Annotated in this window: 64 protein-coding genes and 3 pseudogenes (2 of these 67 only partly in view); 35 read left to right on the forward strand and 32 right to left on the reverse strand. The window is 65.2% G+C overall.

Going from position 1 to position 53,943, the window contains the following annotated elements; translation table 11 throughout:
- A protein-coding gene (locus tag CHX26_RS07695) for a universal stress protein (RefSeq protein WP_104943333.1) crosses the window boundary here: on the forward strand, positions 1-699 show its 3' portion. The gene continues 117 nt to the left of window position 1, outside the view; 699 of the gene's 816 nt are visible here — the last part of the coding sequence; the start codon falls outside the window, past its left edge; it ends in the stop codon at positions 697-699.
- Between the two features lie 195 nt (positions 700-894).
- Positions 895-1,665, forward strand: coding sequence for a hypothetical protein (locus tag CHX26_RS07700; RefSeq protein ID WP_104941864.1), 771 nt, complete (start codon positions 895-897; stop codon positions 1,663-1,665).
- Positions 1,666-1,696: 31 nt separating this feature from the next.
- Here the strand turns inward: CHX26_RS07700 and CHX26_RS07705 are convergent.
- From CHX26_RS07705 to hisG, 8 genes and pseudogenes are all read right to left on the reverse strand, one after another.
- Positions 1,697-2,616 (reverse strand): annotated as a pseudogene (locus CHX26_RS07705) (acyl-CoA thioesterase).
- 22 nt (positions 2,617-2,638) lie between these two features.
- Complete coding sequence (locus tag CHX26_RS07710) at positions 2,639-3,517, reverse strand: cupin-like domain-containing protein (protein WP_104941865.1); 879 nt, start codon at positions 3,515-3,517, stop codon at positions 2,639-2,641.
- Positions 3,514-4,689 carry a GNAT family N-acetyltransferase gene (locus CHX26_RS07715; protein WP_233997330.1) on the reverse strand — a complete coding sequence of 392 codons (1,176 nt, stop codon included), beginning with the start codon at positions 4,687-4,689 and terminating at the stop codon, positions 3,514-3,516. The genes CHX26_RS07710 and CHX26_RS07715 overlap by 4 nt, the downstream gene beginning before the upstream one ends.
- Before the next feature lie 184 nt (positions 4,690-4,873).
- Complete coding sequence (locus tag CHX26_RS07720; protein ID WP_104941866.1) at positions 4,874-7,039, reverse strand: sodium-translocating pyrophosphatase; 2,166 nt, start codon at positions 7,037-7,039, stop codon at positions 4,874-4,876.
- A gap of 186 nt (positions 7,040-7,225) precedes the next feature.
- Positions 7,226-8,083 carry a thiamine-phosphate kinase gene (thiL, locus tag CHX26_RS07725; protein WP_104941867.1) on the reverse strand — a complete coding sequence of 286 codons (858 nt, stop codon included), beginning with the start codon at positions 8,081-8,083 and terminating at the stop codon, positions 7,226-7,228.
- 154 nt (positions 8,084-8,237) lie between these two features.
- Entirely contained in the window at positions 8,238-8,705 is a 468-nt protein-coding gene (nusB, locus tag CHX26_RS07730) for a transcription antitermination factor NusB (RefSeq protein WP_104941868.1), read from the reverse strand.
- On the reverse strand, positions 8,702-9,997 hold the full coding sequence (gene hisD / locus CHX26_RS07735) for a histidinol dehydrogenase (protein WP_104941869.1): 1,296 nt from the start codon (positions 9,995-9,997) through the stop codon (positions 8,702-8,704). The genes nusB and hisD overlap by 4 nt, the downstream gene beginning before the upstream one ends.
- The gene (gene hisG, locus CHX26_RS07740) at positions 9,994-10,686 is read right to left on the reverse strand and encodes an ATP phosphoribosyltransferase (RefSeq protein ID WP_104941870.1); all 693 of its coding nucleotides are present in this window, start codon (positions 10,684-10,686) and stop codon (positions 9,994-9,996) included. The genes hisD and hisG overlap by 4 nt, the downstream gene beginning before the upstream one ends.
- Positions 10,687-10,731: 45 nt before the next feature.
- Here hisG and CHX26_RS07745 point away from each other — a divergent pair, with 45 nt between their 5' ends.
- Positions 10,732-11,829, forward strand: coding sequence for a DUF2332 domain-containing protein (locus tag CHX26_RS07745; protein WP_233997072.1), 1,098 nt, complete (start codon positions 10,732-10,734; stop codon positions 11,827-11,829).
- Here the strand turns inward: CHX26_RS07745 and CHX26_RS07750 are convergent.
- The 4 genes from CHX26_RS07750 to CHX26_RS07765 are packed head-to-tail and all read right to left on the reverse strand — an operon-like array spanning position 11,826 to position 14,308.
- Complete coding sequence (locus CHX26_RS07750) at positions 11,826-12,722, reverse strand: alpha/beta fold hydrolase (RefSeq protein ID WP_104941871.1); 897 nt, start codon at positions 12,720-12,722, stop codon at positions 11,826-11,828. The genes CHX26_RS07745 and CHX26_RS07750 overlap by 4 nt on opposite strands.
- The gene (locus CHX26_RS07755; RefSeq protein ID WP_104941872.1) at positions 12,719-13,531 is read right to left on the reverse strand and encodes an SDR family NAD(P)-dependent oxidoreductase; all 813 of its coding nucleotides are present in this window, start codon (positions 13,529-13,531) and stop codon (positions 12,719-12,721) included. The genes CHX26_RS07750 and CHX26_RS07755 overlap by 4 nt, the downstream gene beginning before the upstream one ends.
- A gap of 52 nt (positions 13,532-13,583) precedes the next feature.
- The gene (locus CHX26_RS07760) at positions 13,584-14,039 is read right to left on the reverse strand and encodes an NUDIX hydrolase (protein ID WP_104941873.1); all 456 of its coding nucleotides are present in this window, start codon (positions 14,037-14,039) and stop codon (positions 13,584-13,586) included.
- The gene (locus CHX26_RS07765) at positions 14,036-14,308 is read right to left on the reverse strand and encodes a BolA family protein (RefSeq protein ID WP_104941874.1); all 273 of its coding nucleotides are present in this window, start codon (positions 14,306-14,308) and stop codon (positions 14,036-14,038) included. The genes CHX26_RS07760 and CHX26_RS07765 overlap by 4 nt, the downstream gene beginning before the upstream one ends.
- A gap of 98 nt (positions 14,309-14,406) precedes the next feature.
- On the opposite strand from CHX26_RS07765, the gene CHX26_RS07770 reads away from it, so the two are divergent.
- Positions 14,407-15,024 carry a DUF6445 family protein gene (locus CHX26_RS07770; RefSeq protein WP_104941875.1) on the forward strand — a complete coding sequence of 206 codons (618 nt, stop codon included), beginning with the start codon at positions 14,407-14,409 and terminating at the stop codon, positions 15,022-15,024.
- Between the two features lie 64 nt (positions 15,025-15,088).
- Positions 15,089-15,682 (forward strand): J domain-containing protein, encoded by a 594-nt coding sequence (locus CHX26_RS07775; protein ID WP_104941876.1) that lies wholly within the window; start codon positions 15,089-15,091, stop codon positions 15,680-15,682.
- Here CHX26_RS07775 and CHX26_RS07780 read toward each other — a convergent pair.
- On the reverse strand, positions 15,679-16,305 hold the full coding sequence (locus tag CHX26_RS07780) for a glutathione S-transferase family protein (protein ID WP_104941877.1): 627 nt from the start codon (positions 16,303-16,305) through the stop codon (positions 15,679-15,681). The two genes, CHX26_RS07775 and CHX26_RS07780, sit on opposite strands and share 4 nt — an antisense overlap.
- Positions 16,306-16,329: 24 nt before the next feature.
- Positions 16,330-17,181, reverse strand: a complete 852-nt coding sequence (locus CHX26_RS07785; protein WP_104943336.1) for an oxygenase MpaB family protein — start codon at positions 17,179-17,181, stop codon at positions 16,330-16,332.
- Between the two features lie 116 nt (positions 17,182-17,297).
- Between CHX26_RS07785 and cobS the strand changes: the two genes are divergently transcribed.
- From cobS to CHX26_RS07800, 3 genes are read left to right on the forward strand one after another with little or no spacing between them, the layout of a single operon-like run.
- A complete protein-coding gene (gene cobS / locus CHX26_RS07790; RefSeq protein WP_104941878.1) occupies positions 17,298-18,287 on the forward strand; it encodes a cobaltochelatase subunit CobS in 990 nt (329 codons plus the stop codon).
- Positions 18,288-18,290: 3 nt separating this feature from the next.
- Positions 18,291-18,764, forward strand: coding sequence for a hypothetical protein (locus tag CHX26_RS07795; RefSeq protein ID WP_104941879.1), 474 nt, complete (start codon positions 18,291-18,293; stop codon positions 18,762-18,764).
- Positions 18,765-18,824: 60 nt separating this feature from the next.
- A complete protein-coding gene (locus CHX26_RS07800) occupies positions 18,825-21,026 on the forward strand; it encodes a transglycosylase domain-containing protein (protein ID WP_104941880.1) in 2,202 nt (733 codons plus the stop codon).
- 22 nt (positions 21,027-21,048) lie between these two features.
- Here CHX26_RS07800 and CHX26_RS07805 read toward each other — a convergent pair whose 3' ends face one another.
- Together CHX26_RS07805 and CHX26_RS07810 are read right to left on the reverse strand one after the other, a co-directional pair.
- The gene (locus tag CHX26_RS07805) at positions 21,049-21,441 is read right to left on the reverse strand and encodes a PaaI family thioesterase (protein WP_104941881.1); all 393 of its coding nucleotides are present in this window, start codon (positions 21,439-21,441) and stop codon (positions 21,049-21,051) included.
- Complete coding sequence (locus CHX26_RS07810) at positions 21,434-21,916, reverse strand: PaaI family thioesterase (protein WP_104941882.1); 483 nt, start codon at positions 21,914-21,916, stop codon at positions 21,434-21,436. The genes CHX26_RS07805 and CHX26_RS07810 overlap by 8 nt, the downstream gene beginning before the upstream one ends.
- Positions 21,917-22,043: 127 nt before the next feature.
- Between CHX26_RS07810 and CHX26_RS15865 the strand changes: the two genes are divergently transcribed.
- The 3 genes from CHX26_RS15865 to CHX26_RS07820 are packed head-to-tail and all read left to right on the forward strand — an operon-like array spanning position 22,044 to position 24,069.
- Complete coding sequence (locus CHX26_RS15865) at positions 22,044-22,202, forward strand: hypothetical protein (protein ID WP_172449741.1); 159 nt, start codon at positions 22,044-22,046, stop codon at positions 22,200-22,202.
- A 20-nt stretch (positions 22,203-22,222) separates the two neighbouring features.
- Entirely contained in the window at positions 22,223-23,158 is a 936-nt protein-coding gene (locus CHX26_RS07815) for a hypothetical protein (protein WP_146107681.1), read from the forward strand.
- A complete protein-coding gene (locus tag CHX26_RS07820; RefSeq protein ID WP_199797819.1) occupies positions 23,158-24,069 on the forward strand; it encodes a transposase in 912 nt (303 codons plus the stop codon). Before CHX26_RS07815 ends, CHX26_RS07820 begins: the two co-directional genes overlap by 1 nt.
- A 76-nt stretch (positions 24,070-24,145) precedes the next feature.
- Here the strand turns inward: CHX26_RS07820 and ruvX are convergent, their stop codons facing one another.
- From ruvX to pyrE, 7 genes are all read right to left on the reverse strand, one after another.
- Positions 24,146-24,631 carry a Holliday junction resolvase RuvX gene (ruvX, locus tag CHX26_RS07825; protein WP_104941884.1) on the reverse strand — a complete coding sequence of 162 codons (486 nt, stop codon included), beginning with the start codon at positions 24,629-24,631 and terminating at the stop codon, positions 24,146-24,148.
- Positions 24,613-25,365 carry a DUF3089 domain-containing protein gene (locus CHX26_RS07830; protein ID WP_335682287.1) on the reverse strand — a complete coding sequence of 251 codons (753 nt, stop codon included), beginning with the start codon at positions 25,363-25,365 and terminating at the stop codon, positions 24,613-24,615. The genes ruvX and CHX26_RS07830 overlap by 19 nt, the downstream gene beginning before the upstream one ends.
- Positions 25,366-25,770: 405 nt before the next feature.
- Entirely contained in the window at positions 25,771-26,658 is an 888-nt protein-coding gene (gene lepB, locus CHX26_RS07835; protein ID WP_104941885.1) for a signal peptidase I, read from the reverse strand.
- Positions 26,659-26,673: 15 nt separating this feature from the next.
- Positions 26,674-27,078, reverse strand: coding sequence for a holo-ACP synthase (acpS, locus tag CHX26_RS07840; protein WP_104941886.1), 405 nt, complete (start codon positions 27,076-27,078; stop codon positions 26,674-26,676).
- Positions 27,079-27,232: 154 nt separating this feature from the next.
- Positions 27,233-27,517, reverse strand: coding sequence for a pyridoxal phosphate biosynthetic protein (locus CHX26_RS07845; RefSeq protein ID WP_104941887.1), 285 nt, complete (start codon positions 27,515-27,517; stop codon positions 27,233-27,235).
- A gap of 2 nt (positions 27,518-27,519) precedes the next feature.
- On the reverse strand, positions 27,520-28,272 hold the full coding sequence (locus tag CHX26_RS07850; RefSeq protein WP_104941888.1) for a pyridoxine 5'-phosphate synthase: 753 nt from the start codon (positions 28,270-28,272) through the stop codon (positions 27,520-27,522).
- The gene (gene pyrE, locus CHX26_RS07855; RefSeq protein ID WP_104941889.1) at positions 28,269-28,850 is read right to left on the reverse strand and encodes an orotate phosphoribosyltransferase; all 582 of its coding nucleotides are present in this window, start codon (positions 28,848-28,850) and stop codon (positions 28,269-28,271) included. Before pyrE ends, CHX26_RS07850 begins: the two co-directional genes overlap by 4 nt.
- 249 nt (positions 28,851-29,099) lie before the next feature.
- Here pyrE and coxB point away from each other — a divergent pair, with 249 nt between their 5' ends.
- From coxB to CHX26_RS07930, 16 genes are all read left to right on the forward strand, one after another.
- A complete protein-coding gene (gene coxB / locus CHX26_RS07860; protein WP_104941890.1) occupies positions 29,100-30,104 on the forward strand; it encodes a cytochrome c oxidase subunit II in 1,005 nt (334 codons plus the stop codon).
- Positions 30,105-30,140: 36 nt separating this feature from the next.
- Entirely contained in the window at positions 30,141-31,853 is a 1,713-nt protein-coding gene (ctaD, locus tag CHX26_RS07865) for a cytochrome c oxidase subunit I (protein WP_104941891.1), read from the forward strand.
- Positions 31,854-31,935: 82 nt separating this feature from the next.
- Positions 31,936-32,865, forward strand: coding sequence for a heme o synthase (locus CHX26_RS07870; RefSeq protein WP_104941892.1), 930 nt, complete (start codon positions 31,936-31,938; stop codon positions 32,863-32,865).
- Positions 32,862-32,993, forward strand: coding sequence for a hypothetical protein (locus tag CHX26_RS16155; RefSeq protein WP_257790838.1), 132 nt, complete (start codon positions 32,862-32,864; stop codon positions 32,991-32,993). The genes CHX26_RS07870 and CHX26_RS16155 overlap by 4 nt, the downstream gene beginning before the upstream one ends.
- Positions 32,993-33,592: a cytochrome c oxidase assembly protein gene (locus CHX26_RS07875; RefSeq protein ID WP_104941893.1), complete on the forward strand. Its 600-nt coding sequence runs from the start codon at positions 32,993-32,995 to the stop codon at positions 33,590-33,592. The genes CHX26_RS16155 and CHX26_RS07875 overlap by 1 nt, the downstream gene beginning before the upstream one ends.
- Before the next feature lie 30 nt (positions 33,593-33,622).
- Positions 33,623-34,492 carry a cytochrome c oxidase subunit 3 gene (locus CHX26_RS07880; RefSeq protein WP_104941894.1) on the forward strand — a complete coding sequence of 290 codons (870 nt, stop codon included), beginning with the start codon at positions 33,623-33,625 and terminating at the stop codon, positions 34,490-34,492.
- 95 nt (positions 34,493-34,587) lie between these two features.
- Positions 34,588-34,866, forward strand: coding sequence for a DUF983 domain-containing protein (locus tag CHX26_RS07885; protein WP_233997074.1), 279 nt, complete (start codon positions 34,588-34,590; stop codon positions 34,864-34,866).
- Positions 34,863-35,513, forward strand: coding sequence for an SURF1 family protein (locus tag CHX26_RS07890; protein WP_104941895.1), 651 nt, complete (start codon positions 34,863-34,865; stop codon positions 35,511-35,513). The genes CHX26_RS07885 and CHX26_RS07890 overlap by 4 nt, the downstream gene beginning before the upstream one ends.
- Positions 35,514-35,526: 13 nt before the next feature.
- Entirely contained in the window at positions 35,527-36,936 is a 1,410-nt protein-coding gene (gene thrC, locus CHX26_RS07895; protein ID WP_104941896.1) for a threonine synthase, read from the forward strand.
- Positions 36,936-37,838: a class I SAM-dependent methyltransferase gene (locus CHX26_RS07900; protein WP_104941897.1), complete on the forward strand. Its 903-nt coding sequence runs from the start codon at positions 36,936-36,938 to the stop codon at positions 37,836-37,838. Before thrC ends, CHX26_RS07900 begins: the two co-directional genes overlap by 1 nt.
- An 11-nt stretch (positions 37,839-37,849) precedes the next feature.
- A complete protein-coding gene (locus CHX26_RS07905) occupies positions 37,850-38,245 on the forward strand; it encodes a dihydroneopterin aldolase (RefSeq protein WP_104941898.1) in 396 nt (131 codons plus the stop codon).
- Between the two features lie 4 nt (positions 38,246-38,249).
- Positions 38,250-38,567, forward strand: coding sequence for a Rossmann fold domain-containing protein (locus CHX26_RS07910; protein ID WP_104941899.1), 318 nt, complete (start codon positions 38,250-38,252; stop codon positions 38,565-38,567).
- Entirely contained in the window at positions 38,560-39,627 is a 1,068-nt protein-coding gene (gene moaA, locus CHX26_RS07915; protein WP_104941900.1) for a GTP 3',8-cyclase MoaA, read from the forward strand. Before CHX26_RS07910 ends, moaA begins: the two co-directional genes overlap by 8 nt.
- 7 nt (positions 39,628-39,634) lie before the next feature.
- A complete protein-coding gene (locus tag CHX26_RS07920; protein ID WP_233997076.1) occupies positions 39,635-39,871 on the forward strand; it encodes a MoaD/ThiS family protein in 237 nt (78 codons plus the stop codon).
- Positions 39,871-40,326 (forward strand): molybdenum cofactor biosynthesis protein MoaE, encoded by a 456-nt coding sequence (locus CHX26_RS07925; protein WP_104941902.1) that lies wholly within the window; start codon positions 39,871-39,873, stop codon positions 40,324-40,326. Before CHX26_RS07920 ends, CHX26_RS07925 begins: the two co-directional genes overlap by 1 nt.
- Positions 40,327-40,402: 76 nt before the next feature.
- The gene (locus CHX26_RS07930; protein WP_104941903.1) at positions 40,403-40,840 is read left to right on the forward strand and encodes a hypothetical protein; all 438 of its coding nucleotides are present in this window, start codon (positions 40,403-40,405) and stop codon (positions 40,838-40,840) included.
- Positions 40,841-40,946: 106 nt separating this feature from the next.
- Here the strand turns inward: CHX26_RS07930 and CHX26_RS07935 are convergent, their stop codons facing one another.
- Positions 40,947-41,636 (reverse strand): Crp/Fnr family transcriptional regulator, encoded by a 690-nt coding sequence (locus tag CHX26_RS07935; RefSeq protein WP_104941904.1) that lies wholly within the window; start codon positions 41,634-41,636, stop codon positions 40,947-40,949.
- On the reverse strand, positions 41,633-42,127 hold the full coding sequence (locus tag CHX26_RS15870; protein ID WP_172449742.1) for a hypothetical protein: 495 nt from the start codon (positions 42,125-42,127) through the stop codon (positions 41,633-41,635). Before CHX26_RS15870 ends, CHX26_RS07935 begins: the two co-directional genes overlap by 4 nt.
- Before the next feature lie 247 nt (positions 42,128-42,374).
- On the opposite strand from CHX26_RS15870, the gene rplU reads away from it, so the two are divergent.
- The 4 genes from rplU (at position 42,375) to CHX26_RS07960 (ending at position 44,502) form a co-directional block, all read left to right on the forward strand.
- A complete protein-coding gene (gene rplU, locus CHX26_RS07945) occupies positions 42,375-42,755 on the forward strand; it encodes a 50S ribosomal protein L21 (protein WP_104941905.1) in 381 nt (126 codons plus the stop codon).
- A 14-nt stretch (positions 42,756-42,769) separates the two neighbouring features.
- Complete coding sequence (rpmA, locus tag CHX26_RS07950; protein WP_073974473.1) at positions 42,770-43,039, forward strand: 50S ribosomal protein L27; 270 nt, start codon at positions 42,770-42,772, stop codon at positions 43,037-43,039.
- Positions 43,040-43,289: 250 nt separating this feature from the next.
- A complete protein-coding gene (locus CHX26_RS07955) occupies positions 43,290-43,844 on the forward strand; it encodes a GNAT family N-acetyltransferase (protein WP_104941906.1) in 555 nt (184 codons plus the stop codon).
- Positions 43,845-43,899: 55 nt separating this feature from the next.
- Entirely contained in the window at positions 43,900-44,502 is a 603-nt protein-coding gene (locus tag CHX26_RS07960; protein ID WP_104941907.1) for a TetR family transcriptional regulator, read from the forward strand.
- Here CHX26_RS07960 and ygfZ read toward each other — a convergent pair.
- Positions 44,499-45,236, reverse strand: a complete 738-nt coding sequence (ygfZ, locus tag CHX26_RS07965) for a CAF17-like 4Fe-4S cluster assembly/insertion protein YgfZ (protein ID WP_104941908.1) — start codon at positions 45,234-45,236, stop codon at positions 44,499-44,501. The two genes, CHX26_RS07960 and ygfZ, sit on opposite strands and share 4 nt — an antisense overlap.
- A gap of 38 nt (positions 45,237-45,274) precedes the next feature.
- On the opposite strand from ygfZ, the gene pyrC reads away from it, so the two are divergent.
- Complete coding sequence (gene pyrC, locus CHX26_RS07970; RefSeq protein ID WP_104941909.1) at positions 45,275-46,312, forward strand: dihydroorotase; 1,038 nt, start codon at positions 45,275-45,277, stop codon at positions 46,310-46,312.
- Here the strand turns inward: pyrC and CHX26_RS07975 are convergent.
- The 4 genes and pseudogenes from CHX26_RS07975 to CHX26_RS07990 all read right to left on the reverse strand — a co-directional run bounded on the left by CHX26_RS07975 (position 46,304) and on the right by CHX26_RS07990 (position 48,675).
- Positions 46,304-46,705 (reverse strand): EamA family transporter, encoded by a 402-nt coding sequence (locus CHX26_RS07975; protein ID WP_233997078.1) that lies wholly within the window; start codon positions 46,703-46,705, stop codon positions 46,304-46,306. The genes pyrC and CHX26_RS07975 overlap by 9 nt on opposite strands.
- A pseudogene (locus CHX26_RS07980) lies at positions 46,702-47,857 on the reverse strand (IS3 family transposase). The gene CHX26_RS07975 and the pseudogene CHX26_RS07980 overlap by 4 nt, the downstream one beginning before the upstream one ends.
- A gap of 33 nt (positions 47,858-47,890) precedes the next feature.
- Positions 47,891-48,460 carry an EamA family transporter RarD gene (gene rarD / locus CHX26_RS07985; protein ID WP_335682288.1) on the reverse strand — a complete coding sequence of 190 codons (570 nt, stop codon included), beginning with the start codon at positions 48,458-48,460 and terminating at the stop codon, positions 47,891-47,893.
- A gap of 11 nt (positions 48,461-48,471) precedes the next feature.
- A complete protein-coding gene (locus CHX26_RS07990; protein WP_104941910.1) occupies positions 48,472-48,675 on the reverse strand; it encodes a hypothetical protein in 204 nt (67 codons plus the stop codon).
- A 44-nt stretch (positions 48,676-48,719) separates the two neighbouring features.
- On the opposite strand from CHX26_RS07990, the gene CHX26_RS07995 reads away from it, so the two are divergent.
- The gene (locus CHX26_RS07995) at positions 48,720-49,430 is read left to right on the forward strand and encodes a hypothetical protein (RefSeq protein WP_104941911.1); all 711 of its coding nucleotides are present in this window, start codon (positions 48,720-48,722) and stop codon (positions 49,428-49,430) included.
- 264 nt (positions 49,431-49,694) lie between these two features.
- Here the strand turns inward: CHX26_RS07995 and astD are convergent, their stop codons facing one another.
- Together astD and CHX26_RS08005 are read right to left on the reverse strand one after the other, a co-directional pair.
- Entirely contained in the window at positions 49,695-51,107 is a 1,413-nt protein-coding gene (gene astD / locus CHX26_RS08000) for a succinylglutamate-semialdehyde dehydrogenase (protein ID WP_104941912.1), read from the reverse strand.
- Between the two features lie 87 nt (positions 51,108-51,194).
- A pseudogene (locus CHX26_RS08005) lies at positions 51,195-52,729 on the reverse strand (protein adenylyltransferase SelO).
- Positions 52,730-52,802: 73 nt separating this feature from the next.
- On the opposite strand from CHX26_RS08005, the gene CHX26_RS08010 reads away from it, so the two are divergent.
- Both CHX26_RS08010 and CHX26_RS08015 read left to right on the forward strand, forming a co-directional pair.
- Positions 52,803-53,669 carry an alpha/beta fold hydrolase gene (locus tag CHX26_RS08010; protein WP_104941913.1) on the forward strand — a complete coding sequence of 289 codons (867 nt, stop codon included), beginning with the start codon at positions 52,803-52,805 and terminating at the stop codon, positions 53,667-53,669.
- Positions 53,670-53,686: 17 nt separating this feature from the next.
- A protein-coding gene (locus CHX26_RS08015; protein WP_104941914.1) for a glycosyltransferase crosses the window boundary here: on the forward strand, positions 53,687-53,943 show its 5' portion. Its footprint extends 874 nt past the window's final position; the window shows 257 of its 1,131 coding nt (coding positions 1-257); its start codon is at positions 53,687-53,689; its stop codon lies off the right edge, out of view.

Genomic DNA, 53,943 nt, shown 5'->3' on the forward strand with positions numbered 1-53,943 from the left:
TATGAAGTCTTCGCGCCGGGGGATTTCTATGGTTCGGCGATTGCTGCGGCGATGCCGGTGATCAAGGAGAACGCCGAGAAACTGCGCAGCCAGATCGAAAGCGAACTCGATCACGAAGGCGTGCCATGGGACTGGCGGTTCGTATACGGGATTGCCCCGCATCGCTTGCTTGAAGCATCGCCGCTTGCCGATCTGGTGATCGTCGGCCCGGCCGAAGCGGGCGAAAGTGGGCGGGGGCCATCGGCGCTGGTGGGTGATCTGGTGCTCAAGGCGCCAGTGCCGGTGCTGGTGGTACCGGGCGAGACGGCGAGCCTTGATGTCAGCGCGCCGATGATGGTCGCGTGGAACGGTTCTGCCGAAGCGGCCCATGCACTGCGCGCGGCGGTGCCGCTGCTGGCCTGTTCGTGCAAGGTGACGCTGGTGAGCATTGCCGAGGAAAGCGACAAGCCGCGCTATGATTTCCCCGCCACCGACGGAGCGCGCTATCTCAGCCGTCACGGGATCGATTGCGAGATGGTCGAGATTCCGCGTGGTGAAGCAAAGATCGCGGATACGCTGTTTTCGGCGGCGCAGTTGCGCGAATGTTCGCTGATGGTGATGGGCGCCTATGGCCATTCGCGCCTTGCGGAGATGCTGCTCGGCGGGGTCACGCGCCGGATGCTGAGCGATCCGCAGATGCCGATTCTGCTCGCGCATTAAGCCTTGGTTTGGACGACCTTACGTAACGTAAGGTTTTAATGTGGCTTGCAAAAATGGGCCAATCTCGCCATCCCTCCTTCCGATTGGAAAACCATTTGGGGGGAATGAATGATGCTTCGATTTGGCTTGGCAGGCGTTATGGCGGCGGCGGTTCTGAGCCTTGCGGCGGCGACACCCGCGTAGGCGCAGGGTTCCATGAATACCATCAAGAAGCCGTCATCCAATTCAGGCTGCCCGACGGGCTGGCGCGATCGTCCGAAGGACGTCAGCATGACCAAGGCGGGCTATGACACCTGCTATCCCGACAAAGGTGCCAAGAAGGCTTATGTCAGAAAGACCCAGAGCGAGGCCTGCGCGCCCGGTTACATCGGGAGCGGAGCCTATTACTGCGTTGAGGGCAGCGTTACCTACACGGCCTCCACCGCAGGCGCGCTGATCAAGGCCAATCCGCTGGATCGTTGCCCGGTTGGCTATTTCACTGTCCCCAGCGATGGCAATGCCTGCACCTCCACTGCGGCCAATCCGCCCAAGGTGCGGCGCAAGGGCGATGGTGAATGCGGTCCGGACGAGATTGACGACTGGGGCCTGTATTGCGTCTCGGATTATGGCCAGTTGACCCGCAAGGACGCGGCCAAGGGCTATCCCGATTACAACGCGATCTATCAGAACTCCTACCGCCTGACTGGCAAGCAGCAAGGCGCACGCCAGGCCGATCTGCCCGAGGGCAAGGAATATACGCCCGCCTATTTCACAATCTTCGGCCGGGTTGATCGCGATGGCAATCCCATCCCCGGCAGCGGCGCTCAGGCCGCAACGAGCGTGGTGGGCGCGGCGGCCAACCCTGCCTCGGCAGCCGAGGCAGCGGTCAAGCAATGCGTTCCCAAGCCCAAGAAGAAGAAGGGCCTCGGCGGGCTGCTCAAGGAAGCGGCATCCGAATTGGGCGTGCCGACCGGCGAAGGCTGCTAGGCTTGGTGCAAGAAGGGGGTGATGAGGGCCGCTATTTGCGCCGCCGCATCATCCCTTCCTGCGCGACGCTGGCGACCAGCTCGCCCGCCTGATTGAAGATCCGCCCGCGATTGAAGCCGCGCCCGCCGCCGCTCCACGGCGCATCGGTGGCGTAGAGCAGCCATTCATCCGCGCGTGCATCCCTGTGAAACCACAGCGCGTGGTCGAGGCTCGCGCCGACCAGTTCGTTGCGCATCCAGCTCAGGCCGTGCGGCAGCGCGCTGGTGCCGAGCAGGGTGTAGTCGCTGGCATAGGTGATGATCGCGCGGTGAAGTTCGGGCGTATCGGCCTCGCCAGTGATCGGCGCCACCACCCGGAACCAGGTATGCGCGCGCGCGGCGGCTGCGGATCGCGGCTCATCCAGTGCAACCGGTCAATGGTGCGCATCTCGATCGGGCGCGGACGGAGCATCAGGCGGCGCTGCTGTTCGCTGAGGCGTTCGCCCCATTGTTCGGCCAGCTCGCGGCGCACCTCCATGTCGGGACGCAGATCCTCCGGCCCGGCCACAAGCGGCATGGGCGAATCGATATGTTCAAGGCCTTCTTCCGGCAGCTGGAAACTGGCTGTGAGGTTGAGGATCGGCACCGGCGTCCCGTCCTCGCCTTCCTGCGAGGCGACCACCCGGCGGTTGGCGAAGCTGCGTCCGTCGAAGTCGCGTTCGATCCGATATTCGATGGGAGAACCCTCGCGCCCCCCGCGCAGGAAATAGGCGTGGAGCGAATGGGCGCACTTGCCATCGGTCACGCTCGCCTGCGCCGCCTGCAAGGCCTGCGCCAGCACCTGCCCGCCGAACACGCGCCCGATCCCGTCGGCTTGCGGCGGCCCGGCATAGACATCGGCGGCGCGCTTTTCGACTGTCAGCAGGCGTACAAGGCCTGCGACCAACTGTTCGGGACTAGGTGTGTCGCTCATGGCACGCGGCCATGCGGCGCTGTCAGTTTCCGGTCAACCCCAGCTTGCGCATGATGCGGAAGGCATAGGCCTTGGCATAGTTCTGCTGCGGGAAGCGACAGGGCGCGACGGGCCGGAAGCCTTTCTCGCGCAGGATCGCGTTCATGATCCGCGCATCGCTTTCGCGATAGCTCCATTCCGAACGCCAGGTGATCGAGAGCGAGACCGACGGGGCGGGGCCGTTCTTCACGAAATGCGGCGCCATCACGGGGACGAACAGTGCCTCTCCGGGGGAGAGGGGAAATTCGGTGCCGTGGACGAGAAAGCTGTCGTCCCACTTCAATTCGCGCGGGCCGCCCGAATGGTAGGTCTCATGCGCCTCGTCCGGCACAAAGCGCGTGTCGCCTGCCGGGAACTGGGTCATGACCTTGGAGCCTCTGATCTGGAGCAGGATATTGTGTTCCGGATCAAAGTGATAGGGCGTGACCGAATTGGGCGAGGAGACGAAGATGAACCCCTGCGGCGTCAGCATCGCGCCGGTCGCGGCTTCGATTTCCGGGCGGATTTCCTCCAGCAGGCCCAGCAGCAGGTCTTCGTAGGCTGGCACCTGTTCGATGTTCTTGAGCACCGCCCAGCTTTCCGCCTCGGCGACTTTGCGGATCGTCTCGGCGATGGTCATGCCGTTGGAGCCGGGCTTGCCGTCCACCCCGATCGGCAGATCGCCACGGTTGTATTCGACGCTGGTGATGGGAAGCTTTTCGGCGAGGGCAGCCAGAGCCTCGATCTCAAGCAGCGGGTGGCTGGTGAGGCTGTGTGTCAGGATGTGGGGCTGTTCGGGGTAATGCGCGGCAAAGCGGCTTCGGGCAGCAGCGTCAAAGACGGTTGCAGGCAGGGCGTCGGTGAAGCGGGCAGGGGCGTTCATGCGGTTGTCTCTTGGGATTTGCGGGGGCGAGTCTCATAGGCCATCAGCAGGCGGAAGGCGGCGCGCCTGGGCCATCCGCCGATGGCAATGTTGCGGCTGACCATGCGGCGCCCGTCGCGCCACAGGCGTTCGATCATCGGGTGGCCCTCGACCGCGCAGCTATCGGCCCATTGCACATCGGGCCGTTCCAGCAGCGCGAGGTTTTCGAGCTGCAGCAGCATCCCCGGAGAGAAGCGGGCGTAATCCTCGTCGAAGGCGGTCTTGAAGCTGTAGGCGCCCGGCGGCGTGATGAAATTGACCAGCATGGCGATGGCGCGGCCATCAAGCCGCAGGGCCAATCGTTCGAGCCGACCGGCCTCCGGCGCGCCCGCCAGCGTTTGTTCGAACAAGGCGCGTGTTTCCGGTGCGCTGGCAAGCGCGGAGCGGGCTTTGCCCTTCCACCCTGCCGCTTCGAGCGCGAGGAATTCAGCCGTCCAATCAGCAAGGCCAACGGTTCCCTCGAGCCTCTCGAAGGTGAGCGTGCCTGCCTCTGTCAGCCGGTTGTGCTGGCGGCGCAGTTCCTTGCGCTTCTTCGCGCTCATTGCCGCTTCGAGATAGGTGACCGCAGTGCTGCTGCCCGTCAGGAAGGCGCGGTTTTCCTCGGCGACGGTGTAATGGGCGCGGCGGCGCGCCGCGAGCACCTGTTCGAGCGCTGCATTGACCGGGCCATCAGCCGGAATCAGCGGCAGGTGCCAGAACAGCGCGCGGCGCGGGCGGCGATCGAAATGGGCGAGCAGGTCGCGCCAGAACGCCTGTTCATGTCCGGCAGAGACCAGCGGCACGCCGCAAAAGGCATTGGCATGGAGCCAGCCTTTCGCATGGGTGATGATGTGGCTGTAATAGTCGGCGCTGCGCACCACCGGCAGCAACCCGGCCAGCCGCCCTTCGTGGAACCACGCCTTGACCAGCACCCGTTCGGCCGCGCCCCATTGGTCGAGCGAGGGGATCAGGAACCACGGTTCGAAGAAGGGATTGGGTTCGGCGGCGTTGCGCACAAGCCGACCCCATGCAGCCAGAAAGGCTGGCTGACGCAGGTCGTCAACGGTCAGGAACCGCAGCTCGCCATGAGGCAGAGCCGTGGGGGGATAGCCCTTGGTACCAGTGCGAAAACTGTCCGCACGCGCCATGTCCATCGCGGTCTATCCCGTTCAGGCGCAGCCCTCCGCACCTTCCGGTATCTGCAATACTGCATGGTTTTTAAGAAATCCTCAGCGCCAGAGGCTCGTGTCCGGTTTGGGGACAGCGGTTCGGGCAAAGATAAACCCCGCCGGAATTGCTCCCGGCGGGGTTGAGGATTGTCACCACAGAGTTGAAACGTTACGCCGCCCCGTGCGCCAACGCTGCGAGCAGCAGCAGCGCGACGATATTGGTGATCTTGATCATCGGGTTGACCGCCGGACCGGCGGTATCCTTGTAGGGATCGCCGACCGTGTCGCCCGTCACCGCGGCCTTGTGGGCTTCAGAGCCCTTGCCGCCGTGGTTGCCGTCCTCGATGTACTTCTTGGCGTTGTCCCACGCCCCGCCGCCTGCGGTCATGGACAGGGCCACGAACAGCCCGCCCACGATCACGCCGAGCAGCAGCGCACCGAGCGCCGCAAAGCCGTTGTCCTGCCCGGCGATGCCGGTGATGACGAAGTAGACCACCACCGGCGCCAGCACTGGCAGCAGCGAGGGGATGATCATCTCCTTGATCGCCGCCTTGGTGACGAGGTCGACGGTGCGGGCATAGTCGGGCTTGGAAGTGCCTTCCATGATGCCCGGGTTGGTGCGGAACTGCTCGCGCACGTCCACCACCACGTCGCCCGCCGCACGGCCGACCGCGGTCATGCCCATCGCCCCGAACAGGTAGGGCAGCAGCGCCCCCAGCAGCAGGCCAACGATCACGAACGGGTTTTCGAGGCTGAAGTCCACCTCGACATTCGGGAAGAACGTCCGAAGGTCGGTGGTGTAGGCGGCAAACAGCACCAGCGCGCCGAGGCCCGCCGAACCGATCGCATAGCCCTTGGTCACCGCCTTGGTGGTGTTGCCCACCGCGTCGAGCAGGTCGGTCTTCTCGCGCACGCTATCGTCCAACCCCGACATCTCGGCGATCCCGCCGGCGTTGTCGGTGACCGGGCCATAGGCGTCGAGCGCCACGACCATCCCCGCCAGCGCCAGCATGGAGGTCGCCGCATAGGCGATCCCCATCAGCCCGGCGAGGCCATAGGCGATGATGATGCCCGCCACGATCACCAGCGTCGGCAGCGCGGTCGCCTCGAGGCTGATCGCGAGGCCCTGGATCACGTTGGTGCCGTGGCCGGTTTCCGAGGCCTTGGCGATCGAGCGCACCGGGCGGTACTTGGTGCCGGTGTAATACTCGGTGATCCAGATGATGAGGCCGGTGATGGCGAGGCCAAGCAGGGCGCAAAGGAACAAGTCCATGCCGGTAAAGCCGAGTGTGACGTCGCTCTGGGTGATGGCGGTGCCTGTCTCCGAATCGAAGGTTTCGGTGACGGTCAGCGTGTTGTCGCCGATCCTGGCGCTCATGTCGCCGAGCGCATATTGCATCACGCCATAGATCGCCGGGATCGAGGTCACGGCGGTGACGATGAAGCCCTTGTACATGGCCCCCATCACATTGGTCCCGCCGCCGAGGCGCACGAAATAGGTGCCGAGGATCGAGGTGACGATGCACACGCCCCCGATCAGGAGCGGAAGCGCCATCATTGGCAGCAGCAGATCGCCGAGGCCGGTCAGCAACAGCGCGGTCAGCACCATGGTCGCGCCAACGGTGACGACGTAGGTCTCGAATAGGTCGGCCGCCATGCCCGCGCAGTCGCCGACATTGTCGCCGACATTGTCCGCGATCACGGCGGGGTTGCGCGGATCATCCTCGGGGATGCCCGCTTCCACCTTGCCGACAAGGTCCGCGCCGACGTCCGCCGCCTTGGTGAAGATCCCGCCGCCCAGACGCGCAAAGATCGAGATCAGCGATGCCCCGAAGGCAAGGCCCACCAGCCCGTCAATGACGGCGCGGCTCGACGGGGTCAGCCCCATCGGCCCGATCATCGCGGCAAAGAACACCGCAATCGCCAGAAGCGCAAGGCCCGCGACCAGCATGCCGGTGATCGCGCCCGCGCGGAAGGCGAGGGTGAGGCCCGCCTGAAGCCCTTGGCTTGCGGCTTCCGCCGTGCGCACGTTGGACCGCACCGAAATATTCATGCCGATATAGCCCGCCACGCCCGAAAGCACCGCGCCGGTGACAAAGCCGATCACGGCGGTCGTCCCCAGCGCAAAGGCGACGATCGCCGCAACGACGACGCCGACGATTGCGATGGTGGTGTATTGGCGGTTGAGGTAGGCCTGTGCGCCTTCCTGAATCGCGGCGGCAATTTCCTGCATCCGCGCGTTGCCGGCGCTGGCACTCAGCACCTGCGAGCTGGTGACGATGCCATAGACAATGGCAAGCACCCCCAGCCCAATCGAAATGAGCAATAGATTCACGAGCAATCCCCTCTCGTTATTTTATGATCTTCCGTGAAGAAGACATGCGCCTCGTTTGATCCCGCGGGCGCAGGGCGACAAGTCATAGGGGTTCACAAGGGGCTGGCAAGCCTTTCGCAGAGTGCCAACCCGGGTTTTGCGCCGCTTTCAACGTTTTTGTCAGGGGCAGTCCGGACGCAATAGGTGTCAGCCGTGGCGATAGCCGAGGCTTGCCGGATCGCTCAGGGCGTCCTCGCCCAGCAGCAGCGGCGCGCCGCCGCACGCGGTTACAGTGCCGATGCGGTGCGCTGCCACAGACACCGGCGCAGATGGCGGGGCGGTGAACAGCAGCTCGTAATCATCGCCCCAGCGGATGCAGCTGTCGCGGCGGGCCGGATCGGCAACCGGGATGGCTTCCCGGTCAAGCGCGATGGTGACCTTGCTGGCATTCGCCATACGCCAGCCATCGAGCAGCAAACCGTCGGAAACATCCATCATTGCAGTCACATAAGGGGCAAGTATTCGCCCCTCGGAAAGGCGCGGCATGGGGCGATTGAAGGCTGCAAGGTGATCGGGATCACCCTCGAAGCCGAGCATCGACCGTCCGACCGGGCCGGTGAGGTAAACGTGATCGCCCGGCCTCGCGCCGCTCCGTGCCGGAACCGGCACATGGGTCGCCCGTCCGATCGCCGTCAGGCCGAGGGCGCGCGGGCCTGCCCCGGCAATGGTGTCCCCGCCCAGCAGCGGCACATCGAATGCCTCCAGCGCCTCATGCAAGCCTTTGATAAACCGATCATCATCACGGCCGAGCATATGGCCGATCAGCACGCCGACCGGCTCTGCTCCCTTGGCGGCCAGATCGGAAAGGTTGGTCGCCACCAGCTTCCACGCCACATCGGCCATGTCGGCATCCCCGCGGAAATGCGTGCCTTCAGCCATCATGTCGTGGGTGATGACGAGCGTCTCGCCGCCGACCGACAGAACCGCGCAATCATCCGCCAGATCGCGCGCGCCGGGGTGGAGCGGCAGGCCGCCCAGCGCCTTGATGAAGTCAGCCTCGTTCATGACCGCCAATGCCTAGCCAATCGCCCCCGGCTTGTCGAAACCTCGATGTTCCACGTGAAACAGGGATGGCAAGGCCCTCTCTGGAGGGGGACGAAGCGGGGCGAGAGGGAGTCTGGAGAGGGGCAAGCGCGATCAAGCCCCGGTTAAGACCGTGTCAGCCGCGCGCTTCTTTCGCCACCGCATCCAGAATGCCGTTGACGAACTTGGCCTGCCCATCGTCAAAGAACGCCTTGGCGACCTCGACATATTCGTTGATCGCCACCGGCGCAGGCACGTCGGCACGGGCCAGCAGTTCGTAGGTTCCGGCGCGCAGCACTTGCAGCATCGCCTTGTCGAGCCGCGCAAGGCTCCAGCCGCTCGCCAGCTTGCTCGCCACCACTGCATCGATCTCGTCGCGGCGCGCGTCTACCCCGCGCACGACATCATCGAAGAACGGCACTTCGGCCTCGGCATATTCGGCCTCGTCGAAGGCGTCCTCGTCGATGGTGCGGCCCAGCCGGTGCTGGTGGAATTCGTCGAGCAGCCGGGCAAGCGCGGTGCCTTCCATGTGCTGCTGGTAAAGCGCCTGAACGGCGGCGAGACGCGCAGCCGAGCGGGCCTTGGATCGGGCAGGGGTGTTCATCGGATTCTCAATTCCACGGATTTGGCGTGCGCGGGCAATCCCTCGGCATGGGCGAGTGTGGCAGCAGCAGGGCCGATGGCAGCGAAGGAGGTTTCATCGAGCCCGAGGAAGCTGGTGCGCTTCATGAAGTCGAGCACCGACAGCCCGCTCGAAAAGCGCGCGCGGCGCCCGGTGGGCAGGACGTGGTTGGGCCCGGCGACATAGTCGCCCACGGCTTCCGGCGTCATCCGGCCAAGGAAGATGCTCCCGGCATGGCGGATCGCACCGAGATAGGGCGCGGGGTCATCGACCGCGATTTCGACGTGTTCCGCCGCGAGCCGGTTGGCCAGCGCCGGGGCCTCGGCCAGCAGATCATTGACCACGATCATCACCCCGTGCGCGTCCCAGCTGGCGCGCGCGGTCTTGGCGGTCGACAGCTGCGGAATCTGCAAGTCGATGCAATCCTCCACCTGCCGCGCAAAGCCCGCATCATCGGTGATGAGGATCGATTGCGAGGTCGGGTCGTGTTCGGCCTGCGACAGCAGATCGGCGGCGATCCAGTCGGGATCGTTCCTGCCATCGGCGATGACGAGGATTTCAGACGGCCCGGCCACCATGTCGATCCCCACCACGCCGTAAAGCTGGCGCTTGGCCTCGGCCACCCAGGCATTGCCGGGGCCGGTGATGACGTCGACCGGGCGGATGCGCTCGGTGCCATAGGCCAGCGCGCCCACTGCCTGCGCCCCGCCGATGCGCCAGATCTCGTCCACGCCTGCAATATGCGCAGCGGCGAGCACCAGCGGATTGGTCTGGCCCTTGGGTGTCGGGGTGACGACCACCAGCCGCTCAACCCCCGCCACTCGCGCCGGAATGGCGTTCATCAGCAGCGAGGAAGGATAGGCCGCGCGCCCGCCCGGAACATAAAGCCCCGCCGCATCGACCGCCCGCCAGATCGCACCCAGTCTGACGCCCGCGGCATCGGTATAGTCACGGTCGGCGGGAAGCTGGGCCTGGTGATAGGCGCGGATGCGCGCGGCGGCGAGTTCCAGCGCCTCACGCAGATCGGGGTCGAGGGTGCGATAGGCGTCCTCGCAGGCCTCGCGCGTGATGATCCAGTCGGCATCATCGGCAAGGGCGTAGCCATCGAAGCGGTGGGTGTATTCGGCCAGCGCCGCATCGCCGCGCAGCTTCACCGTCTGGAGAATGTCGGTGACCTGTCCGGCGACATCGCTGTCGGCTTCGCGCCGGGCATCGACGATGCGGGCGAACCTGGCTTCGAAATCGGGCTGGAGGGTGGAGAGGATATTGATCATGCAGCGGCTGCTTTCCGGGCGCGTTCCTCGGCCTCGCGGCGGAAGGCATCCACCAGCGCAGGCACGCGCGGATCGGTCTTCAGCGCGGTGCGGTTGACGATCAGGCGCGCCGAGATTTCGAGGATGACCGAGGTTTCGACCAAGCCGTTTTCGCGCAGCGTCGTGCCGGTCGAGACAAGATCGACGATCTGGCGCGCAAGGCCGAGCGACGGTGCCAGCTCCATCGCGCCGTTGAGCTTCACGCATTCGGCCTGCACGCCCGCCGCTTCGAAATGGCGGCGGGTGAGGCTGGGGTATTTGGTGGCGACCCGCAGGTGGCTGGCGCTGCCGCCCTCGTTGTCGTCGGAGGCAAGGCGGGCGACCGACAGGCGGCAATGCCCGATGCCGAGATCGACCGGTGCATAGAGATCGGCGTAGTCGAATTCCTCGATCACGTCCGAGCCGACAATGCCGACCTGCGCTGCGCCATGGGCAACGAAGGTTGCGACATCAAAGGCGCGCACACGGATCAGGCGCATGTCGGCGCGGTTGGTGCCGAAGGCCAGAGCGCGGCTCTTGGGATTATAGAAGTCTGCATCAGGCTCCACCCCGGCGCGCGCCATCACCGGCAGCGCTTCATCAAGAATGCGGCCCTTGGGAATGGCAAAGGTGAGCTGGCCGGGGTTGCCGGGGTGAGGATTGACGGTCATCTTGGTGGCGGCACTTAGTTAGCGCAGGGCAAAAGGGCAATGGTGATGCAGGGTTCGCCGCAGCGGCCTGATTATGAGGCGGTCGATATGAATATCTTCGGCCCCGATGCGCCCGCGCGCGCCTTTGCCAATCAGGTCGCCTATTGTGCGCGCAACGGCGCGCCGCTCACAGGCCGGGTGCTGACGGCGCTCGGCGCGCTGCTGGCGGCGGGCGAGCAGGGCGCGCTGTTTGATCGAGTGCGCAATTGGCCGGGCGCACCGCTTGCCGACGCCATGCCGCTGCGGGTGACGGGCGGCTTGCACGCGCTCTATCTTGCAGGCGATGCGCCGGAACTGGGCGCCATCTATCGCGGGGAGCCTGCCGATGATGCCGCGCTGATCGCAGGGGTGATCGCGCGCCACGAAGCCGCCCTGCTGCCCTGGCTCGATGGCCCGCCGCAGACCAACGAGGCGGGGCGGTCGTCCAATTTCATCGCGGCAATGCTGTGGCTGGCGGCGCAGGGGTGTCCGCCTCGCTTCCAGTGTCTCGAAATCGGGTCGAGCGCGGGGATCAACCTGATGCTGGATCGCTATGCCTATGACCTTGGCGGAGTGAAGGTCGGTCCACAGGATGCGGCGATGCACCTTGCGCCCGCGTGGATGGGGCCACCGCCGCCTTCGCAGGATATCGCGATTGTCAGCACGAGGGGCTGTGATGTTGCCCCGGTCGACCTCACCGATCCGGCGCAGGCGCTGCGGCTGAAGGCCTACATCTGGCCCGAGCATACCATCCGCTTCGGGCGGATGGACGCCGCAATCCGCGCAGCTTTGGAAAAGAAGCCCGAGATCGTCCCCATGAACGCCGCCGATTTCGTCGAGGCCGAGCTCGCCAGCCCGCAGGAGGCGGCCACCACGCGGGTGCTGATGCACTCGATCGTGTGGCAATATGTGCCGGAGGATCAGCAGGCCCGCATCACCGCCGCGATGGAAGCCGCCCGCGCGAAGGCGACCAGTGAGCGTCCGCTCGCGTGGGTTCAGGTCGAGGCCGACCGCACTGTCCACCGCCACAAGCTCACGGTTCGGTATTGGCCGGGCGGGGGAGGCCGGGAGGTGCAGCTCGCCTGGTCGCACCCGCATGGGGTGGATGTGGAGTGGCTGGTCTAACCCGCCAGAAACGCCTCCATCGCCGCGTTCACCGCATCCGGCGCTTCCCATGGCACGAAATGTCCGCAATCCGGCACGCGCACGATGGTGAGCGGGTCGATGATGTCGTCCAGCCCTTCAAGGTTTTCCGGCGGCAGCGCGAGGTCGTCCAAAGCCCAGATCACCAGTGTCGGGATGGTCAGTTTGGGCAGGGCAGGGGGCGTCCAGCCTTCGGGGATGGCGAAAGGCGCGTCCATCGGCGGCACGTCGATCGGGCTGGCGCGGTAGTAATTGAGCATCCCGAAGGCGGCATCGCGGTTCTGCCAGTCGCGCAGCAGGGCGTCGCGTTCTTCCGGCTCCATCGCCGAGGGACGGTCCCACTTGACCTCCTTCAGCAGCAGCCCGGTCAGACCGTGTTCCTTCACCAGCGCATCATTGGCGGGGTCGCGGAAGCCACGGATATACTGGCTCGCCTCGCGCTGGCCGGGGTGGGTGTAGAGCAGGCGCTGGAAGGTGACGGGGTGCGGCGCATTGGCGATGATGGCGCGGGTGACGCGGGCGTGCTGCCCGCCCAGCGCCACGCCCCAGGCAATTGCGCCGCCCCAGTCATGCCCGACGATGGTGAAATGCGCGATCCCCAGCGCATCGGCCAGCAGGAACACATCGCCGATCAGCTTGTCGGGAGTGTAGGCAGAGACCTCCTGCGGCTTGGACGAGCCGCGGTAGCCGCGCTGGTCGGGGGCGATGCAGCGGAAGCGATCCTTGAAATGCGCGATCTGGTGGCGCCAGGTGCGGTGGCTTTCGGGGAAACCGTGGAGGAAAATCAGCACCGGTGCGTGCGTAGGCCCTTCATCGACGATGTTGAGGTGAATACCATTGGGCAGCGCCACGCGCTTGAGTTCGAACGTGCTCATTCGGCGGCCTCCAGCTTTTCCATGTAGCCTTTCGCGACCATCCCCGCGATCTGATCGAACAGGGCGTCAGGTGTGCGCCGCAGTTCGCCCATCGCCAGCTCGCCGCCCTCGGCGACGATGATCTCGCGTGTTCCGGCGGCGATGGCGTCGAGCATTGCGCGGGCGGCCACATCGGCGGGGATGCCGTTGTCGATGGCGGGATCTGATGTGCCGCGCCGCTCCCCGCCCGCGGTCAGCGCATTGCGCGAGACATTGGTGGCGACCGAGCCGGGGTAGATGGTGTGGACGCTGACGCCGGTCTGCGACAGCTCGGCCCGCAGGGCGTCGGCATAGCCCGCCAGCCCGAACTTCGCCGCGCAATAGGCGGTGCGCATCGGCACCCCGACCTTGCCCGCAATCGAGGAAATGAACCCGAGCGCGCCCGAGCCACGTGTCGCCATGTGGCCGATGAGGCCTTGGCTGAAGGCGATCTGCGCGGTGAGGTCAACTTCGATGATATCGCGGTAGACTTTCATCGAGGTCTTCAGCGCGCGGCTCCTCTGCGAGATGCCCGCATTGGCGAAGGCGATATCGACGCCGCCCTTCCAGCCAATCGCCTTGGCGGTGGCTTCGGCGAGCGCGGCTTCGTCACGCACATCGAAGGGCAGGATCAGGCTCTCGCCGCAATCTGCCGCCACCTCGGCCAGCCGTGCTTCATCCCGGCCCGACAGCACCACGTGCGCGCCGCGCGCCGCCAGTTCGCGCGCGAGGGCTGCGCCGATGCCCGATGATGCCCCGGTGATCCACGCCACCTTGCCCGAATAGTCCATTGCTCTCTCCCTTTGGGACGAAAGGACTAGCGAGCGGGCGGGCGGGGCGCAATCAGGTTGCGATTTGCGACCGGATCATGTCGGCAAGGTTCACCGGGAATACCGCCTCGTCCCAGCTTTCCAGCTCGGCGAGGGTGAACCAGCGGTGCTGCGTCATCAGCGCCTGTTCCAGTGCGGTGTGGCCTGCGGTATCGACGCGGGCCTCGGTAACGCGTACGAGGAAGAAGCGTTCGTCCGCCTGCACCGGCTCGCCTTCGACCGTTATGAACTCGGGCGTCATGCGCGCGATCTGCTCGCCCGGATCGGCATTGATGCCGGTTTCCTCGAACAACTCGCGGCGCGCGGCATCTTCAAAGCTCTCGTCCGGCTCGCATTCGCCGCCCGCCGTCACCCAGAAGGGATCGCGCCCCGGCACGTCATAGCGGAACATCAGCGCGCGCCCCTGCGGATCGAGCACGATCAGCCGGGCCGCGCGGCGCAGGCGCAGGGCCGGATTGAGCACGCTCACGCCTCCGGCACGCTCGCCTTGATCGCCACGGCATGCACCCGCTGGCCGACGATATCGCCCAGCGCCGCAATCACCGCGCGCTGGCGGGCGAGGCGGTTCATGTTCGCAAAGGCAGCCGCTTCGATTGCGATGGTGAAGTGCGATTCGCCCGATCCGTCATCGCCCATGTGGCCCGCATGCTTGGCGCTGTCGTTGATGATCGTCAGGGCCGTGGGGGCAAAGGCTGCGGTCAACAGGGCGTGCATTTCTTCAGCGACGGTTCCGGTCATGCGCTTGGCTCTCCTTTGGCTGGCCTTTGGCTGGGCGCGATGTGGGGCCTGCACTGCGGTTTGCAAAGCCCCCGCCATGCGGCTATCCGGGCGCTGCCATGCCCACATCATTTATTGTCGTCGATGATTTTCTCGAAAACCCGGAGAGCATCCGGCAGACGGCGCTGGGGCTCGACTACCCCGAACAGCAGGGCAATTATCCCGGTCGCAACAGCGTGCAGCGGCTGACCCTGCCGGGTCTGGCGGACTATGTTTCGCATCTGACCGGAGAGCCGCTCAAGCCGGTGGAGCCGCTGGCATCGCATGGCAAGTGCCGGCTGACGCTCGCCAGCGACCCGAAGAATGCGCGCGTCCATGTGGACGATTCGCAGTGGTCGGGGATCCTCTATCTTTCGCGCCCGCAGGACTGCCGGGGCGGCACGCGCTTTTTCCGGCACAAGGCGACCAATACTGATCGTGCGCCGATCAACGACGCCGAAGCGCAGGCGATGGGCTATGCCACGGTGTCGGAGGCCTGCAACACCATCCTTGGGCGCGACAGCCTGCGGCCTGCTGCATGGGAAAAGACCTTCGAAATCCCGATGCGCTTCAACCGGCTGGTGCTGCTGCGCCCGTGGTTCTGGCACACGGCCTGTTCGGGCTTTGGCAATTCGGTCGAGAATGGCCGCTTGATCCAGGTGATGTTCTTCACACTCGATCCGGCCCGGATGCGCTGATTGCAAGACCGGGCGTGATTTTCGCCCTTGGATTTCGCGCTGCCACTTGCCACCTTGCCCGGCCATGCCCTCGCCCCGTTTCCATGGTCGTTATGAAGACAGCGCGCGTCGGTGCGAGGCGCCCGGATGCCGTGAAGCGGGCGAGTTCCGCGCGCCCGGCCGCCGCCCGCATGGCTTCGACGGGCCGGGCGAATGGCGCTGGTTCTGCCTTCAGCACGTCCGCGAGTTCAATGCGGGCTATGACTGGTTCGAAGGCATGAGCGCCGAAGAGATCCTGCGCGCCCAGTCTCCGATTTCCGGGTGGCAAACCGAAAGTCGGGTGTTCCGCCCCACGGCGGGCATCGGCGACACGCCGCGCTGGGCCGACTATGCCGATCCTCTGGATGCCATTTCCGCCCGCGCGCGCGGGATCAAATCGCGTGCCGAGCGCGAGGCGCGCGCCGCGATGGGCGGGCGCTTCAGCCGTGAGGAAGCGCAGGCGCTGGAGGTCATGGGGCTGGGTTCGGACACGGATCGCACACGGCTCAGGCGACGCTATTCGGAACTCGTTCGCCGCTATCACCCTGACCGCAACGGTGGTGACCGGCGGCACGAGGCGCGGCTGACTGCGGTGGTCGATGCCTATCAGCTACTGAAGAAAAGTGCAGCGCTCGCCTAGCCCTGCGACGCCTTGATGATCGCGGCATCTATGGCGTTCGCTTCCGCATAGGCGGGGCGCTGGGTGATGCGATCGACATAGGCGCGGAAAGCCGGGCGTTCGGGGATCGAGCCGAAGCGCAGGCCCCAGACGAACTGGCTGCCGACATAGGTATCGGCCATGGTGAAGCGGCTGCCGGCAATGAAGTCGTTCTTTGACAGCCAGCTATCGAGCGTGTCGAGCGCCAGTTCGAGGCTGCCGAACCCCGCCATCCCCTGTTTGCCCTCGGGCACTTCCCAGCCCATCGCCTTGCCGACCACGGCCTGTTCGAGCGGCCCGGCGGCGAAGAACAGCCAGCGGAAATAGGCGGCCCGTTCGTGCGCGTCGGGCAGCAGGCCTGCCTGCGGGTGGGTTTCGGCGAGGTAGTGGTTGATCGCCGCGCATTCGGTGATGACGTGATCCATGCCGTCAAGGTGATGGACCAGGGTCGGCACCTTGTTCATCGGGTTGAGGCTTTTGAGGATCGCCGGGCGGGTCGCCCAGTCGAACACCACATGTTCGTAATCCGCACCTGCCTCGTGAAGCGCCCAGCGCGCAATCTGTCCGCGGCTCATGGCGACGGTGTAGAAGGTGAACTCGGTCATGGATCGTTGTCTCCCCCGCAGTCTTTATTTTCGCGCCGGTGCTTGCCGGAAAGCCCAGCGCAGGGTGCGGCCCATGCCCCACGTCGCCGCGCGCGCGGGCAGGGCGGTGAGGCGCGGGCGTTGCAGATGCAGCATGGTGCGCGCCCAATCGGGCAGCATGGCCACGGCATCGGCGGTGATCATCGTCTGCACGCTGCGCGGCGTGCCTTGCGGCCGCTGGCTCAGCACCAGTTGCGCGACCTCACGCGCTTCGGGAGAGGTCGCAAGATCGTGGCGCAACAGCCTGAAAATGCGGTCAGCCTCGGCACGGGTCTCCGGCACCGGATCAGCACCCAGCGCCCGCGCGATGACGGCGAACTGGCGGTAATATTCGTCCTGATCGCGCCCCGGCATGTCGGGTCGGACATGGCGCAGATAGCCCGCAAGGAAGCTCTGCGCTTCGGTGACGTGTACCCAGGCGAGCGTGCGCGGGTTGGTCGCCTGATAGGGCGTGCCGTCAGGCAGGGTGCCGCCGACCCGCGCGTGGATGCGGTTCACCCGGTCGATCGCCTTCATCGCTTCGTCGCGGTGGGCAAAGGTGGTGACCGCGATAAAGCGCGCCGTGCGCCGAAGCCGCCCGTGCATATCCTCGCGGAAATTGGAATGGTCGAGCACGCCTTGCAGCGCGTGCGGGTGGAGCATCTGCAGCAGCAGCGCGCGCACCCCACCGGTCATCATGCCGACGATATCGGCATGCACCAGCCGGATCGGCGTATCGCGTTCAAACAGCGCCTCGTCAGAGGGCGGGGTGGGCTGCTGACCCTGTGCCTGATCGTGGAACACGCCGCGCACCTGCGAAACCAGCCTGAGGCGCAGCGATTCGACGGGATCGGCCATGCGCATGACTATAGGAGCGAACCGGGTGCGAGGGAAACGCGCTCGTCAAATTGCCAGCCATTTGCGCCAAACCATGGCTTGCAGGCGCGCGCCATGCGTTCTAACCGAACCCGGCGATGACAAACCCTTCCAAGAACAACGTCACCGGCGAAAACGCCATGCCCTCCCAGCCCGATACCACCGTGGATGTCCGCGAGGTGTTCGGCATCGATGTCGACTGGCAGGTGCCCGCCTTCTCGGTGCGCGACGAGCACGTGCCGGAAACGGACGAGGCCTATGTCTTTGATCCGGACACGACCTTGGCGATTCTGGCGGGCTTTGCGCACAACCGCCGGGTGATGGTGCAGGGCTATCACGGCACCGGCAAATCGACCCATATCGAACAGGTCGCCGCGCGGCTGAACTGGCCTTCGATCCGCGTCAACCTTGATGCGCACATCAGCCGCATTGATCTGGTCGGGCGCGATGCGATCGTGCTCAAGGACGGGCTTCAGGTGACCGAATTCAAGGAAGGTATCCTGCCCTGGGCGCTCCAGCACCCGGTGGCGCTGACCTTCGACGAATATGACGCGGGCCGCCCGGACGTGATGTTCGTGATCCAGCGCGTGCTGGAGTTCGATGGCCGGTTGACGCTGCTCGATCAGAACCGGGTGATCACGCCCAACCCGTTCTTCCGCCTGTTCGCGACCACCAACACGGTCGGCCTTGGCGATACCAGTGGGCTGTATCACGGCACGCAGGCGATCAATCAGGCGCAGATGGACCGCTGGAACATCGTCGTCGCGCTCAATTACCTGGCGCCCAATGTCGAACAGCAGATCGTCAAGTCGAAGACGCCGCAGGCCGACGACAAGCTGATCGCAGACATGGTCAAGGTCGCCGAACTGACCCGTCAGGGCTTCATGAACGGCGACATCTCGACCGTGATGAGCCCGCGCACGGTGATCACCTGGGCGCAGAATGCGGCGATCTTCGGATCGACCGGCTTCGCCTTCCGCCTCAGCTTCCTCAACAAGTGCGACGAGGCGGAGCGCACCCTAGTGGCCGAATACTACCAGCGGGTGTTCGGCGAAGACCTGCCGGAAGGCGCGGCGAAGAAGCGGTAGGCGATGGGATTACCCAGTCTTCTTGAGGACATCGTCCAGAAGCGGATAGATGCCTTTCTTCAAGCAGAGCTTTCATCTGCCCAGATTTACACACGCGAAGACTTTAAGCGAGTGTTGTCACATATGGGCGTAAGTGCCCGAAACCTACTCAGCGTATCTGATGATGAACTTGTTGAAATTTCAGAATTTTTTGCGCGGGATGCAGAGGAATGCCGGTTGACGGCAGCGAGGCTCGCTAAGGAAAATCAAGATTTGCGCGCTGCTAATGATCGGGCGGAAGCTGACATTTCAAGTCTCCGGAGCAAAGTCTTCGAAGCGCATAAAAAAGCTAAGACCCTCGAAAAAGACCTTGCGAAACGGTCTTCCGATTTGTTGAAGCGCAATCAAGAGATCAAAGTTCTTAAGGCTGAAGTTGGCCAGTTAAAGTCGATGGTTGAGGGCTTGCGGGCTCTCAGTAAGCTCGTAGATCGCAAGTAAGCGGCAATTTTTTGACCGCTTGCCCTCAAGTGTCCTAGGCTGATAACACAGCCCTTAACCATGGCGTTCTTCGACCGATTCCGGAAAGGCTCCCGCGCGCGAGATGATGAACGCGCGACGACGCCTGCCGGGTTCTATCCGCTCTACGAATCCGCTCGCCCGGTCGATCCCGACGATGAGGATGACGAGGACAATCTCCCGCGCCCGCGCGCCTCGGCGACGCCGGATTTCGATGCGTGGGATGCCAAGCTGTCGGGGATCGACGCGGCGCTCGAAGTCGAGGAGCAGCGCCGCCTGCGCTGGTGGCAGCGCGATTACTGGCGCGCGCGCTCGCGCCTATGGTGGGCGGGGCGCAGCATCATGGCAGGCTTTGCGCTGTTCGCCCTGCTGATCGGCTGGCTCACCATAACCGCGCCGCTTTCGAAAAGCCTTGAACCCATTGCTCCGCCGCAGGTGACGCTGCTCGCAAGTGACGGCACGCCCATCGCGCGGCAGGGGGCGGTTGTCGAAGCCCCGGTCAAGGTCGCCGACTTGCCGCCCCACGTAGTGCAGGCCTTCATCGCGATCGAGGATCGGCGGTTCTATTCGCACTGGGGCATCGACCCGCGCGGCATCGCCCGGGCGGCGTGGACCGGCTATGGCGGCGGCTCGACCATCACCCAGCAGCTCGCCAAATTCACCTTCCTTACCCCCGAACAGAGCCTCAGCCGCAAGGCGCGCGAGGCGCTGATCGCCTTCTGGCTGGAGGCGTGGCTGACCAAGGACGAGATCCTCGAACGCTATTTGTCCAATGCCTATTTCGGCGACAACCAGTATGGCCTGCGGGCGGCCAGTCTGCATTACTTCTACCGCCAGCCTGAAAAGCTGAAGCCCGAACAGGCGGCGATGCTTGCCGGATTGTTGCAGGCGCCTTCGCGCTATGCACCGACGAAGCACTATGACAAGGCGCAGAAACGCATGGAGCTGGTCATCCGCTCGATGGTCGAGGAAGGCTATCTGACCGAGGCTGAGGCCCGTGCGCTGCCCGATCCGCGCATCGACGTGCGCACCCGCGACGATAACCTGCCGACCGGCACCTATTTTGCCGACTGGGCGCTGCCGCTGGCGCGCGAGGGGATGGAGGCGAGCTATTCGAAACAGACGCTCACCACCACGCTCGATTCCCGCCTTCAGTCGCTGGCCAACCGCGTGGTATCGCGTGCGCCACTGGGCAGAGCGCAGGTTGCGCTGGTGGCGATGCGCCGCAATGGCGAGGTGGTGGCGATGGTGGGCGGGAGAAACTACGCCGATTCCTCCTTCAACCGCGCCACGCAGGCGCGCCGCCAGCCGGGCTCGACCTTCAAGACCTTCGTCTATCTCACCGCGCTGGAAGAAGGCTGGGAACCGGATGATACCATCCCCAACACCCCGATCACGCAAGGCAGTTATCGCCCCAAAAACGCGCGGGAACGCTACTCCGATCAGATCACGCTGGAGGATGCCTTCGCCCAATCCAGCAATGTCGCGGCCGTCCGGCTGTTTCAGGCGGTGGGCAGCGACAAGGTGATCCGCAATGCCCGCAAGCTGGGCATCAGCGCTGACATGCCTGAAGGCGATCCCAGCCTCGCGCTCGGCACCTCGGCGATGACGTTGATGGAGCTGACTGCCGCCTATGCCGGGATTGCCGCCAATGATTACCCGGTCGAACCCCATGCCTTCGCGCGGGGCGAGCCGGGGTGGTGGGAATGGCTGACAACGCGCAAGGATTCAATGTCCTCGCGCGTTCACAAGGACCTTGAAGCGATGCTGCGCGCCGCGATCAACCGCGGCACGGGCCGTAATGCCGTGCTGCCGATCGCCAATTTCGGCAAGACCGGCACCACGCAGGATTACCGCGATGCGCTGTTCGTGGGCTATGCGGGCGATCTGGTTGTGGGGGTATGGGTCGGCAATGATGACAACACCCCGATGCAGGGCGTGACCGGCGGCAGCACGCCTGCGCGCATCTGGCGGGATTTCATGCGCGGTGCGCTGAAGATCGAGGCTGCCCCAGCGCCACGGTCCACTGCCTCGCCCGACCCGGAAGGACCGGTCCAGCCGTTGGACGTGGAGGGCGGGCAGATCCCGCTCGGGCAGGATGGTACGATTCTCCAGATCGACGGCAATGGCGTGACGCTGCGGCAGGAAGGCGTGCCGGTCGAGGTGCGGTTGGATCAGGGCGGGGTGGCCGTGCAGCCCACACCTGCACCTGCGCCCGCGCCCGGCGCGACGCCGCCGCCTTAGTATGTTGCAGACCTCCCGGCCCTCAAACCATCAATATATTCATCACCGCCGTTGCAATCGGACGGTTGCGATCATCCTGCCAGGCCTCGACCGTCACATTGGCGTTGCGGCGTCCCAGCCGGGTGATGCGCCCGACAGCAAAACTCGCGCGCGATTTGCCCGCCGCAAGATATTGCACCGTGATGTTGATCGGCTTCAGCAACGGATCGCGCCCAGCTGCCGTCAGCGCAGCGTGGAGCGCGGCGTAGCCGGCGGTCTCCAGCAGGCCGGCAGTGGCCCCGCCATGGAAATGCGCCGGGCGGCCTTCGACATTCGGCCCGAAATCGACCGAAACCACCGGCATTCCGGCCTCCTCGTCGCAGATCGTGATCCCGAGCGAGCGGGCATAGGCAGGCAGTTCGAGCATCTCAGTCATCACCCAAGGCTGTGGCCAGAGCGGGGTTTTCCTTTCGCGGATCGGCGGCGATGGTCATGAACACGCCCGCGACATGGGCAACCGGATCCTCCGGGTTGCCATCATGGGCTATCCCCCGGACGAAGGCTGCGGAGCGGGTTGTGCGATAGCATTCCACCCGTCCGCGTACGCTGGCCCCTTCGCGCGCCGGGCGCTGGTAATCGACCCTGAGATCGAGCGTGGCAACCGGATTGAAAGTGCGGCTGGCCTGCCAGATTGCCATGCCGCTGGCCATGTCCATCAGGCTGATGATCGGCCCGGAGGCGAGCACGCCGCTCTTGCTGTCGCCGACCAGATCCTCGCGCCAGGGCAATTCCAGTTCGACCCAGTTTTCGCCCTGTTCGGTGAACCTCAGGCCAAGCCAGCCAGTGTGGCCGTGGCGGAAGAACCAACGTGATGCTTCGCGGGCATCAAACCGGGCGGGGGGTGTGTTCATGGGCCGGTGCATAGGGGCGGGCGCAGGCGGGTTACAATCATTTAATTTCGGGAGAGCGCAAGCCTGGGCCAGCATCGACGGCGGCCGTCCGGCGTTGGGCCGACGCTGCCAATCCAAGGAGAGCATCATGGATCTACCCCGTATCAGCCTTGACCAGATTCCCGGGCTTGATGACGCACAGGCGCTGTTCGGCTCGGTGCTGCAGGCCGGTGGCCCGATCGACGACCGCATCGTGGACATCATGGTTTTCCTCTACGAAGTGCTGCCCCCGGCTCCGACGCTCTGAGCGCACGGGAAGGCACGAGAATGCAGGTCGATACGGCCATTGCATCGCTGCGGAGCCAGCGCGTTCCGCAGCCTCGCGTGGATGCCGCGCTGGCGCTCTGGCAGGAGCAGGAGCCTGCTGCCGGAGTGCTGGCTGATCTGGCGGCCTATGGCGCGGGCGCGGCCCTTGACGATCTGGCGGCGCTGTCCGCCGTAATAGTCGCGCCTCCCATGGCCGAAGCCCTCGTGCAGGGACTGATCGCGCCGTTGATGGAAGCCTTGGAGGCCGAGCCGCTGGCGCAGTTGCCATTCGGCACCTCTGCCATGCCCGGCCTCGCCCGCATCCGGATGGCGCAGAGCGGCCGCGCGGCGCTGACATTGGCGGCCTTTGCGCCTCGCCCCGCAGCGCCCGCCCGGTCGGTGCTGTTCGAGGATGGCGAAGTGCACGAGATCGTGCTGGCGGGAGCGGCGCGCGCGGCGCTTTACCGGCTCACGGGGGAGGGCCTTGCCGAGACCCGGATTGATTGTCGCCCGGCAACCCGGATGATCCGCAAGGACGGACGCACCGCCCGCCATATCCTCGCCGTGACAAAGCCGCTGCTGGTGCTGCAACTGACCCGCGAGGCTGCCGACCCCGGCCCGGCACGCGAACACGCCTTGCCCGGCGGGGCATTGCTCAAGACCATCAGCGGATCGAAGCGCGCCAGCCAGCAAATGATGGCGCTTGCCGTGCTGGGCGCGCTGGAACACCGTCCGGCGCTGGCAGCGATGGAAGACCTTGCCTGCAACCTGTCCGCCGAACGTGACCTGAGGTGGGAGGCGCTGCGGCAGGTGCTGGGGCTCGATACGGCCGCGGGCATGGCACTGCTGGCCCGGCTGGCCGCGCATGATGGCGATGCGCTGGCCGGGCCTGCGGCGAAGCTGCGCCGCGATCTCCTCGCCGCGCAGCCTGCGCTTGTCATGCTGGAGCCTGCCTGATGCCGTTGGTGATCGACAATCCCTCCTCCGACAGTTGTTCGCTGAAGGAATGCATCGCCGCGCTGGGCGACATCGGTTTCGACGCCGATGATCCCGCCAGCACCCGTGCAGCGGCCGACTGGCTGCGGCGGTTGGCCAATAACCGCACCTTCCTTGGTGACGTGCTGATCGACCGGCTGGCGGGGCGCGGCGGAGATGAAATCGCCAGCGGCTATGGCCCGCAGGCGATTGTGCTCAGTCGTCCGCGCGACAATTGCCCCGGTGCAGCGTTCCTGCGCGCAGCGATCTGGCCATCCCCGCGCGATCACGTGTTCCAGACCAGCGGCGCGGGCAGCTTTGTCTATGGCGCGCCGCATGATCACAATTTCGATTTTCTCACAGTCGGTTACTGCGGGCCGGGCTATGCCAGCGACTATTACGAGTATGATTACGAGGCTGTCGCGGGCTATCCGGGCGAGGATGCGGGGCTGCGCTTTATCGAGCGTTCGGTGCTCTCGCCCGGCAAGCTGATGCTCTATCGCCGCCATGCCGATGTTCACAGCCAGTTGCCGCCTGAACGGCTTTCGGTGTCGGTCAACGTGATGCGGCTCGATCCGGCGCAGGGGTGGCACGATCAGTATGGGTTCGATCTGAAGGCCGGCACGGTGACGCGCTGGCTCAACCCGCTCGCGGCCGAGGCCTTTCTGCGGGTCGCGGTGGCGAGCGGGGCGCCGGGCGCGTGGGACTATGCCGCGTGGGTCGGGACGCGCCATCCCAGCGAGCGGATGCGCCTTGCCAGTTTCGAGGCCCGGGCAGAGATGCTGGACAAGCCTGCCGAAGTCGACGCGCTGTGGCGCGCGGGGGAGCTGTCGGGCAGCCGGATGGTGGCAGGCGCGGCGCGGATGCGGCGGGGATTGCTCGAACAACCGTAACGCCGTTCGTGTCGAGCGCAGTCGAGACACATTGGACAAGCCTCTCGACTGCGCTCGAGGCGAACGGAGGTGGTGCCTAAAGCACGCCGCCTGCCAGCCGGTCGATCGCGCCTTGCAGGATCACCGCTGCGGCATGGGCGTCGATCGCGGCGGCGCGTTTGGCGCGGCTCATGTCCATGCCGATCATCGCAGCCTCGGCGGCCTGCGTCGACCAGCGTTCGTCCCACAGCAGGACGGGCAGGGCAAAGGCTTCTGCCATATTGCGGGCATAGGCGCGGGAGGCTTGTGCGCGTGACCCCTCGCTGCCGTCCATGTTGCGCGGCAGGCCGAGCACGATCCCCTTGACGCTCCGGCTCTTGATCAGCGCCGCCAGCGTCTCGCGGTCGCGGCCCCATTTGCCGCGCTGGATCGTGGCGTTGTTGGTGGCAAAGCGCCATCCGGCATCGCACAGCGCTGTGCCGAGCGTCTTGGTGCCGAGATCAAGACCCAGCAACACGCCGCCTTCCCCCAGCGCCGCTCCGAAGCCGCGCGCGTCCTCGAAGATCAAGCGGCCGGTGTCCACGCTTCCACCCGGCGGATCACGTCGGCCTTGGTGTTCGCCCAGAACAGCGGCAGGTCATAGACGTGGTAATTGTTGCCCGGCAGCACGTAGGATCCCATTTCCGGCGGCGGGCCGATCAGCAGAATGCCGTTCTTGTCGCAGCGGGCAGGGACGAGATTGGGTTGGAGCGCGCCCTTGTCCATGCTGTCTTCCGGCACCAGTGTGCCGAGATTGGCACTGGCCGGCGCGCTGCCGCCGATCAGGCCGGTCAGCGGGTTGGAACACAGCATCGGGCTGTTTCCCGGCGCTGTGCCGTCAAGCGCCGGGGTCTCGCCATAGGCGCGCAGCACCTGCGCCGGTTCGGCCGGTTCGGCAAAGCTCGACCAACTGATAACGCAGCCGGTCTGGTCGGTCGCGGCGCAGGCGGGAATGCCCATCACCGGCAGATCGTGCAGGGTCGAAACTGGCCAGCCGATCACATAGGCGGCCACCAGACGTCCGGCGAGGGGCGAACCCTTCACTTCCTCGGCGATCAGCCGCTTCAGATGCAGCGCGCCTTGCGAATGGCCCGCCAGCACGATTGGCGTATCGGGCGCGACGCTGGAGAGGAAATAGCGGAACGCCTCGCGTACGTCGGCATAGGCGGCATCGATCGCGCGGCGGCCCTCCGGCGCGTCGGTCAGGAAGGCGCCCATCGTCGCCTGCCGGTAACGCGGCGCCCAGATTTCGCTCGCCGCGTTGAAGGGGCTCGCCATGCGCGCGCAGGTAGACCCGGGCGATCCGTTCAGCCTCTGGATCGCCGCCATTGTCGAGCGGTGCGTTCCAGCTGGCGCGGTTGAGGTAGCTGGTGGGGTGGACGAAGAACACCGCGAAGGGCTTTACCGGCGGCTCGGCCGGGGTGGGCAGCAGACCCCGGTCCGAAGCATAGGCCGGCTGCCAGCGCGCCGGGTCGCTCACGCCGATGCCGGGGCGCGAGAACCACAGGCCGGGGTCTTCATAGGCGTTGGTCTCAAGCGGTTTGACCGGAGTGAATTCGGTCGATGGTACCAGCGCGATCTGCGCCAGTTCTTCCTGAAACAACTCGTAAAGGATGCGCCCGCCGATCACGAGCACGATGCAGAAGGCAACGAAATAGAGGAACTTGCGCGCCATGCTTCAGATCACTTGGCGGCTTGGCCTTCGGCCAACGCAGGCCGCAGGGTGGTCCACGCCCGATCGCCGCGCAGGCTGGAGAACCAGGTCGCCGGGTTCCAGGTGGTTGATCCATCAAGGCTGAAGGTGATGAACTCCGCGCGCCCGCCGATATTCGCCATCGGTACCCCGTCACCCAGCCCGTTTTCTGCCGCGCCGGCGCGGCTGTCGGCGCTCTGATCGCGGTTGTCGCCCATTACGAAGACACTGTCGTCAGGCACGGTATAGGGGCCGTAATTGTCGAGCGACTGATCGGTGTAGTCGATCGTGAGATAGGTCGCGCCATTGGGCAGGGTTTCGCGCCACGTCGGCGGGGCGAAGTATTCCTGCCCATCCGGCCCGGTCTCGCGATAGGCTTCGAAGGCGGTGAGGCACGGGCCGTCCTTGCACAGCAGCGTGGGCTCGAACGGCAAGCGCACCGATGGGACGACTTCGCGCTTGATCGGTTGACCGTTGAGGATGATCTGCCCGGCCCGCACTTCGATCGTATCGCCCGGCAAGGCGACCACGCGCTTGATGTAATCCTCATCGCGGATCGGGTGGACGGGAATCACGATGTCGCCATATTCGGGCGTCGCGGCCCACACCCGCCAATCGCCACGCGGCAGCAGGTGGAAGCTCGCCGAGGCCCATGACCAGCCATAGGGATATTTGCTCACCACCAGCCGGTCGCCCACCCACAAGGTCGGCATCATCGAGGTTGAGGGGATGTAGAACGGCTTGGCAACGAGACTGTGGAAGGCCAGCACAGCCAGCAGCATCAGCGCCAGACCACGGATCTCGGCGAGCCAATCGACCTTCTGTGGTTGTCCGGGGGCGCTGGTTTCGGTCACTTGCGGGGTCTCGGTGGTTGCCATGTCGGGGAGAGCCGTTCAGAGGATGGGGATGGCTTCGATGATCACGAAGGCCTGCGCCCATGGGTGATCGTCGGTGAGTGTCAGATGAATGCGCGCCTCATGGCCTTTCGGTGTCATTTCTTCAAGCCGCAAAGCCGCGCCGCCGGTCAGCGCCAGCGTTGGCGCGCCTGAAGCGGCGTTGACCACGCCGATATCCTTCATGAACACCCCGCGCTTGAACCCGGTGCCGACCGCCTTGGAGAAGGCCTCCTTGGCGGCGAAGCGTTTGGCGTAGGTGCCGGCGATGGTGAAGGGGCGGCGGCGGGCCTTGGCGATCTCGATCTCGGTGAAGACGCGGCTCTCGAAACGCTCGCCATAGCGTGCGAGCGAATTGGCGATCCGTTCGATATTGCAGAGGTCGGAGCCCATGCCGATGATCACAACAAGCCTTTCGTTTGCGTGCTGGAACGGTCGCGCAGCGACCGCAAGGCCGACTGGCCGCCCGCAGCGGAAGCGAAGCTGAACCGCCGCAGGCGGGACACCCGGCCTTCAGGCCGCGTGAGCGAGGATATCGCTCGCCGGAGGGCGAGCGTAATCAAGAAAACGCCCTGATCATCACCGCCACCAGCAGGCCGATGGCGACCACGTGGAGCATCACCTGCGCCTTGAACAGCGGGTGGGCGAAATCGCCCTTGGCCACCCTGCTTGCGCCGACGAAGCCGACAATCATCAGTGCCACCCAGCCGACGGCGAAGACCTGCATCACCCCGGTGTTGAGTGCAAAGCCAAGAAAACCGACGGCCAGCAGGAACAGCCCCGCCGCGGCGAAGGCCCAGCGTTTCTGCTCCGGGGTGAGGGGAGGGAGGTCGGGCTCGGCCATGCCTATCGCGCCGCATCCATCAATTCGCGCATCCGGCGGATCGCGCCTTCAAGCCCGACGAACACCGCCTCGCCGATCAGGTAGTGGCCGATGTTGAGTTCCGCGATCTGGGGTATGGCGGCGATCGGCTGGACGTTCTCGAAGGTGAGGCCGTGGCCTGCATGCGGCTCGATCCCGTTCTTGGCGGCCAGCGCAGCCATGTCGGTGATGCGGCGCAATTCGCGCGTCACCCGCTCGCCATCGCCATCGAGGAAGGCGTGGGCATATTCGCCGGTGTGAAATTCCACCACCGGCGCGCCGAGGCGCAGGGCAGCGTCCAATTGCCGCTCGTCGGCCTCAATGAACAACGAGACCCGGATGCCTGCCGCGCGCAGTTCCTCGCAGATGGGGACGAGGGTGTTGTGCATCCCCGCTGCATCCAGCCCGCCTTCGGTGGTGCGCTCCTCGCGCTTTTCGGGGACGATGCAAGCGGCGTGGGGCTTGTGACGCAAGGCGATGGACAGCATCTCGGGCGTGGCGGCCATTTCGAGGTTGAGCGGCAGATCGGTCGCCGCCTGAATCCGCGCCAGATCCTCGTCGCGGATATGGCGGCGGTCTTCGCGCAGGTGCGCCGTGATGCCGTCGCCGCCCACAGCCGCGACGATTTCTGCCGCGCGCACCGGGTCGGGATGATCCCCGCCGCGCGCATTGCGGATCGTGGCGACGTGATCGATGTTCACGCCAAGACGAAGGTGATGGGAGTTGGTCAGGGTCATTCCTTCCGGCTGCCGGGCTTTGTCACTTCTACGGCAGCCAGTGCGGCCGGGATGTTGTTTTCGTCATAGGTCGGAAAATCAATGGCGAGCAGCGGGTAGAACGGCACGCCGAGATCGACCGAACCGCAAGACCGGTCGATGATCGCGCATTCGGCGATCACCTCGGCGCCCTCGCGTGCGACCGCGGCGATGGCTTCGCGGCTGGACAGCCCGGTGGTCACGACATCCTCGACCATCAGCACCTTCGCACCGGGGGTGAGGGCAAATCCGCGGCGCAAGTGGAAGGTGCCTTCGGGCCGTTCGAGGAACAGTGCGTCCTTGCCCAGCGCCCGGCCGACTTCATGGCCGATGATGATCCCGCCCATCGCCGGGGAGACAACGACATCGACCTTTGCAAGCACGTCGGAAGGGATCCCGGCGACCACCGCTTCGGCAAGACGGGCGGCCCTTGCGGGGTTCATCAGCACGCGGGCGCATTGCAGATAATGTCCGCTGTGTCGGCCCGAGGAGAGCTTGAAATGGCCTTCAAGCAGCGCGCCCGAGCTGCGGAACTCCGCCAGAACTTCCTCTTGCGTCACGAACCAACTCCTTAGAAACTATAAGGGAAACTGCCGGATTGCGCAGGCTACATGGCGCCTTGCATAATTTTCTCCCTAGAAGCGCTTGAGGCCCTCGGCAAGCGGGGCTAAGGGCGGTGACTGAAGCTGGCCCCAGGGCTGGCTAAACGCTGTCTGCTGCATGATCTCAGGGGGGATCGTTCGTGGCGGGCGGTATGGGATCAGATTCGAACCACTTGGACACATATGTTGGGTCAGAGGCACACCCGTATGAAAAAGGCTATTCTGGCGGCGCTTGCTGCCGCGCTCGCGGCGTTCGCGCCGGCGGGCCTTGCGGCGCAGGATGCTGCCGCCGTTCCCGCTCCCGTCGCTGTTGAAGCGCCTGCGGCTGACGCTGCTGCTGCGGCCCCGGCCGAAGCGACCAGCGCCTACACCCCGATGGCCCCGACCAAGGGCAAGGGCATGCCGACCGACCCGCGCACCGGCGAACCGGGCGCGATGGCCAAGAGCCTGACCTTCCAGGACCAGTATTCGGACAATGGCGATTATGCCTTGTGGATGCATGATGTGATCCTGCTTCCGGTGATCACCGTCATCAGCCTGTTCGTGCTCGGCCTGCTGCTTTATGTGGTGGTACGTTTCAACCGCCGCGCCAACCCGGTTGCATCGAAGACGACCCACAACACCATGATCGAAGTGGTGTGGACGATCGTGCCGGTGATCATCCTGGTGGTGATCGCGGTGCCGTCCATCACTCTGCTGGCGCGCCAGTACGAAACCCCGCCTGCCGATGCGGTCACCATCAAGGCGACCGGCTATCAGTGGTACTGGGGCTACACCTATCCCGACCATGGCGAGATCGAGATCATTTCGAACATGCTCGATGAAGCCGAGGCCGTGCGTCGCGGTGAGCCGGGCCAGCTGGCGGTCGATAACCGGATGGTTGTGCCGGCCGGCGTTCCGCTGCGCATCCAGACCACCGCGACCGACGTGATCCACGCCTTTGCCGTGCCGTCGTTGTGGTTCAAGATGGACGCGGTGCCGGGCCGTCTCAACGAAAAGCTCCTGACCATCCGCGAGCCGGGCGTCTATTACGGCCAGTGCTCGGAACTTTGCGGTGCGCGTCACGCCTATATGCCGATCGCGATCGAGGCGCTCCCGCCCGAGGAATTCGCGGCATGGGTTGCAGCGCAGGGCGGCACGATGCCGGGCGCTGAAGAGGCACCGGCCGCCGAAGCCGCGCCCGAGCAGGTCGCTGCGCTGACCGCCCGTTGAGACAGACAAACGAATACAAGCTGAGAGTATCAGACCATGGCAACCACCGCTGAAGGCTTCGACGTCCACCACGATCATTCCCACGACGGGCATGATCACGCGGATCCCAAGCCGGGCTTTTTCGCCCGCTGGTTCATGTCGACCAACCACAAGGACATCGGCACGATGTACCTGATCTTCGCGATCATCGCGGGGATCATCGGTGGTGCCATTTCGGGCATCATGCGTGTCGAGCTGGCCGAGCCGGGTATCCAGTACCTGCAGTGGTGGGCCCAGTTCATGGGCGGCGGCAATGATCTGAACACCGCGCTGCACATGTGGAACGTGTTCATCACCGCCCACGGCCTCATCATGGTGTTCTTCATGGTCATGCCGGCCATGATCGGCGGCTTCGGCAACTGGTTCGTGCCGCTGATGATCGGCGCGCCGGACATGGCTTTCCCGCGCATGAACAATGTCAGCTTCTGGCTGACCGTGGCGGGCTTCTTCAGCCTGCTGTTCTCGCTGTTCGTTCCCGGCGGTTCCGGCCCCGGTGCGGGTACCGGCTGGACGGTCTATGCGCCGCTTTCCACCAGCGGTTCGGTCGGCCCGGCGGTCGACTTCGCGATCTTCTCGCTGCACCTGTCGGGCGCCGGTTCGATCCTGGGTGCGACCAACTTCATCACCACCATCTTCAACATGCGTGCGCCGGGGATGACCCTGCACAAAATGCCGCTGTTCGTGTGGTCGGTGCTGGTTACCGCATTCCTTCTTCTGCTGGCGCTTCCCGTCCTGGCAGCTGCCATTACCATGCTGCTGACCGACCGCAATTTCGGCACGACCTTCTTCGATCCGGCGGGCGGCGGTGATCCGGTGCTCTACCAGCACCTGTTCTGGTTCTTCGGCCACCCCGAAGTCTACATCATGATCCTGCCGGGCTTTGGCATGATCAGCCAGATCGTGGCGACCTTCAGCCGCAAGCCGGTGTTCGGTTACCTCGGCATGGCCTATGCGATGGTCGCGATCGGCGTGGTCGGCTTCATCGTCTGGGCGCACCACATGTACACCGTGGGCCTCGACGTGAACACGAAGATGTACTTTACGGCGGCGACCATGGTGATCGCGGTGCCGACCGGCGTGAAGATCTTCAGCTGGATCGCGACGATGTGGGGCGGCAGCCTCCAGTTCAAGTCGCCGATGGTCTGGTCGCTGGGCTTCATCTTCCTGTTCACCGTCGGCGGCGTGACCGGCGTGGTGCTCGCCAATGGCGGGATCGACGACAACCTGCACGACACCTACTACGTGGTCGCTCACTTCCACTACGTGCTGTCGATGGGCGCGGTGTTCTCGATGTTCGCGGGCTTCTACTACTGGTTCCCGAAGATGAGCGGACGGATGCACAGCGAGCTGCTGTCGCACGTCCACTTCTGGACCTTCTTCATCGGCGTGAACGTGATCTTCTTCCCGCAGCACTTCCTGGGGATGCAGGGGATGCCGCGCCGTTACCCCGACTATCCGGAAGCCTACACCTACTGGCACGAGATCAGCACCTTCGGGTACTACATCATGGCCGGTTCGATGGTGTTCTTCTTCGTCAACATCCTCTACGCGCTGGTTGCCGGCAAGAAGGCCGAAGCCAACCCGTGGGGCGAAGGTGCGACGACGCTCGAATGGACCCTGCCGAGCCCGCCGCCCTACCACCAGTTCGAAACGCTGCCGGTCATCACCGACAGCATGGACTACCACGATCACCGTCCGGCGACGGCCTGATCGGCTCCCTGACCGGAGCATGAGCAAAAGGGGGGAGCGCGGCTGACAGTCCGCGCTCCTTGCCCATCAAGCAGACGAGGCCATGGCAAGCACCGCACCACAGACCACAGCGCAGACCCTGCCGACGGAATGGCGTGATTTCTTCGCGCTGACCAAGCCGCGGGTGATGACGCTCGTGATCTTCACCGCGATCTGCGGTGTGCTGGCAGCGCCCGGTTCGATCCACCCGGTGATCGCCTTCACCGCGATCCTTGCCATTGCGATGGGCGCGGGCGGTTCGGCGGTTCTCAACATGTGGTGGGAAGCCGACATCGACGCCGGCATGAAGCGCACCATGAACCGCCCGCTCCCGGGCGGCCGGATGCGACGCGAGGATGCGCGCGATTTCGGCATTTTCCTGTCGGCAGTATCGATCGTGCTGATGGGCCTGGCGGTCGGCTGGCTGGCTGCTTCCCTGCTGCTGGGCGCGATTATCTATTACGCGGTGATCTACACCATGTGGCTGAAGCCGCGCACCCCGCAGAACATCGTGATCGGCGGTGGTGCGGGCGCCTTTCCGCCGCTGATCGGCTGGGTCGCGGTGACGGGCGAGATCACCGCCATGCCGATCCTGCTGTTCGCGATCATCTTCTTCTGGACGCCGCCGCATTTCTGGGCGCTCGCTCTGTTCGTGCAGACCGATTACGCCAAGGTCGGCATTCCGATGCTGCCGGTGGTCGCGGGCGAAAAGGCCACGCGCCGGCAGATCATGCTCTACACCCTGCTGCTTGCGCCGATCACGGTTGCGCCCTGGTATATCGGCGGGACGAGCTGGATCTATGGCTCGGTCGCGGTGGTGCTGTCGGCGCTGTTCGTGCTGCTGGCCATGCCGGTCTTCACCCGGATGCGGGCCGAGACTGACGCGATGCTTCCCGAAAAGAAGCTGTTCAAGTTCTCGATCGTCTATCTCTTTGTCCTGTTCGCCGCACTCGTCGCGGACCGGGTCGCCTTCTATCAGGGGTGGATTGCATGACCCCTGAGGAAGAGCGTGAATTCATTCGCCGCCGCAAGGCGCGCAACTGGGTCGTCGCAGGCACGCTGATCTTCTTCGTCGTGCTGTTCTACGCGATTACGATCGTGCGCATCGGAGATGCCGGCTGATGGCGAGCGCTGCGCCCCTCACGGACGATACCGCCCGCCGCAATGCGCGCGTGGGGATGATGGCCTTTGCGGGCGCGTTGTTCATGCTCGGGCTCGGCTATGCGGCTGTGCCGCTGTACGAGATGTTCTGCCGCGTCACCGGGTTCGGCGGCACGACCATGACCGCGACCGAGAGCGATGCCGCCCGCGCTGCGGCCAATGCCACGGGCCAGACCATTTCGATCCGTTTCGACGCTTCGGCCGCAAGCGATATGCCGTGGACTTTCCGGCCTGCCCAGGCGACTGACACGATCACCATCGGTGAGCGCGATATCGCCACCTACATCGCGCGCAACGAAAGCTCTGTGCCGGTGACCGGGATGGCGACCTTCAACGTCACGCCGGAACAGGCCGGCAAGTATTTCAACAAGGTCCAGTGCTTCTGCTTTACCGAGCAGACGCTGATGCCGGGGCAGGAAGTCACCATGCCGGTGCTGTACTTCGTCGACCCGGCGATGCTTGACGATCCGAACATGACGGGTGTCGAACAGATCACCCTCAGCTATACTTTCCACCGCACGAAGACGCCGCAGCTTGCGGCTTCTGAGCGCACCAATTGATCCGCTAAACCCAGGGACGGGAACATCCACATGGCTGGCAAGGCAAACCACGATTACCATATCCTCGAACCCGATATCTGGCCGCTGGTCGGCTCGATCTCGGCGCTCACCTTCACCAGTGGCATGGTGCTGAGCTGGCACCCGGCGCTGTTCGGCAATGCCGCCAGCTTCGTGATGTGGGCGGGCCTGGCGGGCCTGATCGCGACCTTCTTCATGTGGTTCAAGAACATCGTCGTCGAGGCCGAGCGCGGCGATCATACTCCGGTGGTGCAGCTGCACATGCGCTACGGCATGATCCTGTTCATCGCGTCCGAAGTGATGTTCTTCGTCGGCTGGTTCTGGAGCTTCTTCGACTTCGCGCTGTTCCCGACGGCGCTGACCTATGATGCGGCGGCGGGCACCACCACCAGCCTGTTCGGCGAAGCGGGTGCGATCGCCAACTTCATCCCGCAGGGCATGGAGGTGCTGAACCCCTTCCAGCTGCCGCTGCTCAACACCATCATCCTGCTGTGTTCGGGCACCACAGTGACCTGGGCGCACCATTCGCTGATCCATGGTGATCGCACCGGCCTGAAGCAGGGCCTGTGGGCGACCATTGCGCTGGGCGTGCTGTTCAGCGGCATTCAGGCCTATGAATATGCGGTTGCGCCCTTCGGCTTTGGCGGCAACACCTACAGCTCGGCCTTCTACATGGCGACCGGCTTCCACGGGTTCCACGTGCTGATCGGGACGATCTTCCTCGCCGTGTGCCTCTATCGCAGCTACCTTGGCCACTTCACCCCGCGCCAGCACTTCGGCTTCGAAGCGGCGGCGTGGTACTGGCACTTCGTAGATGTGGTGTGGCTGTTCCTGTTCGTTGCCATCTATGTGTGGGGCGGCTGGGGCGCTGAATACCACTGATGCTGCCGGACGAAAGTCCGAAGGAACAGAAGGGGCAGCCGGGATTGTTCTCGGCTGCCCTTTCCGGTTTGTGTCCCCGCTGCGGCGCCAAGACATTGTTCGCCGCGCCTGCCGGGCTGGCAGAGGAATGCAGCGCCTGCGGGCTGGACTTTCTGGCGCTGGAGCGTGGCGGTAGGTTCGTGGGCGTGGTGACGATGCTGCTCGCGCTGGTGCTGATAATGGCGGCGCTCGGCGTGGACGAATGGCTAAGGCCGCCACTGTGGGCGAGCTTCCTGTTCTGGGCGCCAGTCACGGTGGGCAGCGTGATCGGCGTGCTTCGGCTCTACAAGACCATGTGGGTCTATCACCAATACGAAGAGAGCCAGCAGCCATGACCGCCCGCCACATTCCGGTAATCTCGGCCATCATCGTGATCGCGGCGGTGCTGACGATGATCGGCCTCGGCATCTGGCAACTCCAGCGCAAGCAGGAGAAAGAGGCGCTGATTGCGCTGTATTCTCGTTCGATTGGCAACAGCGCTGTTATCGATAAGTGGGGTAGCGATCCGTTCACTGCGGACCCGTCGTTCGCATATCGCCGGGTCGCAGGCGATTGTGTGCCGATTGGTGAACCACAGCTTGTCTCCGGTCGAAGCGCGTCGGGCCAACCCGGTCTCGTCGCGGCAGTGCCTTGCCGCATTTTTTCGGGCTTCGATCTTGCCGGAAGCTATGTTCTGGTTCTCGGCTGGACTGACAGCGTTGAAAAGATGAAGTGGGATGGCGGCAAGTTCACCGGGACGCTCGTGCCGACCATCAAGATGAATGTCATCCAGCCAGACGAAAGCGACAAAGGGTATGATCGCTTCGTCCACGCTGAATATCATATCGTTGCCGACCCGCCGGTCGCCGGATTGCAACCGATGGCCAAGCCCGATCCGGGCGATCTGCCCAACAACCATCTCGCCTATGCCGGGCAGTGGTTCTTCTTCGCGCTGACGGCGCTGGTCATCTACGTGCTGGCATTAAAGCGCCGTCGCCGCTAGGCGCTGTTCGCATATGCAATACGTCTCGACACGCGGCAGCGCACCGGCGCTCGATTTCGAAGGGGTGACGCTCGCGGGCCTCGCCAGCGACGGCGGCCTTTATGTTCCCGCCGAATGGCCGCGCTTCACCGAGGCCGAAATCCGGGCGATGCGGGGCCTTGCCTATCCCGATCTCGCCGCGCGCGTCATGGCGCCGTTCGTGGCGGGCAGCCTGACCGAGGACGAACTGCTTGCGCTTACGCACAAGGTCTATGGCGATTTCGGCCACGCCGCTGTCACGCCGCTGGTGCAGCTCGACGCGCAGCACTGGCTACTTGAGCTTTTTCACGGCCCGACGCTGGCGTTCAAGGACGTCGCGCTGCAACTGCTGGGCCGCCTGTTCGAGACCTTCCTCGAACGCCGGGGCGAGCGCCTCACCATCGTCGGCGCGACCAGCGGGGACACGGGATCGGCGGCGATCCAGGGGGTCGCCGGGCTGGAACGGGTGGAAATCTTCATGCTCCACCCCAAGGGCCGGGTGAGCGATGTGCAGCGCCGTCAGATGACCACGGTGCGTGCGCCGAACATCCATAATCTCGCGATCGAGGGCAGCTTCGATGACGCGCAGGCGCATGTGAAGCGGATGTTCACCGATGGCGACGTCACCACCACCTTGAACCTCGGCGCGGTCAATTCGATCAACTGGGCGCGGCTGATGGCGCAGGTGGTCTATTACTTCGCCTCCGCGCTGCAACTCGGCGCGCCGGACCGGACGGTGGCCTATTCGGTGCCGACCGGCAATTTCGGCGACGTCTTTGCAGGCTATGTCGCGGCGAAGATGGGGTTGCCGATCGAAAAGCTGATCGTCGCCACCAACATCAACGACATCCTCCACCGGGCGCTTTCGAACGGGGATTATTCGGCGGGCGGCGTGACCCCCACCATCACCCCCTCGATGGACATTCAGGTGTCGTCGAACTTCGAGCGCCTGCTGTTCGACGCTGGCGGGCGCGACGGCACAGCGATGGCGCAACAGATGCGCGCCTTCGAGGCGTCGAAGGCGATGCACCTCACCAACGCGCAGGCTGAAGGCGCGAGCGCGCTGTTCGCCTCGGCGCGGGCCGATCAGGTCGAAACCGCGCGCGCCTTGCAGTGGGCGTGGCGCAATGCCGGGCAGGTGATCGATCCGCACACCGGCGTCGGCCTGCATTGTGCGCTCGCGGTGGCAGCGACGGGAACGGTGGCGGCGGGCGTTCCGCTTGTCACGCTGGCGACCGCACATCCGGCCAAGTTCCCCGACGCTGTCGAGCGGGCTATCGGCGTGCGCCCGGCGCTACCGGCCCGCGTGGGCGACCTGTTCGGGCGTGAGGAGAGCTTTGTCGAGATCGCTGGCGATTACGCCGCCACCCGTGACTACGTGCTCGGCCACGCCGGACAAGCCTGATGGCAACCCTCGTCCAGCAACCGCTGGTGATGATGTGCGAGGGGTGGGATTCCTATCGCCTCATCGACAGCGGCGCGGGGCGCAAGTGGGAGAGCTTCGGCTCCCATTCCTTCATCCGCCCCGAACCGCAGGCCATGTGGCAGCCGCGCCTTCCTGATTGGCCCGCGGCGGGCGAGTTCATCCCCGGATCGGACGAGGACGGCGGCGGACGCTGGAACTTTACTGAACGCCTGCCGGACGAAGGCTGGGAGCTGGGCTGGAACGAGGTGCGCTTCACCGCGCGGCCCACGCCCTTTCGGCACCTGCAATTCTTCCCCGACATGGCCCCGGTGTGGGACTGGATGCGTGGGCAGTTGGATGGGCTGACCGAGGCGGAAACCCTCAACCTGTTCGGCTATACCGGCCTCGGCACGTTGGCGCTGTCACGGCACGGCAAGGTGACGCATGTCGATGCTTCCAAGAAATCCGTGGCGCAGGCGCGCGAGAATGCCGCGCTGTCGGGCATGGCGGACAGGCCGATCCGCTGGCTGACCGACGACGCGGCGAAGTTCAGCGCGCGCGAAGTGCGGCGCGGGCGGCGCTATGACGGGATCATCCTCGATCCGCCCAAGTTCGGGCGCGGGCCGGATGGCGAGGTATGGCGGCTGGAGGAACATCTGCCTGGTCTGATCGCCGACTGCGCCAAGCTGCTTGATGCCGACAGCCGATTCCTGTTCCTCACTGTTTATGCCGTGCGCATGAGCAGTCTTGCGATTGCCGGGCTGCTGCAAGAGGCGCTCGGACACCTGCCCGGCCAGATCGAGCATGGCGACCTTGCCGTGCGCGAGGAGGGCCAAAGTGACAAGACGCGCGGGCGCCTGCTCCCCACAGCGATTTTCGCGCGCTGGTCGAATCCGCGCTAAGGGCCGCCCGCATGACCTCCCGCACCGATTCGCTCACCCTTGAAGTCAACGATCTCGTCGTCGATGTCCTGACCGGCATCTATTCCGAGGAGACCGGCAAGCCCCAGCCGCTGCGCATCTCGATCGCGGCGCGCTATGCCGTGGCTGACCGCTATGATCCCGATACGCCGCTCGATGCGTCCAAGAACTATATGGACCTCAAATTCGCAGCGTCCGGCGGATTGCCGCAAGGCTTGCATTTCAAGCTGATCGAGGCGGTGGCCGATCACATCTGCGAAACCCTGTTCGTGCAGGACGCGAAGGTTGAGGCGGTGACGGTCAAGATCGTCAAGCTCGCCATCGCCGAAGCGGGCGAAGAGATCGGCATTACGCTCCACCGCGTCCGTCGCCCCGAACACGGGGGCTGAGCGGGTGCAGCGCCAGCTTGAGGTCGACCTGCTGCCGGAAGGGGCGATGGATGCCGCCACGGCCTTTATGGCCTTCCATCTTGAGGCGGCCCGCGCGGCTCTGGCCGATTCCGAAACCACCGCGCTCGCGATCATCCTGCCGCCAGCCGGTCACGAGCATGGCGATTGGCGCCTGGCGCTGGCCCGCGATCTGGCGCGAGAGGCAGCGCCCAAGCGGGTCAATGTGGTCGCAGGCCTGCCGGGTGACGCGCTCACGGCGTGCTTACGCTTTTTGTCAGATGCACCGGGGGTGACAGGGCATTATCTGTCGTGCGATGAATGACAATGTGCCGACCTCCGCGACCCGCAAGCCCGATCTGATCCTGCTGCGCGATCCCGCCACCGCGCCGGCGCCGCTGGTCGACGGCTTCCAGCGCCGCATCACCTATCTCCGCCTGTCGGTGACCGACCGCTGCGACCTCAGGTGTTCCTATTGCATGCCCGAACGCATGACCTTCCTTCCCAAGAAGGAAGTGCTGAGCCTTGAGGAACTCTATGATCTTGCCACCGGCTTCATCGCCCGCGGCGTCACCAAGATCCGCATCACCGGGGGCGAGCCGCTGGTGCGGCGCGACATCATCGACCTGTTCAGCGCGCTGGGCCGCAGGCTGGGGCATGATCTTGCCGAACTGACGCTCACCACCAATGGCACCCAGCTGGCCACCCACGCCGAGGCGCTGGCCAAGGCGGGGGTCAAGCGGGTCAATGTCTCGCTCGATACGCTCGACCGGGAGCGGTTTGCGCAGCTTACCCGGCGCGACAGTCTGCCGCAGGTGCTCGATGGGATCGCGGCGGCAAAGGCGGCGGGGCTGAAGGTCAAGCTGAACGCCGTGGCGCTGAAGGGCGTGAACGCGGACGAACTGCCTGATCTCATCGCATGGGCGCATGGGGAAGGCCATGATGTCACCCTGATCGAGGTCATGCCGCTCGGTGATGTCGAGGAGGAGCGGCTCGATCAGTATCTGCCGCTCGATGATGTGCGCGCCCGATTGGAACAACGCTGGACGCTCAAGGACATCGCTTTTTCTACCGGCGGCCCGGCGCGTTATGTCGAAGTGGCGGAAACCGGCGGCAGGCTGGGTTTCATTACCCCTCACACCGGCAATTTCTGTTCGGGCTGCAACCGCCTGCGCGTGACCGCGACCGGCCAGCTCTACCCCTGCCTTGGTGGAGGCGAGCGGGTCGATCTGCGTGCGGCGCTGCGTTCCGACGATCCCGAGACCCGGTTGGCAGAGGCGCTCAATGAAGCGCTCAGGATCAAGCCGGAGAAACACCATTTCCGCATGGACGCGCGCGGGGCGGCCCCGGCGCTGGCGCGGCATATGTCGATGACCGGGGGCTAGGCGCGTGGTGACAGTCGTTCCTCTCGGCAAGCTTGCCGACCTAGCGGGGGCGCCTTCCCTCAGTCTGGCAGGCCCGCTGGACTGGGCGGGTCTGAAGGCTGCGCTCCCTGCGGCACTGGCCGAGGCGCTGGACGATCCGCGCAATCGCATTGCGGTCAACGGCGCATTGCTGGCCGACAAGGCGGCTTTGCGAGCCGATGAGGGTGACGAGATCGCTTTGCTCCCACCCGTATCGGGGGGCTGATGCGCGATATCCGCCTGCTCCACGAGCTGTTCCTTCCCGGCGCGCTGATCGGCCCGTTTACGCAGGCCAATCCGGGTCTGGGCGGGGTCTGCACCTTCGTGGGCGAGGTGCGTTACGATGATGGGGTCGAGGCGCTGGAACTGACCCATTACGAGCCGCTAACCCTGCCGGGGATGCACCAGCTGGCTGACCGGGCCTTCGAACGCTTCGATCTGATGGGCCTGCTGATGGTTCACCGCGTCGGGTTGATGCGCCCGGGCGAGCCGATCGTCTGCGTCTCCGCCGCTGCGCGCCACCGCCGCGACGCGATTGACGCGGTCGATTTCTGCATGGACCACCTGAAAAGCGCCGCGTGGTTCTGGAAACGCGAGAAGCGCGCCAGCGAAAGCGGCGATTCCACGTGGCACTGGATCGAGCCGCGCGAACAGGATCACAGCGATCTTGCAAGATGGTAAAACTGATTTGATCAGCGTCAAAGCGGGCCCGCCCGCCGCCCGGTAATTCTCCGTCCAACATTACGGAGGATCACCCATGAGCCATATCGTCCACGATCTTATCGCCCGCGGGGATGCCCGTGTTGTCGATCAGCCCGCCGATGCGCCCGTGCGCCATCAGGTCGAAGGCGACCGCAATTTCGGCCTGCCGAACGCGCTCTATGGCGCGACCATTGCCTGCTATCTCGGCTTTCTGGTGATTGTCGGCAGCGCCTTTGCCAACCCGGTGCTGGCCATTCCGATGGCGATCATCGTGTTCTTGATCGTCGCCGCCTTTGGCGTCCCGGCGATCTGGACGCGGCTGAAAGGCAATGCTTCCGAGCCGGCCACTCTCGGCGAGTTCGAGACCAACGGGATCATGACCAACACCGGTCGTCTGACCGCAGGCGAGGCCAGCGCGCAGGTTCTGGTCTTGCCGGTATTGCTGGTGATCTGGGGCATTGCCATCGCCGTGATCGCTGCCGTGGTGGCGTGAGCGGTTCCCACTTCCTCCCCTCGGGGCGGCAGCATTTCTCCCCGCTGCTGCCCCATCCTTTTTTTCAGAGTGTCGGCGCCACATCCGGTGGCACCAGGAAACCCCCTTACCGGCCCGAAATATCCTGAAGCAGCCCCGCATCGAGCAGTGCGATGCCGCGCTTCCCTTCGCGCCGGATCGCCCCCATGTCTTCGAGTTCGCCGAGTTTCCGGCTGACAGTCTCGATGGTGAGGCCGAGCATGTTGGCGATCTCGCCGCGGGTCAGCGGCAGTTCGAAGAACGGAGCAAGATGGCACGAGCTTTCGCTGGCGGCGGCGGCAAAATCGTGGAGCAGGGCGGCGAGCCGTGCCTCGGCGCTGGCATGGCCGGTGAGTTCCAGCAGATTACGGGTCGCCAGCAGATCCGCCTGGCTGCGGCGCAGCAGCGCGCGGGCCAGCGCCGGGTAATCCTCGATCGCGCGTTCGATGTCGGCCTTTGCGAAAGTGCAAAGCCTGCTTTCGGTCAGCGCGACGACATCGTGATGGGCAAAGGGCGCGAACAATTCGCCGATGAAGCCTGCAGGGTGGACGAGGGCGAGGATCTGCTCATTGCCGTCCACGTCGATCGCCGAAACCTTCAGGGCGCCGGTCAGCAGCGTTGCACAGGCCGCCTCCTCGTCACCGGCGGCAAACAGCATCTCTCCGCGTTTCAGAACGCGCGTGCGCCCGGCCGCGGCCATCGCGTCGCGTTCTTCCGTGGTCAGCACTGCACAGGCAGCGGTTTCCTTCACCGGGCAGGTGCTGCACGCGAGGTTCATGATCCCATTGTCTCCCACAACCGCGCGATGCCCGCATCCTGACGGGCAAGCAGAGCGGCAATTTCAGCCTGTGCGGCGGCCAGCGCCGGGTCGGCGGCCAGCGCGGCGGCCGCCTCGGCCGCCAAGCTATCGATTTCGGCCAGCGTGGCCGAGGTTGCCCCGTGCTGCGCGTCCAGATCGGCCAGCGCCACCATGGCAGCGGCGCGGGCATTGCTTTCGAAGGGCTGGCCCGCAGCGGCGCGGGCCAGCGCCTGCGCGCGCGGTTCGGCCTGGAGGAAAGCAGCGTGGGACGCAGCGGCCTTGTCCCGCAAGGCGGCCAGCATGGCGGGACTGGTGTCGGGGCGATTCGCGGCCTCAGGCGCGGGCAAGGTGGCCTGGGTGACGGGCGCAGTCTCAAACGGGCGCTGCGCGAGCGAGGGATAGGCCCCTTTGCTCCCGGCGCAGCCCGTCAGCCCTGCCGCCAGCAGTCCGGCCACCATGATGTTTTTCAATTCGACACGCATAAAAATCCCATGTCCTGTTATCATGACACTCAGCCATGGCAAAGAGACCTAACAGAATCAGGGCTCATGCTTTTTGGTGATGTTTGGGCCTGCTCGGGCGTTGACTTGGCCGCGCCTTTCCACTAACGGCACGCATCTTTCCGGGCCTGCATCCTCGCATGCCCGGCACTGACGTTCGGTTGGCGTGGCGTGAACCATCCCTGCCGAACCTGCACAGACAAGAGAGTTTAAAGCCATGTTCGCTGTAGTGCGCACGGGCGGCAAGCAATATCGGGTTGCCGCCGGAGACAAGATTGCCGTTGAAAAGCTCGCAGGCGAAGCCGGCGACACGATCACGCTGGGCGATGTCCTGCTGGCCGGTGAAGGTGAAACCCTCGCCGATGCCAAGGCGGTGACCGTCTCGGCCGAGATCATCGCCCAGGCCAAGAGCGAAAAGGTGGTGGTCTTCAAGAAGCGCCGCCGTCACAACTATCGCCGCAAGAACGGCCACCGCCAGCAGATGACTCTGCTGCGCATCACCGCCGTCGGCGCGGCTGCCGCCGAAAAGCCGGCCAAGAAGGCCGCTGCCAAGAAGACCAAGACCGAAGCCGCCGAAGCGGCTGCCTCGGCCGAATAAGGAGCGACTGAACCATGGCACACAAGAAAGCAGGCGGTTCGTCGCGCAACGGTCGTGATTCGGCCGGTCGTCGCCTTGGCGTGAAGAAGTTCGGCGGTCAGGAAGTGATCGGCGGCAACATCATTATCCGTCAGCGCGGCACCCGCGTCTATCCGGGCGTGAACGTGGGCATGGGCAAGGACCACACCCTCTATGCGCTCGCGGAAGGCGTTGTGCGATTCCATGCAGGCAAGCTCGGCCGCAAATACGTCAGCGTAGACGCGATGGCCGAAGCCGCCGAATAAGCGGACGATTCGCTAAAGGGATCGTCCGCAAGGATGGTCCCGGCGGGTGCCTTGCCCTCAAGCAGCAAAGCGATAGGGCAACAAAGGCAACCTGCACATGAGGGAGATGGGACCGTCCTCAGTCGAGGGGGTCCGTCTCCCTTTTCGCATTCTCCCTCGAAGAAACCTGCGAAATCCTAAGGTTTCGCGGCCTTAAAATTGTCACGCGCTGCGCCTAAGGGCGACGCGGGGCGAGGAAGGGAGAAGTCTCGTGTTCCATCGCACGGCTAGACTGCTGCTCCGGCCGATCTGGCCCGAGGACAGCCAGGCGCTGTTTGCCGGCATCGCTGACGAAGGCGTGGTGCGCAATCTCGCCAGCGCGCCCTGGCCCTATCGCGAGCAGGACGCGCGCGATTTCGTCGCGCTGCCCGCCGATCCGCTCGCGCCCCGTTTCCTGATCACTCGCGCCGCCGATGCGCAGGTGGTGGGCTGCACCGGCCTTGGCCCGGCTGATGATGCGGGCAGGGGTGCGGACGCGCCGCTGGAACTCGGTTACTGGATCGCGCGCCCGCATTGGGGACAGGGTTATGCCACCGAAGCCGGGGCCGCAGTGCTTGCGATGGCCACCATGCTCGGCCACCGCGAACTCATTGCGTCGCATTTTCTCGACAACCCGGCTTCAGGCAAGGTATTGAGAAAACTGGGGTTCGAGCCGACCGGACGGGTCGAAGATCGCTGGTCGTGCGGCCGTGGCGGCCATGCGCCAGCGGTGCTCTACCGCCGCCTGCTGGCTGCCCCCGAAGAACCCTGCGCCCGCGCTGCCTGAGCCGTGTTCCGGCGCGCTTGTTCGCAGGCGCAAATCGGATTAGGGCAACGGGACTATGGTCAGCCGCAAGAGATTGACGCCGGAGGAATCGCGCAGCACCGCGCTCGCTGCTGCGCGCGCCTTGTTGATCGAAACAGGCCCGCAATCGGTGACGCTCAAGGCCGTATCGGCGCGTATCGGGCGCACCCATGCCAATCTTCTGCACCACTTCGGCTCGGCCTCGGGCTTGCAGAAGGCGCTGGCCGAACATCTCGCCCGCTCGGTGTGTGACACCATCATCGAAGCCGTGCGCGCCAGCCGTGCGGGGCTGGGTTCGGCGCGTGAAGTGGCCGATCTTGCCTTCGATGCCTTTGACCGCGAAGGGGCGGGGGCGCTGACCAGTTGGATGCTGCTGACCGGCAACGAGGACGCACTCGATCCGATCATTTCGACCATTCATGATCTGGTCGACGAGCTCGCCCCGGAAGAGGCCGATCACGGCACCGGCGCGCAGACCATCCACCACGATACGCTGACACTGGTGCTGATGGCGCTGGGCGATGCGCTGATCGGCGGGGCGCTGGCCAAGTCGCTTGGCCTGACGCGCGATGCTGCACGTGAGCGTGCGACCGCGATGCTCGAAGCGAGCCTCGCCCGGCATCAGCAGCAGATCGCCTAGTTTTCCGGCGCGGTCACGCCTTCGCGCTGCCATTGGGGCAGGCTGGCAGGATCGAGGTTTTCCACCCTGAGGTGATCGACCGCCAGGCCAAGCTCTGGATAGGACACCACCCGCCGCGCTTCGTCCGAAGCGGCCAGCGGCACCACCACCAGCCGGCGGTTGACCTTCTGGCGCCAGTTCATTCGCGCGGTGTTTTCCTGCCCGACATAGCAGCCCTTGGTGAAGCTGACGCCGTTCAGTTCGACCGCATTGGTCTCCAGCCACAGGATATCGCCCAGTTCCGCGCGCCCTTCCGGCACGCCCAGCGACAGGCGATGGGCGAGCCATGCGGCATCGGCGCTGTCTGCACCCTCTGACGGGGCGAGCCAGCGATAGCCGAGCGCGGGCAAGCGCGGATCGGGCTCGGCGCCGGGGCGCGGCTGGAGGCTCCAGTGGACGGCGAGGGCGTCGTCGCGCCGGATCTCGATCTTGCGACGCAGGCGATACAGCGACAGGCGCTTGGCGAGATCATCCGCCAATGCCGCTTCGCAATCGAGCAGCAAGCCCGCAGGGTCGCGCCACACCAGAAAATCGAACAGATGCTTGCCCTGCGCGGAAAGCAGCGCGGCATAGCACGGTAGCGGCCCCTTCACGTCATTCGTCACGAGGCCCTGGAGGAAGGCGGCGACATCCTCTGCTTCATCGAGGGGCGAGAGGCGGATCAGGGCGCGTGCGTTCAGTTGCGTTGCCATCATGCGTGACAGATAGGATGGCATGTCGCTAAGGGGAAGCCATGACCGACCGCCTCACGATCCGCCGCCCCGACGACTGGCACCTGCATTTCCGCGATGGCGCGATCATGCGCGAAGTGGTGCCCTATACCGCGCGCCAGTTTGCCCGCGCGATCGTGATGCCCAACCTCACCCCGCCGGTGACGACCACCGAACTGGGCGCGGCCTACCGGGAACGGATCATGGCCGCCGTGCCTGAGGGCGCGCGCTTCACGCCGCTGATGACCTGCTATCTCACCGACAACACCGACCCCGACGATCTGGCGCGAGGGAGCGCTGAAGGCGTGTTTACCGCGGCCAAGATGTATCCCGCCAACGCCACCACCAACTCGGCCGCCGGCGTCACCAATGTCGAAAAGCTCTATCCCGTCCTCGCCCGGATGGAGGCCGAGGATATCGTGCTGTGCATTCACGGCGAGGTGACGGATCACTCGGTCGATGTATTCGACCGGGAGAAAGAGTTTATCGAGAGGCACTTGCGCGCCATTGTTGCCACCTTTCCGAAGCTGCGGGTAGTGTTCGAGCATATCACCACGTCGGATGCGGTGGACTTCGTGCTTGAAGCCGGGGCGCAGGTCGCCGCGACCATCACGCCGCAACATCTCCACATCAACCGCAACGCCATGCTGGTCGGCGGCATCCAGCCGCACAATTACTGCCTGCCCGTCGCCAAGCGCGAAACGCACCGGCTGGCGCTGCGCAAGGCGGCCACCAGCGGAAGCCCGAAATTCTTCCTCGGCACCGACAGCGCCCCGCATCTCAGGAAGGACAAGGAAAGCGCCTGCGGCTGTGCGGGCATCTTCGGCGCGCCCTATGCGCTGGAAAGCTATGTCACCGTGTTCGACGAGGAAGGTGCGCTGGACAGGTTCGAGGGCTTTGCCTCGCTCCACGGCCCGGCCTTCTACAAGCTGCCGGTGAACGAGGACAGCGTGACGCTCGAACGTGCCGAGGTGTCCGTGCCGCCGATGCTGCACGTCACCGGCGAGGAAATCGTCCCCTGGCATGGCGGCCAGACCTTGGGGTGGAAATTCCTAGGCTGAAGCGGCTTTGCGCTTCGCAAGCAAATCCCACACGAAAATCGCTACCGCGACCCAGATCAGCACGAAGCTTGCCAGTTTTGCCGGCGCGAGCGGCTGGTGGAACACGAACAACCCGAGGAAGAACACGATCGTGGGCGAAAGATACTGGATGAAGCCCAGCGTCGAATAATCCATCCGCCGCGCCGCGATGGCGAACAGCAGCAGCGGGATTGCGGTGACCACGCCCGAAAAGACGATCAGCGCGCTCATCCACGCATCCTGCCCGAAGGCCGAGCCTTGCGGGCCTGCCGCATACCATCCGGCAATCGCGATGGCGGCAGGGAACAGGATCGCGCTCTCGATCGTCAGGCCGGGCAGTGACCCTGACCTGCCCCCCGTTGGTCCCGCGTTCATAACGAGAGTCCGCCGTTTTGATATTCGTGCTCGCCCGCCGGCACAAGCGCGCCGGGTGTGATGCTTCCATCTTGCAGGAACGCCCGGCGCGCTTGTGCCGGCGTTCGGTTCCCCAGGGATGAGTGCGGCCTGACGTTGTTGTAATCGTAGCGCCAGACCGCCAGCTTGCGCCGGGCATCGGCGAGGCTGTCGAAGAGCTCCTCATTGAGCAGCTCGTCGCGCAGCGACCCGTTGAACGATTCAATGAACGCATTCTGCTGCGGCTTGCCCGGATCGATGTAGTGCCACTCGACCCGGTTCTCGCTCGCCCACTTCAGGATCGCCCGGCTCGTAAACTCCGTCCCGTTATCGCTGACGATGCAAGCCGGTTTGCCATAGAGCCGCACCAGCGTGTCGAGTTCACGTGCGACCCGAGCGCCCGAGATGCTGGTGTCCCCCAGCAGGCACAGGTTCTCCCGGCAGGCGTCATCGTTGATGGCCAGGATACGCAGCCTGCGGGAAGCGCCGAAGGTGTCTGCCACAAAGTCCATCGACCAGCGATCGTTCGGCCGCAGCGGCACTGGCATCGGCGTCCGACTGCCGCGTACCCGTTTGCGACCGCGCCGTCGCCGCACCGACAAGCCTTCTTCGCGATAGAGTCTGTAGAGCTTCTTGTGGTTCATCACATGCCCCTTGCGTTCGAGCATGACGCCCACACGCCGGTATCCAAACCGACGGCGCTGAGCGGCGATCTCGCGCATCTCCTCGCGGATCTCGGCATGGTCAGGCGGACGTTCTCGCCTGACCGTCTTGGGGTCGACGCCAACCAGCCCGCAGGCCCGGCGCTGTGAGATCTGTGGTAATCTCGCATCACGCCGAGCGCTACGTCCCGTCGCTGGCCTGACGTCGTCAGACTTTTCCCAAGAGGTCCTTGAGGATCGCATTGTCCAACACACTTTCGGCCAGCAGCCGCTTGAGCTTGCTGTTCTCCTCCTCGAGCAGTCGCAGACGCCGCGCCTCCGATACCTCCAAACCGCCATACTTGGCCTTCAGCTTGTAGAAGGTGGCAGGGCTCAATCCATGCTTCCGGCAAACCTCGGCAGTCGGCAGCCCAGCCTCCTGCTCCTTGATCATGCCGATGATCTGCTCCTCGGTAAAACGACTCTTCCTCATTCATCTGCTCCTTCGATCAGGGCAGACTCTACATCAAATCGAGGGAGCCAGCGGGGGGCAGGTCAACCCGACTGAAACCTGTTTTCTGACAAGACCATAGAACGCAAAGCTGAAAGCAAGGCTGAGGCTGATCCACAGGCTGGTGACCGCACCTGCCGCCAGCAAGGCCACAGCAATTGCCGCTATCGCGACAGCCAGCCATTGCCGGTTCGACAGTCGCTCACCGAGAAACAGCGTGGCTAGCAGCACATTGATCAACGGGTTGAGATAATAGCCGATGCTGGTGGCATAGACCTGGCCTTCCATGATCGCCCAGACATAGATGAACCAGTTGAACCCGATCAGCGTCGCGCTTGCCAGCAGTGCCAACAGGCTGCGCGGTGATCTCAGCGCGGTGAGAAGTTCGGGAAACTGGCGACGGACAGCCACGATCAGCAGGCACAGCGGCAGCGTCCAGATAATCCGCCAGCCGACGAATTCGAACGGCGGGACGCTTTCGACAAGGATCAGATAAAGCGGCAGGAAGCCCCAGATGAGGTATGCCCCCAGCGCCGGAGCAAGGCCCGATACGACGGGCGTGGAAGCGGGGGCGGGACTGGTCATGCCGCGCGGGGTTAGGGGGCGCAGAGCCGCTGCGCAAGCGGCCCTGTCGCTGAACGGATGCTGTCATTGCTGATGCCGATTCGTTCATATTGAAGCGTATATAGCTGAACAAAGTCAGCTTGCGGCCATTCCCACCAAGTGGTCGCCGGCGCGGGGGCGAAATCGTCGTCGCGGGAAGCGCCTTCGGGATCTTCGGATTCCGGAGGCGTTTTCATGGGCTTTGGGCAGGAAATTAACCATCGCGTGGCAAGCAGGGCCGATGCGCGCGCTCCTGATTCCCCTGCCCATGCTGTGCCTGCTGGCGACGGCCTGCTCGGATGACGCAGAGCCGGGCGAGGGTGACTTTGCCCTGATCGAACGCGATCCGGTGATCGCCCGCGCGCTGCATGATCCGCTGATGAGCGACCCGGATCTGGCCAGCCGCAACGAGGCCAATGCCGTGCTTGGCTTTGTCGACAGCGATGCCTTGCCGGTGTTCAAGGCCACCTCCCGCGAGGCGCAGGCGGCGCGTGATGCACTGCGGCTGGAACTGCTCGAAGGCGGGACGATCCCCCCACTGCCTCAGGTGCAAGCCGGTTCGGGCAAGGCGCCCGGCCCGATGACGGGCGCGGCGCAATTGCTCGCCATGGTCGGCGCGCCTGCCCGGTGCGCTGCGGGCCTGACGGAGGATTTCGCGCTTGCCGCAAGCCTGCCGCCGCCCGCTGCAATCCCGCCGCTTGCGATGGTGATGCAGGCAGGGGGATCGGACGCACAGGACTGCCGAATCCGCATCATCCGCTATGCCAGCGCCGCCCCGCGCGCGGATGTGCTGGAATACCACCACGCCCGCGCGGTGCGCGCCGGGCTTGAGGCTGTGCGGCCGGGCGATTCGATCACGGCGAGGGGGACGGGCGCCGAACGGCTTGCCGTTCATGTCCGCACCGCGCCGGGCGGGCTGACCGGCGTCACGCTGGTTTACCGCGCGCCCTAGAGCGCTTTCCTGCCATTCTGACCCACCCTGATCGCGTTCTGAAGTCCGCTGGACAGGAATGGCGCGCAGCAGGGGTTGGGTTGCCCCTGCAAGCGATATGACGAAGCCAGCGGACTTCAGAGCGCGACCCCACAGGGGCGGGCCGCATTGGGCTGAGGGCTTCGTTGCGCGTCGCTCACGATACGCTGCATCGCTCACTCCTTGCGCCTTGCCCTCAGCCCAATTCGGCTCCGTCAGGGTGGGTCAGAATGGCAGGAAAGCGCTCTAGCTTCTGATCCCGACCGTGATCGCCGCGCGCGGCTGGTCCATCTCGGTGCTGGCGACCGGATAGGCGCAGTAATCCGCAGCGTAATAGGCGGCCGGACGGTGATTGCCGGAAAGGCCGATCCCGCCAAACGGGGCCTTGGACGACGCGCCATTGGTGGGCGAATTCCAGTTGATGATCCCGGCGCGGATATTGGCCCAGAACCGCCCGTAATCATCCGGCGTCCCTCCGATCAGCGAGGCTGACAGGCCAAAACGGGTATTGTTCGCTTCGGTGATCCCGGCGTCGAGATCGGGGACGCGGATCACTTGGAGGAGCGGGCCGAACAGTTCCATGTCGGGCCGGTCGGGGATGTCGGTGACATCGATGATGCCGGGGCTGAGGAAGGGCAGATCGGGCAGGCTACGCCGCATGTGCAGCAGCGCGCGGCCGCCTGCGGTGATCAGTGCAAGGAAGCTTTCCATCAGGCGCTCTGCCGTGTCGTTGTCGATCACCGGGCCCATGAACGGCTGCGGTTCGCCCAGCGGATCGCCGACCATCAGCTTGCGTGCCATCGGCACCAGTTCAGCCATCAGCGCATCATAGACGCTTTCGACCACGATCAGCCGCCGCGCGGCGGTGCAGCGCTGACCGGCGGAGGTAAAGGCGCTCTGGATGATGATTGCGACCGCATCGGCGAGCTTGGGCGTGTCGATCACCACGATCGGGTTGTTGCCGCCCATTTCCAGCGCGACGATCTTGCCCGGATTGGCGGCGAGCTTGCGATTGATCGCGATACCCGCCTGCGCAGAGCCGGTGAACAGCACACCATCCACGCCGGGGTGGGCGACCAGCGCCTTGCCTTGCTCCGGCCCGCCGATCAGGCACTGGATCACATCCTCTGGGACGCCGGAACGATGGAAGGCGGCGACCAGCGCCTCGCCCACCGCCGGGGTCTTTTCCGACGGCTTGAACACCACGGCGTTCCCTGCGAGCAGAGCCGGGACGATGTGGCCATTGGGCAGGTGTGCGGGGAAATTGTAGGGGCCAAGCACCGCCATCACCCCGTGCGGCTTGTGCCGCAGCGCCGCGCTGGCGCCGACACCTGCATCGAGTTTCTTCTTGCCGGTGCGTTCGGCATAGGCCTGCACCGCAATATCGACCTTGTTCACCACCGCATCGACTTCGGTGCGGGCTTCCCACAGGGGCTTGCCGGCTTCACGCGCGATCAGATCGGCGAACATCTCCGCATCGCGGCGCATGGTGTTGGCAAAGGCGCGCAGCACTTCGATCCGTTCGGTCAGCGCGCGGGCGGCCCACGGCGCCCATGCGCGGCGTGCGGCAGAGATCGCCGCATCGACATCGCCCACCGGCCCGTGCCACAATTCCTCGCCGCTGGCCGGTTCGTGGGAAATGAGGATGTTGTCCGTCATTGCGCCCCTGTCTGCCTGTCTGCCCCACCAATGCAACCCCGTAGGTTGGGTATCGCGGATGGGCCGGGAAGGGAAGGGGGCTAGGGCTTAGTCCGCATGGCTTGCCGGGATGTGGCCTGCCGGGATGTGGCCTGCCGGTATGGGGGCAGGGCCGTGGGCTTCACCCATGCGGCGCAGAGCGGCGACCTTCCTCTGGAGCGGCCCCCAGTCGTCGCCTTCGTCGATCGCGGCCCAGATCGCCTCGACCTCGTCGATCAGCATGGATTGGGGCTCCGGGTCACTCCAGTATGGATGCATCTCTGCGACCGGCTGATAGGTTGAGAGCGCCTCGCCAAGCGCGCCGGCAGCGTCACCGCGTCCGCCCCGATGGGCAAAGAAGAAGGCATCCGGCTGGGCGCGGGTTTCGCGCATGGCCGCCTCGCAGGCGGCGACCAATTGCGTGTCGGCCTCCACCCCTTGCGAGACGACCCCCAGCCGCCAGCACCACCGCCGCGCCACTGCCGCCATGTACAGCGGCCCGAAACGTTCGAGCGCGGCCACAAGGGGCGCGGTTTCGGCGTGCAGACGCAGCGCCACCGCCAGCTGCCCGCAGTTCCAGTGCAGCGCCTCGGGCTGGCGGCCAAAGGCGTAAAGTCCGCCATGATCGAAATAGGCGGCGGTAAAGCCCGGCTCCCACTCTGGCAGCCAGCGCCACGGGCCGTAATCGAAGCTCTCGCCGGTGATGTTCATGTTGTCGGTGTTGAGCACCCCGTGGACAAAGCCTGCCACCATGTAGCTGGCGGCGAGATCGGCCATCCGTTCGACGACATTGTGCATCAGCCGGATCGCCGGATTGTCGCGGTCGGGCGCATCTTCGGGCGGGGGCGGGCCGGGAGATCGGCGCGATCGCGTGTGCGCACGATCATCATCAGCCGGATCGCCGCCTCGCGGTCGGGCGCATCTTCGGGCGGGGGCGGGCCGGGAAAATGGGTGAGGCAATAGTCGATCAGCTGTTCCATTGCCTCCGCATCTTCCAGCGCCAGCAACCGCTGGAAGGTGCCGATGCGGATATGCGAGTGGCTGAGGCGCACCAGCACGGCAGAGCGCGTGGGGCTGGGCTCGTCCCCGCGCCACAGCCTCTCGCCCGTTTCGATCACGCTGAAGGTTTTCGAGGTGTTGACGCCGAGCGCCTCCAGCATTTCGGTGGCGAGGATTTCGCGGACCGCGCCCTTCAGCGTCAGCCGCCCGTCGCCCGCGCGGCTCCACGGGGTGGTGCCGGAACCCTTGGTGCCGAGATCCATCAGCCGTCCGTCGCGCCCGCGCATCTGGGCAAACAGGAAACCGCGTCCATCGCCGATTTCGGGGTTGTACACGCGGAACTGGTGGCCGTGGTAACGCAGCGCCAGCGGCTGCGGCAGATTGCCCGGAAGCGGCTGGAAACGCCCGAAATGCGTGGCCCATGCGGCATCGTCCAGCCGCTCCAGCCCGACGCTGGCAGCAGCGCGGTCATTGCGCCAGCGCAGGCGGGTTTCGGGAAAGTCGGCCGCCGCGACCGGATCGCCCAGCCAATCGGCCAGCGCGAGGATCGCAGGATCGGGATGATAGGATTCGCCGAAATGGGGGTGTTGCATGGCCACGCTCATCCCGCGATAGTGGGGGCAAGCGCAAGCCGGCGCAAGCTGCCCGGCTCCGGCATCAAAGGGAATACCGCCGCCAATGGCTGCCACTTACGAAGATCGCTACTGGACCAGCAGCGACGGATTGAACCTCCATTACCGCAACTATCTCGGCCCTGAGGCGGGGGCGAAGTTGCCGGTGCTGTGCATGCATGGCCTGACCCGCAATGCCCGCGACTTTGCCCTTCTGGCCGAGGATCTCGCCGCGACGCGCCGGGTGATCGTGCCGGAGATGCGCGGCCGGGGGCTGAGCGCCTATGCGCCGGATTCGGACACCTACTCGCCCGTCACCTATGTCGCGGATGTGGAAAAGCTGCTGGCCGAGCAAAACATCACCCGCTTCGTGGTGATCGGTACCTCTATGGGCGGGCTGATGACGATGCTGATGGCGGCCGCGAGCCCCGGGCGCATGGCGGCGGTGGTGATGAACGATATCGGCCCGGAGGTCGATGCTGCGGGCCTGTCGCGCATTTCGGGCTATGTCGGGCAGGGGCGCAGCTATCCCACCTGGGTCCACGCCGCGCGGGGGCTGGAGGCAGTGCATTCCCCCGCCTTTCCCGATTACGATCTGGATCAGTGGCTGGAAATGGCCAAGCGCACCATGGTGGTGACCCAGAACGGGCGGATCGGGTTCGATTACGACATGGCCATTGCTGAACCCTTTGCGAAACCCGGCAATGCCGCGCCGCCCAACCTGTGGCTCGCTTTCGAGGCGCTGGCGGGCGTGCCGATGCTGCTGGTGCGCGGCGCGCTGTCCGATCTGCTGAGCGAGGATACCGTACGCCAGATGGGCGCGCGCAACCCGGCGATGCGCACCATTACCGTGCCGCACGTGGGACATGCCCCCACGCTTGACGAGCCCGAGGTGCGCGCTGCGATCCACGCGCTGCTGGACGAGGCCGAGTGAGCCGAGGCGCCGGGCCAATGTCCCGCAACGCGCCCCGCATCCTGCACTGCCATTCGACCTTTTCGGCGGGCGGCAAGGAAGTGCGCTGCGTGCGGCTGATGAATGCGTGGGGGCCGCGGGCCGAACACGTCATCGTTTCGGGCGAGCCGGAGGCGCTGGGCGCGGCACGGCTGATCGCCGATAGCGTGACAGTGTATTTCCCCGGTGATTTCCCCTCGCTGACCGGCAAGCCCAGCCCCGGCCGGCTCAAGGCGCTGGCGCGGGCAATGCAGGG

The sequence above is a fragment of the Porphyrobacter sp. HT-58-2 genome (assembly GCF_002952215.1).
Classification (GTDB): Bacteria; Pseudomonadota; Alphaproteobacteria; order Sphingomonadales; family Sphingomonadaceae; genus Erythrobacter.

Bases quoted from the DNA above. Each gene is read 5' to 3' on its own strand.
- CHX26_RS07700 (WP_104941864.1), top strand. From the start codon at position 895: ATGAATACCATCAAGAAGCCGTCATCCAATTCAGGCTGCCCGACGGGC.
- CHX26_RS07710 (WP_104941865.1), bottom strand. From the start codon at position 3,517: ATGAACGCCCCTGCCCGCTTCACCGACGCCCTGCCTGCAACCGTCTTT.
- CHX26_RS07715 (WP_233997330.1), bottom strand. From the start codon at position 4,689: ATGGACATGGCGCGTGCGGACAGTTTTCGCACTGGTACCAAGGGCTAT.
- thiL (WP_104941867.1), bottom strand. From the start codon at position 8,083: ATGAACGAGGCTGACTTCATCAAGGCGCTGGGCGGCCTGCCGCTCCAC.
- nusB (WP_104941868.1), bottom strand. From the start codon at position 8,705: ATGAACACCCCTGCCCGATCCAAGGCCCGCTCGGCTGCGCGTCTCGCC.
- hisD (WP_104941869.1), bottom strand. From the start codon at position 9,997: ATGATCAATATCCTCTCCACCCTCCAGCCCGATTTCGAAGCCAGGTTC.
- hisG (WP_104941870.1), bottom strand. From the start codon at position 10,686: ATGACCGTCAATCCTCACCCCGGCAACCCCGGCCAGCTCACCTTTGCC.
- CHX26_RS07745 (WP_233997072.1), top strand. From the start codon at position 10,732: ATGCAGGGTTCGCCGCAGCGGCCTGATTATGAGGCGGTCGATATGAAT.
- CHX26_RS07750 (WP_104941871.1), bottom strand. From the start codon at position 12,722: ATGAGCACGTTCGAACTCAAGCGCGTGGCGCTGCCCAATGGTATTCAC.
- CHX26_RS07755 (WP_104941872.1), bottom strand. From the start codon at position 13,531: ATGGACTATTCGGGCAAGGTGGCGTGGATCACCGGGGCATCATCGGGC.
- CHX26_RS07765 (WP_104941874.1), bottom strand. From the start codon at position 14,308: ATGACCGGAACCGTCGCTGAAGAAATGCACGCCCTGTTGACCGCAGCC.
- CHX26_RS07770 (WP_104941875.1), top strand. From the start codon at position 14,407: ATGCCCACATCATTTATTGTCGTCGATGATTTTCTCGAAAACCCGGAG.
- CHX26_RS07775 (WP_104941876.1), top strand. From the start codon at position 15,089: ATGCCCTCGCCCCGTTTCCATGGTCGTTATGAAGACAGCGCGCGTCGG.
- CHX26_RS07780 (WP_104941877.1), bottom strand. From the start codon at position 16,305: ATGACCGAGTTCACCTTCTACACCGTCGCCATGAGCCGCGGACAGATT.
- CHX26_RS07785 (WP_104943336.1), bottom strand. From the start codon at position 17,181: ATGGCCGATCCCGTCGAATCGCTGCGCCTCAGGCTGGTTTCGCAGGTG.
- cobS (WP_104941878.1), top strand. From the start codon at position 17,298: ATGACAAACCCTTCCAAGAACAACGTCACCGGCGAAAACGCCATGCCC.
- CHX26_RS07795 (WP_104941879.1), top strand. From the start codon at position 18,291: ATGGGATTACCCAGTCTTCTTGAGGACATCGTCCAGAAGCGGATAGAT.
- CHX26_RS07800 (WP_104941880.1), top strand. From the start codon at position 18,825: ATGGCGTTCTTCGACCGATTCCGGAAAGGCTCCCGCGCGCGAGATGAT.
- CHX26_RS07805 (WP_104941881.1), bottom strand. From the start codon at position 21,441: ATGACTGAGATGCTCGAACTGCCTGCCTATGCCCGCTCGCTCGGGATC.
- CHX26_RS07810 (WP_104941882.1), bottom strand. From the start codon at position 21,916: ATGAACACACCCCCCGCCCGGTTTGATGCCCGCGAAGCATCACGTTGG.
- CHX26_RS15865 (WP_172449741.1), top strand. From the start codon at position 22,044: ATGGATCTACCCCGTATCAGCCTTGACCAGATTCCCGGGCTTGATGAC.
- CHX26_RS07815 (WP_146107681.1), top strand. From the start codon at position 22,223: ATGCAGGTCGATACGGCCATTGCATCGCTGCGGAGCCAGCGCGTTCCG.
- CHX26_RS07820 (WP_199797819.1), top strand. From the start codon at position 23,158: ATGCCGTTGGTGATCGACAATCCCTCCTCCGACAGTTGTTCGCTGAAG.
- CHX26_RS07830 (WP_335682287.1), bottom strand. From the start codon at position 25,365: ATGGCGAGCCCCTTCAACGCGGCGAGCGAAATCTGGGCGCCGCGTTAC.
- lepB (WP_104941885.1), bottom strand. From the start codon at position 26,658: ATGGCAACCACCGAGACCCCGCAAGTGACCGAAACCAGCGCCCCCGGA.
- CHX26_RS07845 (WP_104941887.1), bottom strand. From the start codon at position 27,517: ATGGCCGAGCCCGACCTCCCTCCCCTCACCCCGGAGCAGAAACGCTGG.
- CHX26_RS07850 (WP_104941888.1), bottom strand. From the start codon at position 28,272: ATGACCCTGACCAACTCCCATCACCTTCGTCTTGGCGTGAACATCGAT.
- coxB (WP_104941890.1), top strand. From the start codon at position 29,100: ATGAAAAAGGCTATTCTGGCGGCGCTTGCTGCCGCGCTCGCGGCGTTC.
- ctaD (WP_104941891.1), top strand. From the start codon at position 30,141: ATGGCAACCACCGCTGAAGGCTTCGACGTCCACCACGATCATTCCCAC.
- CHX26_RS07870 (WP_104941892.1), top strand. From the start codon at position 31,936: ATGGCAAGCACCGCACCACAGACCACAGCGCAGACCCTGCCGACGGAA.
- CHX26_RS16155 (WP_257790838.1), top strand. From the start codon at position 32,862: ATGACCCCTGAGGAAGAGCGTGAATTCATTCGCCGCCGCAAGGCGCGC.
- CHX26_RS07875 (WP_104941893.1), top strand. From the start codon at position 32,993: ATGGCGAGCGCTGCGCCCCTCACGGACGATACCGCCCGCCGCAATGCG.
- CHX26_RS07880 (WP_104941894.1), top strand. From the start codon at position 33,623: ATGGCTGGCAAGGCAAACCACGATTACCATATCCTCGAACCCGATATC.
- CHX26_RS07890 (WP_104941895.1), top strand. From the start codon at position 34,863: ATGACCGCCCGCCACATTCCGGTAATCTCGGCCATCATCGTGATCGCG.
- thrC (WP_104941896.1), top strand. From the start codon at position 35,527: ATGCAATACGTCTCGACACGCGGCAGCGCACCGGCGCTCGATTTCGAA.
- CHX26_RS07900 (WP_104941897.1), top strand. From the start codon at position 36,936: ATGGCAACCCTCGTCCAGCAACCGCTGGTGATGATGTGCGAGGGGTGG.
- CHX26_RS07905 (WP_104941898.1), top strand. From the start codon at position 37,850: ATGACCTCCCGCACCGATTCGCTCACCCTTGAAGTCAACGATCTCGTC.
- moaA (WP_104941900.1), top strand. From the start codon at position 38,560: ATGAATGACAATGTGCCGACCTCCGCGACCCGCAAGCCCGATCTGATC.
- CHX26_RS07925 (WP_104941902.1), top strand. From the start codon at position 39,871: ATGCGCGATATCCGCCTGCTCCACGAGCTGTTCCTTCCCGGCGCGCTG.
- CHX26_RS07930 (WP_104941903.1), top strand. From the start codon at position 40,403: ATGAGCCATATCGTCCACGATCTTATCGCCCGCGGGGATGCCCGTGTT.
- CHX26_RS07935 (WP_104941904.1), bottom strand. From the start codon at position 41,636: ATGAACCTCGCGTGCAGCACCTGCCCGGTGAAGGAAACCGCTGCCTGT.
- rplU (WP_104941905.1), top strand. From the start codon at position 42,375: ATGTTCGCTGTAGTGCGCACGGGCGGCAAGCAATATCGGGTTGCCGCC.
- rpmA (WP_073974473.1), top strand. From the start codon at position 42,770: ATGGCACACAAGAAAGCAGGCGGTTCGTCGCGCAACGGTCGTGATTCG.
- CHX26_RS07960 (WP_104941907.1), top strand. From the start codon at position 43,900: ATGGTCAGCCGCAAGAGATTGACGCCGGAGGAATCGCGCAGCACCGCG.
- ygfZ (WP_104941908.1), bottom strand. From the start codon at position 45,236: ATGATGGCAACGCAACTGAACGCACGCGCCCTGATCCGCCTCTCGCCC.
- pyrC (WP_104941909.1), top strand. From the start codon at position 45,275: ATGACCGACCGCCTCACGATCCGCCGCCCCGACGACTGGCACCTGCAT.
- CHX26_RS07975 (WP_233997078.1), bottom strand. From the start codon at position 46,705: ATGAACGCGGGACCAACGGGGGGCAGGTCAGGGTCACTGCCCGGCCTG.
- rarD (WP_335682288.1), bottom strand. From the start codon at position 48,460: ATGACCAGTCCCGCCCCCGCTTCCACGCCCGTCGTATCGGGCCTTGCT.
- CHX26_RS07990 (WP_104941910.1), bottom strand. From the start codon at position 48,675: ATGAAAACGCCTCCGGAATCCGAAGATCCCGAAGGCGCTTCCCGCGAC.
- CHX26_RS07995 (WP_104941911.1), top strand. From the start codon at position 48,720: ATGCGCGCGCTCCTGATTCCCCTGCCCATGCTGTGCCTGCTGGCGACG.
- astD (WP_104941912.1), bottom strand. From the start codon at position 51,107: ATGACGGACAACATCCTCATTTCCCACGAACCGGCCAGCGGCGAGGAA.
- CHX26_RS08010 (WP_104941913.1), top strand. From the start codon at position 52,803: ATGGCTGCCACTTACGAAGATCGCTACTGGACCAGCAGCGACGGATTG.